Annotated in this window: 45 protein-coding genes, 3 tRNA genes, 7 rRNA genes and 1 pseudogene (1 of these 56 running past the window's edge); 22 read left to right on the top strand and 34 right to left on the bottom strand. The window is 62.6% G+C overall.

All coding sequences use genetic code 11. The annotated features are described in order from the left end of the window. Nucleotides 1–96: 96 nt before the first annotated feature. The 4 genes from rrf (JOF46_RS00005) to JOF46_RS00020 form a co-directional block, all read right to left on the bottom strand. Nucleotides 97–213 (bottom strand): 5S ribosomal RNA (gene rrf, locus JOF46_RS00005). A gap of 162 nt (nt 214–375) precedes the next feature. Then, nucleotides 376–3,509: ribosomal RNA gene (locus JOF46_RS00010) — 23S ribosomal RNA — on the bottom strand. 575 nt (nt 3,510–4,084) lie between these two features. Beyond that, nucleotides 4,085–5,610 (bottom strand): 16S ribosomal RNA (locus tag JOF46_RS00015). The 16S, 23S and 5S rRNA genes sit together here, the layout of an rRNA operon. 764 nt (nt 5,611–6,374) lie before the next feature. Then, entirely contained in the window at nt 6,375–6,929 is a 555-nt protein-coding gene (locus tag JOF46_RS00020) for an SRPBCC domain-containing protein (protein WP_209905449.1), read from the bottom strand. Nucleotides 6,930–7,306: 377 nt separating this feature from the next. On the opposite strand from JOF46_RS00020, the gene JOF46_RS00025 reads away from it, so the two are divergent. After that, nucleotides 7,307–7,819, top strand: a complete 513-nt coding sequence (locus JOF46_RS00025; RefSeq protein ID WP_209905450.1) for a hypothetical protein — start codon at nt 7,307–7,309, stop codon at nt 7,817–7,819. A 293-nt stretch (nt 7,820–8,112) separates the two neighbouring features. Here the strand turns inward: JOF46_RS00025 and rrf (JOF46_RS00030) are convergent. The 10 genes from rrf (JOF46_RS00030) to JOF46_RS00075 all read right to left on the bottom strand — a co-directional run bounded on the left by rrf (JOF46_RS00030) (nt 8,113) and on the right by JOF46_RS00075 (nt 20,849). Next, nucleotides 8,113–8,229: ribosomal RNA gene (gene rrf / locus JOF46_RS00030) — 5S ribosomal RNA — on the bottom strand. Between the two features lie 162 nt (nt 8,230–8,391). After that, a complete protein-coding gene (locus JOF46_RS00035) occupies nt 8,392–8,856 on the bottom strand; it encodes a GNAT family N-acetyltransferase (protein ID WP_209905451.1) in 465 nt (154 codons plus the stop codon). A 404-nt stretch (nt 8,857–9,260) separates the two neighbouring features. Continuing rightward, a 5S ribosomal RNA gene (gene rrf / locus JOF46_RS00040) occupies nt 9,261–9,377 on the bottom strand. 170 nt (nt 9,378–9,547) lie between these two features. Further along, nucleotides 9,548–12,680 (bottom strand): 23S ribosomal RNA (locus tag JOF46_RS00045). A gap of 556 nt (nt 12,681–13,236) precedes the next feature. Then, nucleotides 13,237–14,762: ribosomal RNA gene (locus tag JOF46_RS00050) — 16S ribosomal RNA — on the bottom strand. Nucleotides 14,763–15,329: 567 nt separating this feature from the next. Then, the gene (locus JOF46_RS00055; RefSeq protein WP_209905452.1) at nt 15,330–16,085 is read right to left on the bottom strand and encodes a GlgB N-terminal domain-containing protein; all 756 of its coding nucleotides are present in this window, start codon (nt 16,083–16,085) and stop codon (nt 15,330–15,332) included. Between the two features lie 242 nt (nt 16,086–16,327). After that, a complete protein-coding gene (rlmB, locus tag JOF46_RS00060; RefSeq protein WP_209905453.1) occupies nt 16,328–17,329 on the bottom strand; it encodes a 23S rRNA (guanosine(2251)-2'-O)-methyltransferase RlmB in 1,002 nt (333 codons plus the stop codon). A gap of 105 nt (nt 17,330–17,434) precedes the next feature. Further along, nucleotides 17,435–18,904: a cysteine--tRNA ligase gene (gene cysS / locus JOF46_RS00065; RefSeq protein ID WP_209905454.1), complete on the bottom strand. Its 1,470-nt coding sequence runs from the start codon at nt 18,902–18,904 to the stop codon at nt 17,435–17,437. 53 nt (nt 18,905–18,957) lie between these two features. Next, nucleotides 18,958–20,232, bottom strand: coding sequence for a 2-C-methyl-D-erythritol 4-phosphate cytidylyltransferase (gene ispD / locus JOF46_RS00070; RefSeq protein WP_342592318.1), 1,275 nt, complete (start codon nt 20,230–20,232; stop codon nt 18,958–18,960). Between the two features lie 134 nt (nt 20,233–20,366). Then, nucleotides 20,367–20,849, bottom strand: coding sequence for a CarD family transcriptional regulator (locus JOF46_RS00075; RefSeq protein WP_071214867.1), 483 nt, complete (start codon nt 20,847–20,849; stop codon nt 20,367–20,369). A gap of 312 nt (nt 20,850–21,161) precedes the next feature. Between JOF46_RS00075 and JOF46_RS00080 the strand changes: the two genes are divergently transcribed. After that, nucleotides 21,162–21,689, top strand: a complete 528-nt coding sequence (locus JOF46_RS00080) for a hypothetical protein (protein ID WP_209905455.1) — start codon at nt 21,162–21,164, stop codon at nt 21,687–21,689. Between the two features lie 178 nt (nt 21,690–21,867). Here the strand turns inward: JOF46_RS00080 and JOF46_RS00085 are convergent, their stop codons facing one another. Both JOF46_RS00085 and JOF46_RS00090 read right to left on the bottom strand, forming a co-directional pair. Beyond that, on the bottom strand, nt 21,868–22,548 hold the full coding sequence (locus JOF46_RS00085) for a response regulator transcription factor (protein WP_209905456.1): 681 nt from the start codon (nt 22,546–22,548) through the stop codon (nt 21,868–21,870). Further along, a complete protein-coding gene (locus tag JOF46_RS00090) occupies nt 22,545–23,762 on the bottom strand; it encodes a sensor histidine kinase (protein WP_342592319.1) in 1,218 nt (405 codons plus the stop codon). The genes JOF46_RS00085 and JOF46_RS00090 overlap by 4 nt, the downstream gene beginning before the upstream one ends. 181 nt (nt 23,763–23,943) lie before the next feature. Between JOF46_RS00090 and phoU the strand changes: the two genes are divergently transcribed. Further along, a complete protein-coding gene (gene phoU, locus JOF46_RS00095; RefSeq protein ID WP_209905457.1) occupies nt 23,944–24,603 on the top strand; it encodes a phosphate signaling complex protein PhoU in 660 nt (219 codons plus the stop codon). A 208-nt stretch (nt 24,604–24,811) separates the two neighbouring features. Here the strand turns inward: phoU and JOF46_RS00100 are convergent, their stop codons facing one another. Continuing rightward, complete coding sequence (locus tag JOF46_RS00100; protein ID WP_209905458.1) at nt 24,812–25,114, bottom strand: DUF4193 domain-containing protein; 303 nt, start codon at nt 25,112–25,114, stop codon at nt 24,812–24,814. 306 nt (nt 25,115–25,420) lie between these two features. Beyond that, nucleotides 25,421–26,164, bottom strand: a complete 744-nt coding sequence (locus tag JOF46_RS00105; protein WP_209905459.1) for a phosphoglyceromutase — start codon at nt 26,162–26,164, stop codon at nt 25,421–25,423. 86 nt (nt 26,165–26,250) lie between these two features. Here JOF46_RS00105 and JOF46_RS00110 point away from each other — a divergent pair, with 86 nt between their 5' ends. From JOF46_RS00110 to JOF46_RS00120, 3 genes are all read left to right on the top strand, one after another. Then, a complete protein-coding gene (locus tag JOF46_RS00110; RefSeq protein WP_209905460.1) occupies nt 26,251–27,108 on the top strand; it encodes a class I SAM-dependent methyltransferase in 858 nt (285 codons plus the stop codon). 66 nt (nt 27,109–27,174) lie between these two features. Beyond that, on the top strand, nt 27,175–27,642 hold the full coding sequence (locus JOF46_RS00115) for an LpqB family beta-propeller domain-containing protein (RefSeq protein WP_209905461.1): 468 nt from the start codon (nt 27,175–27,177) through the stop codon (nt 27,640–27,642). Beyond that, nucleotides 27,639–29,255, top strand: coding sequence for a DUF5671 domain-containing protein (locus JOF46_RS00120; protein ID WP_209905462.1), 1,617 nt, complete (start codon nt 27,639–27,641; stop codon nt 29,253–29,255). Before JOF46_RS00115 ends, JOF46_RS00120 begins: the two co-directional genes overlap by 4 nt. On the opposite strand, the gene JOF46_RS00125 is transcribed toward JOF46_RS00120, so the two are convergent. Both JOF46_RS00125 and JOF46_RS00130 read right to left on the bottom strand, forming a co-directional pair. After that, a complete protein-coding gene (locus JOF46_RS00125) occupies nt 29,256–29,561 on the bottom strand; it encodes a DUF2516 family protein (RefSeq protein ID WP_209905463.1) in 306 nt (101 codons plus the stop codon). 10 nt (nt 29,562–29,571) lie between these two features. Beyond that, the gene (locus JOF46_RS00130) at nt 29,572–30,717 is read right to left on the bottom strand and encodes a trans-sulfuration enzyme family protein (protein ID WP_209905464.1); all 1,146 of its coding nucleotides are present in this window, start codon (nt 30,715–30,717) and stop codon (nt 29,572–29,574) included. A 121-nt stretch (nt 30,718–30,838) separates the two neighbouring features. Here JOF46_RS00130 and tmk point away from each other — a divergent pair, with 121 nt between their 5' ends. The 6 genes from tmk (at nt 30,839) to JOF46_RS00160 (ending at nt 35,598) form a co-directional block, all read left to right on the top strand. Beyond that, nucleotides 30,839–31,498 (top strand): dTMP kinase, encoded by a 660-nt coding sequence (gene tmk, locus JOF46_RS00135; protein WP_209911381.1) that lies wholly within the window; start codon nt 30,839–30,841, stop codon nt 31,496–31,498. 2 nt (nt 31,499–31,500) lie between these two features. Next, complete coding sequence (locus JOF46_RS00140; protein ID WP_209905465.1) at nt 31,501–32,649, top strand: DNA polymerase III subunit delta'; 1,149 nt, start codon at nt 31,501–31,503, stop codon at nt 32,647–32,649. Nucleotides 32,650–32,713: 64 nt separating this feature from the next. Continuing rightward, nucleotides 32,714–34,264, top strand: a complete 1,551-nt coding sequence (locus JOF46_RS00145) for an alpha/beta hydrolase (protein ID WP_209905466.1) — start codon at nt 32,714–32,716, stop codon at nt 34,262–34,264. A gap of 82 nt (nt 34,265–34,346) precedes the next feature. Next, nucleotides 34,347–34,419 (top strand) — tRNA-Thr (locus JOF46_RS00150). A gap of 96 nt (nt 34,420–34,515) precedes the next feature. After that, nucleotides 34,516–35,019, top strand: a complete 504-nt coding sequence (locus JOF46_RS00155) for a MepB family protein (RefSeq protein ID WP_209905467.1) — start codon at nt 34,516–34,518, stop codon at nt 35,017–35,019. A 9-nt stretch (nt 35,020–35,028) separates the two neighbouring features. Beyond that, the gene (locus JOF46_RS00160) at nt 35,029–35,598 is read left to right on the top strand and encodes a GNAT family N-acetyltransferase (RefSeq protein WP_209905468.1); all 570 of its coding nucleotides are present in this window, start codon (nt 35,029–35,031) and stop codon (nt 35,596–35,598) included. 104 nt (nt 35,599–35,702) lie between these two features. Here the strand turns inward: JOF46_RS00160 and JOF46_RS00165 are convergent, their stop codons facing one another. Further along, nucleotides 35,703–36,548, bottom strand: coding sequence for an aldo/keto reductase (locus JOF46_RS00165; protein ID WP_209905469.1), 846 nt, complete (start codon nt 36,546–36,548; stop codon nt 35,703–35,705). Between the two features lie 136 nt (nt 36,549–36,684). On the opposite strand from JOF46_RS00165, the gene JOF46_RS00170 reads away from it, so the two are divergent. Together JOF46_RS00170 and JOF46_RS00175 are read left to right on the top strand one after the other, a co-directional pair. Beyond that, nucleotides 36,685–37,209, top strand: a complete 525-nt coding sequence (locus JOF46_RS00170) for an RNA polymerase sigma factor (RefSeq protein ID WP_209905470.1) — start codon at nt 36,685–36,687, stop codon at nt 37,207–37,209. Then, nucleotides 37,206–38,438: a hypothetical protein gene (locus tag JOF46_RS00175; RefSeq protein ID WP_209905471.1), complete on the top strand. Its 1,233-nt coding sequence runs from the start codon at nt 37,206–37,208 to the stop codon at nt 38,436–38,438. The genes JOF46_RS00170 and JOF46_RS00175 overlap by 4 nt, the downstream gene beginning before the upstream one ends. Before the next feature lie 17 nt (nt 38,439–38,455). On the opposite strand, the gene JOF46_RS00180 is transcribed toward JOF46_RS00175, so the two are convergent. The 5 genes from JOF46_RS00180 to JOF46_RS00200 form a co-directional block, all read right to left on the bottom strand. Continuing rightward, complete coding sequence (locus JOF46_RS00180) at nt 38,456–38,908, bottom strand: hypothetical protein (RefSeq protein WP_209905472.1); 453 nt, start codon at nt 38,906–38,908, stop codon at nt 38,456–38,458. A 55-nt stretch (nt 38,909–38,963) separates the two neighbouring features. Next, nucleotides 38,964–39,671: a proteasome activator gene (locus tag JOF46_RS00185; protein ID WP_209905473.1), complete on the bottom strand. Its 708-nt coding sequence runs from the start codon at nt 39,669–39,671 to the stop codon at nt 38,964–38,966. Nucleotides 39,672–39,808: 137 nt separating this feature from the next. Continuing rightward, entirely contained in the window at nt 39,809–40,057 is a 249-nt protein-coding gene (locus tag JOF46_RS00190; protein ID WP_209905474.1) for a YbdD/YjiX family protein, read from the bottom strand. A gap of 2 nt (nt 40,058–40,059) precedes the next feature. Further along, entirely contained in the window at nt 40,060–42,306 is a 2,247-nt protein-coding gene (locus JOF46_RS00195; protein WP_209905475.1) for a carbon starvation CstA family protein, read from the bottom strand. 119 nt (nt 42,307–42,425) lie between these two features. Next, complete coding sequence (locus tag JOF46_RS00200) at nt 42,426–43,403, bottom strand: NAD(P)H-quinone oxidoreductase (protein ID WP_209905476.1); 978 nt, start codon at nt 43,401–43,403, stop codon at nt 42,426–42,428. 155 nt (nt 43,404–43,558) lie between these two features. On the opposite strand from JOF46_RS00200, the gene JOF46_RS00205 reads away from it, so the two are divergent. Further along, nucleotides 43,559–43,646 (top strand) — tRNA-Ser (locus JOF46_RS00205). 96 nt (nt 43,647–43,742) lie between these two features. Here JOF46_RS00205 and JOF46_RS00210 read toward each other — a convergent pair. Beyond that, nucleotides 43,743–43,955: pseudogene (locus JOF46_RS00210) on the bottom strand (tyrosine-type recombinase/integrase); the annotation flags it as partial. Nucleotides 43,956–44,394: 439 nt separating this feature from the next. Here JOF46_RS00210 and JOF46_RS00215 point away from each other — a divergent pair. After that, nucleotides 44,395–44,658: a hypothetical protein gene (locus JOF46_RS00215; RefSeq protein WP_209905477.1), complete on the top strand. Its 264-nt coding sequence runs from the start codon at nt 44,395–44,397 to the stop codon at nt 44,656–44,658. A gap of 106 nt (nt 44,659–44,764) precedes the next feature. Continuing rightward, nucleotides 44,765–45,301, top strand: a complete 537-nt coding sequence (locus JOF46_RS00220) for a hypothetical protein (protein WP_209905478.1) — start codon at nt 44,765–44,767, stop codon at nt 45,299–45,301. A 109-nt stretch (nt 45,302–45,410) separates the two neighbouring features. Here the strand turns inward: JOF46_RS00220 and JOF46_RS00225 are convergent, their stop codons facing one another. Further along, entirely contained in the window at nt 45,411–46,184 is a 774-nt protein-coding gene (locus JOF46_RS00225) for a hypothetical protein (protein ID WP_209905479.1), read from the bottom strand. Nucleotides 46,185–46,433: 249 nt separating this feature from the next. Between JOF46_RS00225 and JOF46_RS00230 the strand changes: the two genes are divergently transcribed. Together JOF46_RS00230 and JOF46_RS00235 are read left to right on the top strand one after the other, a co-directional pair. Continuing rightward, the gene (locus tag JOF46_RS00230) at nt 46,434–47,276 is read left to right on the top strand and encodes a hypothetical protein (RefSeq protein WP_209905480.1); all 843 of its coding nucleotides are present in this window, start codon (nt 46,434–46,436) and stop codon (nt 47,274–47,276) included. Nucleotides 47,277–47,434: 158 nt separating this feature from the next. Beyond that, nucleotides 47,435–48,274 (top strand): hypothetical protein, encoded by an 840-nt coding sequence (locus JOF46_RS00235; protein WP_209905481.1) that lies wholly within the window; start codon nt 47,435–47,437, stop codon nt 48,272–48,274. 127 nt (nt 48,275–48,401) lie between these two features. Here the strand turns inward: JOF46_RS00235 and JOF46_RS00240 are convergent, their stop codons facing one another. Further along, a complete protein-coding gene (locus JOF46_RS00240; RefSeq protein ID WP_209905482.1) occupies nt 48,402–48,584 on the bottom strand; it encodes a MerR family transcriptional regulator in 183 nt (60 codons plus the stop codon). 368 nt (nt 48,585–48,952) lie between these two features. Between JOF46_RS00240 and JOF46_RS00245 the strand changes: the two genes are divergently transcribed. Then, nucleotides 48,953–49,726, top strand: coding sequence for a VOC family protein (locus JOF46_RS00245; protein WP_209905483.1), 774 nt, complete (start codon nt 48,953–48,955; stop codon nt 49,724–49,726). A 93-nt stretch (nt 49,727–49,819) separates the two neighbouring features. Here JOF46_RS00245 and JOF46_RS00250 read toward each other — a convergent pair whose 3' ends face one another. Then, the gene (locus tag JOF46_RS00250; RefSeq protein WP_209905484.1) at nt 49,820–51,853 is read right to left on the bottom strand and encodes an FAD/NAD(P)-binding protein; all 2,034 of its coding nucleotides are present in this window, start codon (nt 51,851–51,853) and stop codon (nt 49,820–49,822) included. Nucleotides 51,854–51,957: 104 nt separating this feature from the next. After that, nucleotides 51,958–53,055: a type I restriction endonuclease gene (locus JOF46_RS00255; protein ID WP_209905485.1), complete on the bottom strand. Its 1,098-nt coding sequence runs from the start codon at nt 53,053–53,055 to the stop codon at nt 51,958–51,960. A gap of 145 nt (nt 53,056–53,200) precedes the next feature. Between JOF46_RS00255 and JOF46_RS00260 the strand changes: the two genes are divergently transcribed. Further along, a complete protein-coding gene (locus JOF46_RS00260; protein ID WP_209905486.1) occupies nt 53,201–55,405 on the top strand; it encodes a prolyl oligopeptidase family serine peptidase in 2,205 nt (734 codons plus the stop codon). A gap of 1 nt (nt 55,406) precedes the next feature. On the opposite strand, the gene JOF46_RS00265 is transcribed toward JOF46_RS00260, so the two are convergent. Then, a complete protein-coding gene (locus JOF46_RS00265; protein WP_209905487.1) occupies nt 55,407–55,823 on the bottom strand; it encodes a hypothetical protein in 417 nt (138 codons plus the stop codon). A 138-nt stretch (nt 55,824–55,961) separates the two neighbouring features. Between JOF46_RS00265 and JOF46_RS00270 the strand changes: the two genes are divergently transcribed. Then, nucleotides 55,962–56,050 (top strand) — tRNA-Ser (locus JOF46_RS00270). Between the two features lie 165 nt (nt 56,051–56,215). On the opposite strand, the gene JOF46_RS00275 is transcribed toward JOF46_RS00270, so the two are convergent. Together JOF46_RS00275 and JOF46_RS00280 are read right to left on the bottom strand one after the other, a co-directional pair. Beyond that, a complete protein-coding gene (locus JOF46_RS00275) occupies nt 56,216–57,181 on the bottom strand; it encodes a hypothetical protein (protein WP_209905488.1) in 966 nt (321 codons plus the stop codon). Between the two features lie 258 nt (nt 57,182–57,439). Beyond that, on the bottom strand, nt 57,440–57,671 hold the 3' portion of the coding sequence (locus tag JOF46_RS00280) for an SCO4226 family nickel-binding protein (protein WP_209905489.1). It continues 17 nt past the right edge of the window; 232 of the gene's 249 nt are visible here — the last part of the coding sequence; its start codon lies beyond the right edge, outside the window; its stop codon occupies nt 57,440–57,442.

Here is a 57,671-nt window from a genome sequence, read left to right on the forward strand (position 1 = left end):
TTAACGGGGTGCGGCCCCCGGCGGGTGCCGGGGGCCGCAACGGGCGTTAAGCATCGGAACCCCCGGGCCTGTGGCCTGGGGGTTCCGGGACAAGTTGTCCGGCGGTGACCTACTCTCCCACACCCTCCCGAGTGCAGTACCATCGGCGCGGTGGGTCTTAGCTTCCGGGTTCGGTATGGGACCGGGCGTTTCCCCCACGCTATGACCGCCGTAACTCTAGCCACGCACGCCCCGGCGGTGCCGGGGGTGGTGAAAATCGGGTTACGACCACAATAGTGGTTGTTGTTGTTGTGGTTCCGCGAAAACAAGGGGTTGTTGTTTCGGGACCGCATAGTGGACGCAGCGTATCTTGCCACACGCAAGGTGTGGTGTTTGTGGTTGAAGTTGTCGGCCTATTAGTACGGGTCAGCTTCACGAGTCTTTGGTCCTCGCTTCCACATCCCGCCTATCAACCCAGTGGTCTGGCTGGGGGCCTCTCGCCACACGAGGTGGCGTGGAAATCTCATCTCGAAGTGGGCTTCCCGCTTAGATGCTTTCAGCGGTTATCCCTTCCGAACGTAGCTAATCAGCGGTGCACTTGGCAGTACAACTGACACACCAGAGGTTCGTCCGTCCCGGTCCTCTCGTACTAAGGACAGCTCTTCTCAAATTTCCTGCGCGCGCAGCGGATAGGGACCGAACTGTCTCACGACGTTCTAAACCCAGCTCGCGTACCGCTTTAATGGGCGAACAGCCCAACCCTTGGGACCTACTCCAGCCCCAGGATGCGACGAGCCGACATCGAGGTGCCAAACCATGCCGTCGATATGGACTCTTGGGCAAGATCAGCCTGTTATCCCCGAGGTACCTTTTATCCGTTGAGCGACGGCCGTTCCACAACGTGCCGCCGGATCACTAGTCCCGACTTTCGTCCCTGCTCGAGCTGTCGCTCTCACAGTCAAGCTCCCTTGTGCACTTACACTCGACACCTGATTGCCAACCAGGCTGAGGGAACCTTTGGGCGCCTCCGTTACTCTTTAGGAGGCAACCGCCCCAGTTAAACTACCCATCAGGCACTGTCCCTGACCCAGATCATGGGCCGAAGTTAGGTGACCGGTACAGCCAGAGTGGTATTTCAACGATGACTCCACCCGAACTGGCGTCCTGGCTTCAACGTCTCCCACCTATCCTACACAAGCTGCACCGAACACCAATACCAAACTATAGTAAAGGTCTCGGGGTCTTTCCGTCCTGCTGCGCGTAACGAGCATCTTTACTCGTAGTGCAATTTCGCCGAGTTCATGGTTGAGACAGCGGGGAAGTCGTTACTCCATTCGTGCAGGTCGGAACTTACCCGACAAGGAATTTCGCTACCTTAGGATGGTTATAGTTACCACCGCCGTTTACTGGGGCTTAAATTCTCAGCTTCGCCCACAAGGGGCTAACCGGTCCTCTTAACCTTCCAGCACCGGGCAGGAGTCAGTCCGTATACATCGTCTTGCGACTTCGCACGGACCTGTGTTTTTAGTAAACAGTCGCTTCCCCCTGGTCTCTGCGGCCCACACCCGCTCCGGAACGCAAGGTTCCATCACGGGGCAGGCCCCCCTTCTCCCGAAGTTACGGGGGCATTTTGCCGAGTTCCTTAACCATGATTCTCTCGATCGCCTTAGTATTCTCTACCTGATCACCTGTGTCGGTTTGGGGTACGGGCGGCTAAAACCTCGCGTCGATGCTTTTCTTGGCAGCATAGGATCACCGAATCACCCCCCCAGGGGGGGCGCCTATCGGGTCTCAGGCATCATGAGTCACGGATTTGCCTATGACTCGCCCTACATCCTTGGACCAGGTCAATTCCATTGCCTGGCTCGGCTACCTTCCTGCGTCACACCTGTTAATACGCTTACCTCCCTGGTTCGGGTCCCACGCCGCACACCCGGTACCCTTCCCGAAGGAAGGATGGTGGGCACTTGGGGTGGTTAGCATCACCAGGTCAATATGGGCGGTTTTTCGCCGGTACGGGAATATCAACCCGTTGTCCATCGACTACGCCTGTCGGCCTCGCCTTAGGTCCCGACTTACCCAGGGCAGATTAGCTTGACCCTGGAACCCTTGATCATTCGGCGGACGGGTTTCTCACCCGTCATTCGCTACTCATGCCTGCATTCTCACTCGTGTGGGCTCCACCGCTGGTTTACACCGCGACTTCACTGCCCACACGACGCTCCCCTACCCATCCACACGGCTGGACCACGAAGGCCTGCCAAATATGTGAATGACGCAACTTCGGCGGTGTGCTTGAGCCCCGCTACATTGTCGGCGCGGAATCACTTGACCAGTGAGCTATTACGCACTCTTTCAAGGGTGGCTGCTTCTAAGCCAACCTCCTGGTTGTCTTCGCAACTCCACATCCTTTTCCACTTAGCACACGCTTAGGGGCCTTAGTTGGCGTTCTGGGCTGTTTCCCTCTCGACTATGAAGCTTATCCCCCACAGTCTCACTGCTGCGCTCTCACTTGCCGGCATTCGGAGTTTGGCTGACGTCAGTAACCTTGTAGGGCCCATTAGCCATCCAGTAGCTCTACCTCCGGCAAGAAACACGCAACGCTGCACCTAAATGCATTTCGGGGAGAACCAGCTATCACGAAGTTTGATTGGCCTTTCACCCCTACCCACAGCTCATCCCCTCCATTTTCAACTGAAGTGGGTTCGGTCCTCCACGCGCTCTTACACGCGCTTCAACCTGGCCATGGGTAGATCACTTCGCTTCGGGTCTAGATCACGCCACTGACTCGCCCTATTCAGACTCGCTTTCGCTACGGCTTCCCCACACGGGTTAACCTCGCGACGTAACACTAACTCGCAGGCTCATTCTTCAAAAGGCACGCTGTCACCCCAACAAGGAGGCTCCAACGGATTGTAAGCGCACGGTTTCAGGTACTATTTCACTCCCCTCCCGGGGTACTTTTCACCATTCCCTCACGGTACTTGTCCGCTATCGGTCATTGGGTAGTATTTAGGCTTACCAGGTGGTCCTGGCGGATTCAAACGGGATTTCTCGGGCCCCGTCCTACTTGGGATGCTCTCACAAAGCGGCGGAACGCATTCGCACTACGGGACTCTCACCCTCTATGGTCCGGCATTCAAGCCGATTCGCCTATGCGCCCGCACCTCACTTCACCAGTCCGGCAGAACTGGTATGTAAAAGTCCCACAACCCCGACCATGCAACGCCCGCCGGCTATCACACATGGCTCGGTTTAGCCCCATCCGCGTTCGCTCGCCACTACTAACGGAATCACTTTTGTTTTCTCTTCCTGCGGGTACTGAGATGTTTCACTTCCCCGCGTTCCCTCCACGCAGCCTATGTGTTCAGCTGCGGGTCATGCGGCATGACACCGCATGGGGTTTCCCCATTCGGAAATCCTGGTCTCAACGTCCGGTTATCGACTCCACCAGGCTTATCGCAGATTCCCACGTCCTTCTTCGGCTCCCAATGCCAAGGCATCCACCGTGCGCCCTTAAAAACTTGACCACAAACAAGGGTCAAAAATTTTACATGAGCTAAAACATTACAATCGAAAGAACCAAGGAAACACACACCCGAGGGCATGTGCACCAAGATTCATTATCATAAGAAATTGCTTTGCAAAACAAACAAACCGGCCAACAACCCAAAAGGGCATCGGCCAATCCTGTTTCACAAGATGCTCGCGTCCACTATGCAGTTCCCAAACAACAACCCCGTCACACCCACCACCGGCACCCGCACCAAACGGTGCAGCAATGCGGCTTAGGCCATGCGCGGGAACACTGAAAAAACAAAACCCGGCCCTCCGCGCACCCCGCAAAGGGGGCAGCGAAAACGCCGGGGCCTGTTGTTTCAGGACCCAACAGTGTGCCAAAAGACCATCCACCCCGCAGCCACCATCCTCTTCCAACCCGCAAGCGAGCGTACTGGAGACGGCAACCACAACATGAACAGCCGTGATTTGTTGATATTCCACCCTTGAGCACTCGCCCACCAACACAAGTGGTGGATGCGAGCAGCACTGAACACCCGCACAACACGCGCTTTGGCGTGCCTGCCTGGTGCTAGTTGCTCCTTAGAAAGGAGGTGATCCAGCCGCACCTTCCGGTACGGCTACCTTGTTACGACTTAGTCCCAATCGCCGGTCCCACCTTCGACGGCTCCCTCCCACAAGGGGTTAGGCCACCGGCTTCGGGTGTTACCAACTTTCGTGACTTGACGGGCGGTGTGTACAAGGCCCGGGAACGTATTCACCGCAGCGTTGCTGATCTGCGATTACTAGCGACTCCGACTTCATGGGGTCGAGTTGCAGACCCCAATCCGAACTGAGACCGGCTTTTTGGGATTAGCTCCACCTCACAGTATCGCAACCCATTGTACCGGCCATTGTAGCATGCGTGAAGCCCAAGACATAAGGGGCATGATGATTTGACGTCGTCCCCACCTTCCTCCGAGTTGACCCCGGCAGTCTCCCATGAGTCCCCGGCATTATCCGCTGGCAACATGGAACGAGGGTTGCGCTCGTTGCGGGACTTAACCCAACATCTCACGACACGAGCTGACGACAACCATGCACCACCTGTGAACCAGCCCCAAAGGGGAAACCGTGTTTCCACGGCGGTCTGGCACATGTCAAGCCTTGGTAAGGTTCTTCGCGTTGCATCGAATTAATCCGCATGCTCCGCCGCTTGTGCGGGCCCCCGTCAATTCCTTTGAGTTTTAGCCTTGCGGCCGTACTCCCCAGGCGGGGCACTTAATGCGTTAGCTACGGCGCGGAAAACGTGGAATGTCCCCCACACCTAGTGCCCAACGTTTACGGCATGGACTACCAGGGTATCTAATCCTGTTCGCTCCCCATGCTTTCGCTCCTCAGCGTCAGTTAATGCCCAGAGACCTGCCTTCGCCATCGGTGTTCCTCCTGATATCTGCGCATTTCACCGCTACACCAGGAATTCCAGTCTCCCCTACATCACTCTAGTCTGCCCGTACCCACCGCAGATCCGAGGTTGAGCCTCGGACTTTCACGATAGACGCGACAAACCGCCTACGAGCTCTTTACGCCCAATAATTCCGGATAACGCTTGCGCCCTACGTATTACCGCGGCTGCTGGCACGTAGTTAGCCGGCGCTTCTTCTGCAGGTACCGTCACTTTCGCTTCTTCCCTACTGAAAGAGGTTTACAACCCGAAGGCCGTCATCCCTCACGCGGCGTCGCTGCATCAGGCTTTCGCCCATTGTGCAATATTCCCCACTGCTGCCTCCCGTAGGAGTCTGGGCCGTGTCTCAGTCCCAGTGTGGCCGGTCACCCTCTCAGGCCGGCTACCCGTCGTCGCCTTGGTGAGCCATTACCTCACCAACAAGCTGATAGGCCGCGAGTCCATCCCTGACCAACAAGTCTTTCCACCAAGGACCATGCGGTCCACGGTGCATATCCGGTATTAGACCCAGTTTCCCAGGCTTATCCCGAAGTCAGGGGCAGGTTACTCACGTGTTACTCACCCGTTCGCCACTAATCCCCCCAGCAAGCTGGGGGTCATCGTTCGACTTGCATGTGTTAAGCACGCCGCCAGCGTTCATCCTGAGCCAGGATCAAACTCTCCGTAAAAAAATACAGACACAACCAACACGACCCTGGAAAAAGGGTTGCGGGTTGCACCAAGTAAAAAAATCCCGGCAAATTGCCCCAGGCATCCACACGGGGGTGCGGACCCTGAAACCATTCACCAATAAAATAAATAAATTGGTATCAACAAATTTGGCACACTATTGAGTTCTCAAACAACAGACGCTTCCAACTTCCACGACCCGGACTGACGTTTCCTGCCGGCGCTTCGCTCTGGAGCAACTTGTCTACCTTACCCCACCGCGTGTCCCGACGCAAATCCACCGTTTCCGGCCCGATCTGGTCTAACATGCGGTTCCCGCCGTCGTTTCCGGCGCACAAGGCAACCGGGAAACATTGGGTGGGGGTTTTGGTAGAGATTTCGGTCGCCCGGCGATTCCTCCAGCGGCTTTCCCGCTGTGTCCCTCGCGGCGACTTAGAAAACTATACACACCATTTCCCACCACCGCAAATCGGGCCCTCTCTTCGCTAAAAACCGCAGGATAGAAGCCCAGAAACGGCCCTTGGGGGCAGTTTTGGCCACCGGAACCCCAAAAATGACATTGTGACCCCGGCGACAGCTTAGATGGCAAATGCGGCCTGATACTCAAATGGCACCTTGCTTCAGTCGCGGTGGCGAGCCGTTGAACAGAAGAGCGTCACCGGGGAACGACCGCATTCCCTCCACGAGAGATCTGGTCGAGCGTCAGTGCATGAAGGGATCTATGCCAACGGGCCGACGCAAGGCAAGGCCCGGATTTGCCGTCTCATGATTCGGCCGAACGCAATGCCTCGGCGAACTTGCGGCCTGGTTCCGGGTCAACTCCGAAACGTTCGGCATAGAGTTCATGGATCTCGGCCCACTGCCCATGTGCATTCGCCTCGGTTAGATGCTCACCGCGAAGATGTGGATCAAGTCGCATGAGATAGCTTTCCCACCCCGCTGCCGTCTGCGCTGCGAGTGGAAGGTCATCGAAGACATGGACGAAGGCAAACCTGCAACCGTCTCCCACATCCGCAAGCTCAAAGCTTTGCAATTGGCCGGCATATGTCCAGGCCAAGTGATGCGGCACATCAACTTCGGTCACCTCAAGCAGGGCTCCTCCTGCCTCGAAGGTCTCCCCCGCTTCCGGTGTCCAGTCAACTGCTCCGGGGAACCATCTCCGAAGTTCATCGGGTACGCTGACCGCCCGCCACACATTCTCGACTGAATGATCCAAGTTGAGCTCGAATCGAAGGCATACCCGACCGTCAAGCATTTCCAGGGTCCCATGGATGACGGGTCCTCCCTCGGTGGCATTCTCCGGCTTCTGGTTGGTCAAGGTTCTCCTTCAAGATGGTTCACGTATTTGCAATGCTGCATTCAAAGAGCTTGATGAAACGTCTGCCGCACGTGTTCCACGCCAGGGGTATCTTGGGCACGAACGAGAGGAGGTTTCTTATGCTGGCTGCAGGTGTTCAACGAGAGGGGCTCCCGTCACTACATCCTGCCGCACGAGAATGCGTGCAGACAAGGAATCGTCGATCATGCACAACGGCGATCTCAAGATCCAGTCCGAAAGCCTTGGAGCACCTCAACCCACTTAGTTGTTCTCTTGGCTCAGGGATGTGCCAAGGAGTACGGCAACCCCTGGAATCGCATATGCCAGAGTGGCTCATCCCGCTGGTTGTGCGAGCGTTTCCCACGGCAGATCGGTGCATGCGTGGCGAAGACCCGACATTCATGGAACTGGGTGCAAGGCCTTCGCAAGCTGTCGAGTTGTCGAATCGTTCGAGCTGGCGGCGTTGCTGGCATTCCACGCAGGATATTGACCGTCGTGAACATCAAATATCCGGGAGCCGCATTTTGCCTGGTACAGGTATTCGTCCGCAAGAACGAGTGGCCCATCGGGTCTGCCGATGTAACCATGAACGGGTCGTTCAAACAATTGCCTGCGGAATGGTTGCCCGCTACCAATGCCCGGGCAACAGAGGAGGCAGTGGCTCGGTCCGCCATATGGCAGGCACCGTATGCATCCAGCGTCAGGACTTTCGCCATAACAGTTTGAGCGGACTAATGGAACGCGGTGAGATCCAGCTTCCCGCTTCCATCCTGTGCGCCGTCCAGGATCAGCGCGGCTCGGGCATCGTCCAATCCGATGAGCGGTTCCATCCACGAGTCGCTAACCGCAATCGCTCTCTCGCGGATATTTCCGAAAATGGGCGAGAATGAGATTCAAGCGGCAGCTTCGAGCCAAAAGGCCAGTAGACGACGTGGTTGATCTCCACTGACGCCAGGCGGCAAGACAAGCGCACGATCCGCTGACGCTGAAGGGACGGGCCGGCTGGCCCTGCTTAGATTCTGTCCGGCAGGGCAAGGCTTCGGGTGACGCACCCGGGGCAGACACAGTTCTATAGGCCCTTATGGGCCCAAATGCCATCCGGAACCAAGGCCTGGATCCGGGCTCTCGCCTGTTAAACATCGGAACCCCTGAACAATTATGTTCAGGGGTTCCGGGACGTTATGTCCGGCGGTGACCTACTCTCCCACACCCTCCCGAGTGCAGTACCATCGGCGCAGTGGGTCTTAGCTTCCGGGTTCGGTATGGGACCGGGCGTTTCCCCCACGCTATGACCGCCGTAACTCTATTACCGCGCATTCCTTATCCAGGAACACTGGTGGCTTTATCGAGTCACAACAAGTGCTGTGGTTCTTCATAAATAACTATAGCGGAACGATGGGCTCCGCGCGAACGAATACCCGCTTATTGGCCGGTGAGGGTAGTCACAGTCATGTTTTCCTGGTCAGAGATGCTTCGCCATGCGAATGGATGTCGATTCATAGCCCAGGGACTCATAGAGCTTGCGGGCGCCGACGTTGTACCCGAAGACGTTTAGGCCAAGTTCAATGGCCCCGGCTAACCTCGCCTCGTGCTCGGCCAGAAGCATGGCATCTCTTCCGTATCCCCTGCGTTGGAACGGCTCATAGATTTCTACATCCCAAACCCACCACTTTGAGGCAGCGCCATTGGTTTGCGGGCCGATCCAGAGGTAACCAACGACATCGTCATCGGCAACGACGTTGAACACCAAATGATGTTCTCGCTGCCGGCCGTTAGGGAATTGCTGCTCGAAGCTAATGTCTGCAGCTGCTTTCGCCTCCGCCGGAGACTCGCCGGCGGTCATTCGACTCACGATGTACTCAGCTTTAATCGAGGCGATCCATTCAGGCATCTCCTCAACTGGCATTGGCAATAAGTTCGCGTGCATGGGTTCAATCCTTGCAGCTGCGCATGATCCAAGGCAACATGCGTCAGGGAGGAGCAATCCTCGCAAACGTCGAAGCCCAGCAAGTCGTTAACCAACCGATCATTACGATCGCTTCAGATTCGAAACAGCAATGGACAAGAGCCAAGCAATGGATCGCCAAGGTACCCCGGAAACGCAGTAATAATCGGCGTCTGCCGGTCCCACCAGGACACGGAGTACGGCATAATGCGGCGGCCGCGATCAACGGCTCTGGCCATGATGGTCGCTTGCGAGACCTCCGCCGTGGTGCCGGCCCTCGGGGCGGGTGGTTAACGGGGTGCGGCCCCCGGCGGGTGCCGGGGGCCGCAACGGGCGTTAAGCATCGGAACCCCCGGGCCAGGGGCCTGGGGGTTCCGGGACAAGTTGTCCGGCGGTGACCTACTCTCCCACACCCTCCCGAGTGCAGTACCATCGGCGCGGTGGGTCTTAGCTTCCGGGTTCGGTATGGGACCGGGCGTTTCCCCCACGCTATGACCGCCGTAACTCTAGCCACGCACGCCCCGGCGGTGCCGGGGGTGGTGAAAATCGGGTTACGACCACAATAGTGGTTGTTGTTGTTGTGGTTCCGCGAAAACAAGGGGTTGTTGTTTCGGGACCGCATAGTGGACGCAGCGTATCTTGCCAACCACCCCGCAGGGTGGTGTGGTGTTTGTGGTTGAAGTTGTCGGCCTATTAGTACGGGTCAGCTTCACGAGTCTTTGGTCCTCGCTTCCACATCCCGCCTATCAACCCAGTGGTCTGGCTGGGGGCCTCTCGCCACACGAGGTGGCGTGGAAATCTCATCTCGAAGTGGGCTTCCCGCTTAGATGCTTTCAGCGGTTATCCCTTCCGAACGTAGCTAATCAGCGGTGCACTTGGCAGTACAACTGACACACCAGAGGTTCGTCCGTCCCGGTCCTCTCGTACTAAGGACAGCTCTTCTCAAATTTCCTGCGCGCGCAGCGGATAGGGACCGAACTGTCTCACGACGTTCTAAACCCAGCTCGCGTACCGCTTTAATGGGCGAACAGCCCAACCCTTGGGACCTACTCCAGCCCCAGGATGCGACGAGCCGACATCGAGGTGCCAAACCATGCCGTCGATATGGACTCTTGGGCAAGATCAGCCTGTTATCCCCGAGGTACCTTTTATCCGTTGAGCGACGGCCGTTCCACAACGTGCCGCCGGATCACTAGTCCCGACTTTCGTCCCTGCTCGAGCTGTCGCTCTCACAGTCAAGCTCCCTTGTGCACTTACACTCGACACCTGATTGCCAACCAGGCTGAGGGAACCTTTGGGCGCCTCCGTTACTCTTTAGGAGGCAACCGCCCCAGTTAAACTACCCATCAGGCACTGTCCCTGACCCAGATCATGGGCCGAAGTTAGGTGACCGGTACAGCCAGAGTGGTATTTCAACGATGACTCCACCCGAACTGGCGTCCTGGCTTCAACGTCTCCCACCTATCCTACACAAGCTGCACCGAACACCAATACCAAACTATAGTAAAGGTCTCGGGGTCTTTCCGTCCTGCTGCGCGTAACGAGCATCTTTACTCGTAGTGCAATTTCGCCGAGTTCATGGTTGAGACAGCGGGGAAGTCGTTACTCCATTCGTGCAGGTCGGAACTTACCCGACAAGGAATTTCGCTACCTTAGGATGGTTATAGTTACCACCGCCGTTTACTGGGGCTTAAATTCTCAGCTTCGCCCACAAGGGGCTAACCGGTCCTCTTAACCTTCCAGCACCGGGCAGGAGTCAGTCCGTATACATCGTCTTGCGACTTCGCACGGACCTGTGTTTTTAGTAAACAGTCGCTTCCCCCTGGTCTCTGCGGCCCACACCCGCTCCGGAACGCAAGGTTCCATCACGGGGCAGGCCCCCCTTCTCCCGAAGTTACGGGGGCATTTTGCCGAGTTCCTTAACCATGATTCTCTCGATCGCCTTAGTATTCTCTACCTGATCACCTGTGTCGGTTTGGGGTACGGGCGGCTAAAACCTCGCGTCGATGCTTTTCTTGGCAGCATAGGATCACCGAATCACCCCCCAGGGGGGGCGCCTATCGGGTCTCAGGCATCATGAGTCACGGATTTGCCTATGACTCGCCCTACATCCTTGGACCAGGTCAATTCCATTGCCTGGCTCGGCTACCTTCCTGCGTCACACCTGTTAATACGCTTACCTCCCTGGTTCGGGTCCCACGCCGCACACCCGGTACCCTTCCCGAAGGAAGGATGGTGGGCACTTGGGGTGGTTAGCATCACCAGGTCAATATGGGCGGTTTTTCGCCGGTACGGGAATATCAACCCGTTGTCCATCGACTACGCCTGTCGGCCTCGCCTTAGGTCCCGACTTACCCAGGGCAGATTAGCTTGACCCTGGAACCCTTGATCATTCGGCGGACGGGTTTCTCACCCGTCATTCGCTACTCATGCCTGCATTCTCACTCGTGTGGGCTCCACCGCTGGTTTACACCGCGACTTCACTGCCCACACGACGCTCCCCTACCCATCCACACGGCTGGACCACGAAGGCCTGCCAAATATGTGAATGACGCAACTTCGGCGGTGTGCTTGAGCCCCGCTACATTGTCGGCGCGGAATCACTTGACCAGTGAGCTATTACGCACTCTTTCAAGGGTGGCTGCTTCTAAGCCAACCTCCTGGTTGTCTTCGCAACTCCACATCCTTTTCCACTTAGCACACGCTTAGGGGCCTTAGTTGGCGTTCTGGGCTGTTTCCCTCTCGACTATGAAGCTTATCCCCCACAGTCTCACTGCTGCGCTCTCACTTGCCGGCATTCGGAGTTTGGCTGACGTCAGTAACCTTGTAGGGCCCATTAGCCATCCAGTAGCTCTACCTCCGGCAAGAAACACGCAACGCTGCACCTAAATGCATTTCGGGGAGAACCAGCTATCACGAAGTTTGATTGGCCTTTCACCCCTACCCACAGCTCATCCCCTCCATTTTCAACTGAAGTGGGTTCGGTCCTCCACGCGCTCTTACACGCGCTTCAACCTGGCCATGGGTAGATCACTTCGCTTCGGGTCTAGATCACGCCACTGACTCGCCCTATTCAGACTCGCTTTCGCTACGGCTTCCCCACACGGGTTAACCTCGCGACGTAACACTAACTCGCAGGCTCATTCTTCAAAAGGCACGCTGTCACCCCAACAAGGAGGCTCCAACGGATTGTAAGCGCACGGTTTCAGGTACTATTTCACTCCCCTCCCGGGGTACTTTTCACCATTCCCTCACGGTACTTGTCCGCTATCGGTCATTGGGTAGTATTTAGGCTTACCAGGTGGTCCTGGCGGATTCAAACGGGATTTCTCGGGCCCCGTCCTACTTGGGATGCTCTCACAAAGCGGCGGAACGCATTCGCACTACGGGACTCTCACCCTCTATGGTCCGGCATTCAAGCCGATTCGCCTATGCGCCCGCACCTCACTTCACCAGTCCGGCAGAACTGGTATGTAAAAGTCCCACAACCCCGACCATGCAACGCCCGCCGGCTATCACACATGGCTCGGTTTAGCCCCATCCGCGTTCGCTCGCCACTACTAACGGAATCACTTTTGTTTTCTCTTCCTGCGGGTACTGAGATGTTTCACTTCCCCGCGTTCCCTCCACGCAGCCTATGTGTTCAGCTGCGGGTCATGCGGCATGACACCGCATGGGGTTTCCCCATTCGGAAATCCTGGTCTCAACGTCCGGTTATCGACTCCACCAGGCTTATCGCAGATTCCCACGTCCTTCTTCGGCTCCCAATGCCAAGGCATCCACCGTGCGCCCTTAAAAACTTGACCACAAACAAGGGTCAAAAATTTTACATGAGCTAAAACATTACAATCGAAAGAACCAAGGAAACACACACCCGAGGGCATGTGCACCAAGATTCATTATCATAAGAAATTGCTTTGCAAAACAAACAAACCGGCCAACAACCCAAAAGAGCCATCGGCCAATCCTGTTTCACAAGATGCTCGCGTCCACTATGCAGTTCCCAAACAACAACCCCGTCACACCCACCACCGGCACCCGCACCAAACGGTGCAGCAATGCGGCTTAGGCCATGCGCGGGAACACTGAAAAAACAAAACCCGATCCCGCAAGGGACCGGGGCCTGTTGTTTCAGGACCCAACAGTGTGCCAAAGACCACCAGAACACCCACCCGTCATTTGTTTTCCAACCCGCACAAGGCGGGCGTACTGGAAACAACGGATCGATCGCTGATGGCCGTGATTTGTTGATATTCCACCCTTGAGCACTCGCCCACCAACACAAGTGGTGGATGCGAGCAGCACTGAACACCCGCACAACACGCGCTTTGGCGTGCCTGCCTGGTGCTAGTTGCTCCTTAGAAAGGAGGTGATCCAGCCGCACCTTCCGGTACGGCTACCTTGTTACGACTTAGTCCCAATCGCCGGTCCCACCTTCGACGGCTCCCTCCCACAAGGGGTTAGGCCACCGGCTTCGGGTGTTACCAACTTTCGTGACTTGACGGGCGGTGTGTACAAGGCCCGGGAACGTATTCACCGCAGCGTTGCTGATCTGCGATTACTAGCGACTCCGACTTCATGGGGTCGAGTTGCAGACCCCAATCCGAACTGAGACCGGCTTTTTGGGATTAGCTCCACCTCACAGTATCGCAACCCATTGTACCGGCCATTGTAGCATGCGTGAAGCCCAAGACATAAGGGGCATGATGATTTGACGTCGTCCCCACCTTCCTCCGAGTTGACCCCGGCAGTCTCCCATGAGTCCCCGGCATTATCCGCTGGCAACATGGAACGAGGGTTGCGCTCGTTGCGGGACTTAACCCAACATCTCACGACACGAGCTGACGACAACCATGCACCACCTGTGAACCAGCCCCAAAGGGGAAACCGTGTTTCCACGGCGGTCTGGCACATGTCAAGCCTTGGTAAGGTTCTTCGCGTTGCATCGAATTAATCCGCATGCTCCGCCGCTTGTGCGGGCCCCCGTCAATTCCTTTGAGTTTTAGCCTTGCGGCCGTACTCCCCAGGCGGGGCACTTAATGCGTTAGCTACGGCGCGGAAAACGTGGAATGTCCCCCACACCTAGTGCCCAACGTTTACGGCATGGACTACCAGGGTATCTAATCCTGTTCGCTCCCCATGCTTTCGCTCCTCAGCGTCAGTTAATGCCCAGAGACCTGCCTTCGCCATCGGTGTTCCTCCTGATATCTGCGCATTTCACCGCTACACCAGGAATTCCAGTCTCCCCTACATCACTCTAGTCTGCCCGTACCCACCGCAGATCCGAGGTTGAGCCTCGGACTTTCACGATAGACGCGACAAACCGCCTACGAGCTCTTTACGCCCAATAATTCCGGATAACGCTTGCGCCCTACGTATTACCGCGGCTGCTGGCACGTAGTTAGCCGGCGCTTCTTCTGCAGGTACCGTCACTTTCGCTTCTTCCCTACTGAAAGAGGTTTACAACCCGAAGGCCGTCATCCCTCACGCGGCGTCGCTGCATCAGGCTTTCGCCCATTGTGCAATATTCCCCACTGCTGCCTCCCGTAGGAGTCTGGGCCGTGTCTCAGTCCCAGTGTGGCCGGTCACCCTCTCAGGCCGGCTACCCGTCGTCGCCTTGGTGAGCCATTACCTCACCAACAAGCTGATAGGCCGCGAGTCCATCCCTGACCAACAAGTCTTTCCACCAAGGACCATGCGGTCCACGGTGCATATCCGGTATTAGACCCAGTTTCCCAGGCTTATCCCGAAGTCAGGGGCAGGTTACTCACGTGTTACTCACCCGTTCGCCACTAATCCCCCCAGCAAGCTGGGGGTCATCGTTCGACTTGCATGTGTTAAGCACGCCGCCAGCGTTCATCCTGAGCCAGGATCAAACTCTCCGTAAAAAAATACAGACACAACCAACACGACCCTGGAAAAAGGGTTGCGGGTTGCACCAAGTAAAAAAATCCCGGCAAATTGCCCCAGGCATCCACACGGGGGTGCGGACCCTGAAACCATTCACCAATAAAATAAATAAATTGGTATCAACAAATTTGGCACACTATTGAGTTCTCAAACAACAGACGCTTCCAACTTCCACGACCCGGACTGACGTTTCCTGCCGGCGCTTCGCTCTGGAGCAACTTTTCAAGCTTAGTCCCATTCAAACCCGGAGTCAAATCGACTTCCGGAATTCATTTGGAATTCTTCGCATCCGCCTTCCGCGGCTCTCCCTTTCGGGCTACGCTGCGGGGCTCGGTGCGAGAAACAACTCTACGCGCAACCCGCCAGAATGTCCAAACGCAGGCTTCCTTCGCCCTTCAGGATGCATAAACCGCAGAATCACGGCGAATCTCGGTCATATAACGGTCCAAAACCAACGAAATTTGCCAAATTGGATTCCTGTGAACTGGCCCACAGTATTTACCGGTCAATGGAGGGGTTTCATTGCATTGAAAATTCCCGCATTTCTAGGCTTCGAATCCCTCGGGTTGGACCACACAGATGGTGTCCGGATCCTCGGTCGAATAATGGCCAACCGGGTCGGCGTACTCGACCCATGTACCGGTGGGCTCCAGGTACTCGAACCGGTATTTGGCCCCGATGGCCACACCGGGGATGAAGATCTCCCAGATCCCGCTGTTTCCAAGCTTGCGCATGGCGTGGGAGGAACCATTCCAGATATTGAAGTCGCCGCACACCCGTACGGCCACGGCTTCGTCCTGCTTGACCACGAAACCGGTGCCTTCCACCTCCCCCATGGGTGAAGAGTAATGCTGGGGGTGGGCACCAAGCAGGAGTTCTTGCACCTGTACTCCCCCGGTCCTGATTCGATGCAGCTCCATCTCGCCAAGGCGCGGTGTGTGCCGGTACGGATCGTCGACCACCCGCACCCCGTCGGGCTCAATGCGTTGGACCCGGTAATCGGGAACCCTCCCGATTTCCTTGGCTTCAAGCAGGCCCACCCAAATGTCTCCGTGTTCGCGTGCCATCGGAACGATCTCGGTTTTGGTGAGGATGTTGATGGCCAGGGCATCGCGTTGCAGGGTCCGGACGCTCACGTGACCCAAGCGGTTCAGGTGCGGGCCGAGGACCGCATGCGGGGATTTGTCTTCGCCGCGTTCAACGGCTTCCAAGACCTCGGGCCGCACATGCAATGGCGCCCCCAAGGATTCCTCGAGCCGTTGCGGTGCATAGTCGTCGGCGTCAAGCTGCGTTGGACCCATGGCGTTTCTCCATCCATTCGCTGCGGCGAGGTATTACCCCAGCTGCATTCCGGAGCCCGGGGTTCCCTTGCGTCTCACGCTATCGAGAATCGCCGGGCTTGGGAATAGTCCGCGGGGCCGCCCCCGGGCACCCGGATGTGCGTTAACGAAGAAAGTGGTCCGACGAATCCTTGCCAGAAACGTCGAACCACTTTCATGAAAGCCTAGCGCCTTCCGGGCAGTGCCCGGTGCACGGTGTTGCCCTACTTGCTGCGCTTGCGCGAAACCTCGTAGAGGGTGATGCCAACTGCCATCGATGCGTTCAGCGACTCCATGTTGGAGTTGATCGGGATCGAGACGATCAAGTCGCAGTTCTCGCGCACCAGGCGGGAGAGGCCCTTGCCCTCGGAACCCACAACGATGCACAGCGGATCGGTGGCCAGGCCAAGATCAGGAAGCGAAACGTCGCCTTCACCATCGAGTCCGATGACAAACACGCCGGCTTCCTTGATGCCCTTGAGAGTGGAAGTCAGGTTCGGAGCGCGGGTAACCGGGACACGCACCGCGGCACCGGCGCTGGTCTTCCACGCCGAGGCGGTCATGCCCACCGAGCGACGCTCGGGAACAATCACCGCGTGGGCGTTGAAGGCCGAGGCCGAACGAATGATGGCACCGAGGTTACGCGGGTCGGTGATTCCGTCCAAGGCAATGAACAGCGGGGCGTTCTTGATGTGGCCCTTCTTGAACTTGGAGATGGTGGCGTTGACCGTTTCCAGCGCATCGGCGTAGTTGTACGGCGGTACCTGAAGAACCAAGCCCTGGTGGATGGCCTCGTCGGTCATCCGGTCCAGTTCCGGCTTGCCGGTTTCCATCACCGGGATGCTGCGCTCGGCAGCGATCTTCAAGACTTCGCGGACACGCTCGTCCACGTCGATACGGATGGCAATGTACAGGGCCTTGGTCGGAATGCCGGCGCGAAGTGCCTCGACGACGGAGTTGCGCCCGGTGACCAGCTCTTCGCTGTTCTTCGAACGTCCCCCGGTGCTGCGGCCGCGCGGTGCGGAGCCGCCCTTGGACGGGCCGCGCTTGGCGGCGGAGCGCTCGGCGAGCTCCTTGTTCTTGTAGGCCTTGTGGTAGGGGCGGTCCTCGGCCTTGGGCGTGGGGCCCTTGCCTTCGAGTGCCTTGCGGCCATATCCGCCGGTTCCGACGGAGGGGCCCTTCTTGCTCTTGCGTATGGCGCCGGAACGCTTCTGTGCAGCAGACATGATGGTGTATTCCTAGGATCGGGGCGGACGGCACGGCGATTTCACACACCGCCCCGCCCATTTTAGCGACAAAGAACGTCGATTCCTTGCCCTTTGTGGGGCAACTTACGCTTTCAGGCTCCAGCGGGCACCGTCGGCGGAATCCTCGACCACGATTCCCGCCGCGGCCAGGGTGTCCCGAATGGCATCCGAACGTGCCCAGTCCTTGGCTTCGCGGGCGGCCGCCCGGTCGGCCAATTGCGCGGCAACCAACACATCCAGGGCCGAGCTGAGTGCCGAGTCGGCACCGCCGCCGGCCTCAATGGTGTCATCCAGTCCCAGCGCGTAGGTCATGGCCATGACCTGCTGCATCGCCTCGTCCGCGGTAACCATCTCGCCGGCGGCCAGCGCGGTGTTGCCGCGACGCACGGTCTCATGCAGGGCTGCCAGTGCCTGGGGCACGTTCAGGTCGTCGTTCATGGCGCTGGCAAACGCCTCGGTGACCTCGAAGTGGTGCATGTCGATGGAGAAGTCGTCGTTGGGCCCGACATTGTGGATGCGCAAAAGCGCGTTGGCGACGAAAGTGTCGATGCGCTCGACCGCGGCCGTGGCCTCGGCCAGCGAATCGGGGCGGTAGTCCAGCTGCGAGCGGTAGTGCGCCTGGCCCAGGAAGTAGCGGACCACCCGCGGGGTGGCCAGCTCCAGCATCTGCGACGGGGAGATGGTGTTGCCGATCGACTTGGACATCTTCTCGCCCTGGTAGGTGACCATGCCGTTGTGCATCCAGAAGTTGGCGAAATCGTGGCCCGCGGCCATCGACTGGGCCATCTCGTTCTCGTGGTGCGGGAAGCGCAGGTCCAGGCCGCCGCCGTGGATGTCGAAGGCGGTGCCCAGGTACTTGGTGACCATGGCGGAGCATTCCAGGTGCCAGCCCGGGCGGCCTGCGCCCCAGGGGCTTGGCCATGAGGCGGTTTCCGGGTCGGTGGCCTTGTGGCCCTTCCACAGCGCGAAGTCGCGCGGGTCTCGCTTGCCGCGCGGATCGGCGTCCGGGGCGCCCTGCATGTCGTCGACGTTCTGGTGCGTCAGCGAGCCGTAGGCGGGGAAGGATCGCACGTCGAAGTACACATCCGAGGAATCATCAAGTGCCGGGTAGGCGTGGCCGCGCTCGATGAGCGTGGCGATCAGCTGGTGCATCTCGGTGATGTGGCCGGTCGCGCGCGGCTCGTAGGTCGGCCGGCGCACGCCCAGGGTGTCGTAGGCCGAGGCGAATTCCTGCTCGAAGCGGTAGGCCAGGGCGAACCAGGCTTCGTTGGCGAAGTAGTCCTCGTCGCCCTCGAAGCCCTCGGCGAAGGAAGCCGCGGACTTCTCCAGGATCTTGTCGTCGATGTCGGTGACATTGCGGACCACGGTGACCTCGAAGCCGCGGTTTTCCAGCCAGCGCGTGAGGATGTCAAAGGCGATGGCGCTGCGCACGTGGCCCACATGCGGCATGCCCTGGACTGTCGCGCCGCAGTAGTACAGCCCGACCTTGCCCTCGTTCAGGGGCACGAAGTCCCGGGTCGCTGCCTGCTTGGTGTCGTAAAAACGGATGCTCACCAGTACAGGTTATCCGAGCCGGTCAAACACCCGGTGCGCTGCCATCGGGGAATTCAGGGGCGGACGCGGTACACCAGGGCGGTGGCGTAGGCGGTCAGGCCCTCGCCCGTCCCTTCGTACCCCAGCCCGTCCGAGGTGGTGGCGGTGACGGTGACCGGGGCGCCGGCGGCCTTGCTCAGCACGGCGTCTGCCTCCAGCCGGCGGGCGGCGAACTTGGGACGGCGGCCCACGAACTGGACGGCCACGTTGCCGATCTCGAATCCGGCCTCGCGCACCAGGCGGGCGGCCTCGGCCAGCAGCGTGGTGCCAGGGGCCCCGGCGTATTCGGGCCGGTCGGTGCCGAAGTGCGTGCCCAGGTCCCCGATCCCGGCCGCGGAGAAGAGTGCGTCGCAGGCGGCGTGGGCCACGGCGTCCCCGTCGGAGTGCCCGGACAGGCCCTGGTCCCCGGGGAAGTGCAGCCCGGCCAACCACATGGGCCGGGACTCGGACGGATCGGCGACCGCATGCACGTCGATCCCGATTCCGGTGCGCGGGATCAACAGCGGGGCCGGGTTGCCGGTGGGCTCGGTCATCGGGGATTCCTTCTCTGGATGGCGCGGCATCATGGATTCGGCCAGGACGAGGTCCGGTTTGGTGGTGATCTTCAGTGCCGCGGCCGCGCCCGGAACGGTGTCCACACGCTCGCCCAGCAGCTCCATTAGCATCGCGTCATCGGTGATCGCCTCGGCTTGGGCCCGGTCCCAGCCGGCGGCGCGCCGGTGGGCGGCCAGCAGCGTGGGGGTGTGGAAGCCCTGCGGGGTTTGGACCGCGCGCAGCGATTCGCGGGCCGGGGTGCCGGTGATGTGCGGCTGCCCGTGGCCCGGGTCGGTGGCGACCTGCTTGATGGTGTCCACCACCGGCAGCACCGGAATCACCGCGCGGGCCCCGGCAACCAGCGCCGCGGCCACCTGGCGGAAGACCTCCGGCGGGGTCAGGGCGCGGGCCGCATCGTGGATCAGGACCCGCTCGGTTCCCTCATCCATGGCCGCGAGCCCGGCCCGGACCGAGTCGTTGCGCGTTGCCCCACCATCGACGCAGCGTGGTTTCAGCGGATGGGCGGCGGCGCGGGCCGCCAGTTCAGTATCGCCGCGGGGCAGCACGACAATGACCTGGGCTGCGCAGCCTGCCAGCTGGATGCGGTCCAGCGCGTGCTCAAGCAGCGACCGGTCGGCCAATGGAACCAGGGCCTTGGGGATGCCGAAGCCCAGCCGGGTTCCGGAGCCGGCAGCAACCACGATGATCGCCGTTTGTTGGATCTCTGGCTGGCTCAGGGAAATGGGGGAATTCACGCACCCAAGCCTAGCTGTGTTCGTTTCCCGCTCGGCGATGGCCGGCCTGTGGGGTTAAATGCCGGTGGGGATCCGGACTCCTTGCGGAATCCGGATCCCCACCGGGGTTCAAATCAATTAGTGCTTGAAAGCTGCTACGAAGCCAAGACCTCGTCGAGGACGGTTTCTGCCTTTTCTTCGTCGAGCTTCTTGGCCAGCGCAAGTTCGCTGATCAGGATCTGGCGTGCCTTTGCAAGCATGCGCTTTTCGCCTGCGGAAAGACCGCGGTCGTTGTCACGGCGCCACAGGTCACGAACGACCTCTGCCACCTTGATCACGTCGCCGGAAGCAAGCTTCTCCAGGTTCGCCTTGTAACGGCGTGACCAGTTGGTAGGCTCTTCTGTGAACTCGGCACGCAATACCTCGAATACGTGATCCAAGCCCTCCTGCCCAACTACGTCGCGCACACCAACGAGATCGACATTTTCTGCCGGAACCTCGATGGTCAAATCACCCTGGGCAACCTTAAGCTTGAGATACATCTTCTCTTCGCCCTTGATGGTGCGCATCTTGATCTCTTCGATCATTGCTGCACCGTGGTGCGGGTAGACAACTGTCTCGCCAACCTCAAAAACCATGTGGATAAACCCCTTTCCCGTTAACCAGTTTATCACGATAATTGGTCAAAACGATTCGGGGGCCTCCCCTACTCCCTAGCAATGGCGCGGTTTTGACCCTTCCCAAGCAGCCGATCTAGTGCTATGTCAAGCGGTCATTTCGGGTCGTTTCAGTGCCTTGATCAGCACATTGATGACACTTACGCCGGGGGCCGAATCATACATTCGGGACAAAACCCATTAGGCTAGGGGACGAGAGTGGCTCCCTCGGGTGCAACCCGTGTGCCCACGAGCTCACCCGAACTCGAACCTGATTGAGGAGTTTGTGCCGTGATGACCGCACAGAAGAACCGTGGACGCCGCGTCGTTGCAGCAGCCGCACTTGCCATGTTGACCCTTGGTGTTACCAGCTGTGGCGCCATCAACGAACAAGCGACGACCTTCCAGTACGCCGCATCCGATGGAATCGTGCTCAATGTCGGCGATCTTGACGTCCGCAACCTGATGCTCATCACCAAGAGCGCCACCGACGAGGCCCGCGTACTCGGCTCCCTGGTCAACAACACCGACGCCGCCCAGACCCTGGAACTGAAGCTGCCGACCGGCTCCGTGACCATTGCGGTCCCTGCCAAGAGCGCCGTCCAGCTGGAAAAGAAGGAGAACGAAAAGCTCCTGCCTTCCACCGGGGTGGCCCCCGGGGCCCACGTGAAGGCAACGCTGATTGTTGGATCCAACTCCGATGAGGTCGGCATCCCGGTAATCGACGGCACCCTTGAGGAATACCGCCAGTACGTTCCGGGCGGATTCGACCCGAGCGTTCTCAACCACTTGACCCCGTCCCCGAAGCCTGCCGAACACTAGGCGGCGCGGGCGCCACGGCGTCGACGGCAAGATTCAAGCTTCAAAAGCGATGGGCCCGGAGGAATCCTCCGGGCCCATCGCTTTTGACGTTAAACGTCGTTGGCCCTGGCCGCCCGGGCAGGGCGTGCGACGGCCCCCGGCTTGGCAGCGCCGAGACGGGGGCCGTCGCACCGGCCGATTAGGCCTCGAACTTGTAGCCCAGCCCGCGCACCGTGACCAGGTGCACCGGGGCGGCCGGCTCCGGCTCGATCTTTGTCCGCAGCCGCTTCACGTGCACGTCCAGGGTCTTGGTGTCCCCCACGTAGTCCGAGCCCCAGACCCGGTCGATCAGCTGCCCGCGGGTCAGTACCCGGCCGGCGTTGCGCAGCAGCATTTCCAGCAGCTCGAATTCCTTCAGCGGCATCGGAACCTCCGAACTGCGCACCGAGACGACGTGGCGTTCCACGTCCATGCGCACCGGGCCCGCGGCCACGATGTTGGAAACCAGCTCGTCGCCCTCGCCCTGGCGACGCAGCACCGCACGGATGCGGGCCACCAGTTCCCGCGAGGAGTACGGCTTGGTGACGTAGTCGTCGGCACCCAGCTCCAGGCCGACCACCTTGTCGATTTCCGAGTCCTTGGCTGTCAGCATGATCACCGGCACCTGGGAGGTGGTGCGGATCTGGCGGAACACCTCGGTCCCGGGCTGGCCCGGAAGCATCAGGTCAAGCAGCACAAGGTCGGCGCCGTGGCGCTCGAACTCGGTGACGGCATCCATGCCGTTGTCGGCAACGCGGACCTCGAAGCCCTCCTTTTCCAGCAGGTACGTCAACGGGTCGGAGAGCGACTCCTCGTCCTCAACCAGCAAAATACGGGTCATCCCCGTCCTCCTTCCGGCAGCGCGCCCGAAGGGCGCGCACCGTGTTGTGTGTGATCGTTCCGCGAGGGAAGCGATTTGTCTTGTTCGCTGGATTCCTCGAGCATCGGCAGGCGCACCGTGAAGGTCGAGCCCTGTCCGGGCTGCGACCACAAGGTGATTTCGCCGCCGTGGTTGGCCACCACGTGCTTGACGATGCTCAGGCCCAGCCCGGTGCCCCCGGTGTGCCGGGAGCGTGCCGCGTCGATGCGGTAAAAACGTTCAAAGATCCGTTCCTGCTCGTCCGGGGCGATGCCCGGGCCCTGGTCGGTGACCGAGATCTGGATCAATCCGTCGCGCGCCCGCAGCCCCACTCCCACGGTGGTGTCTTCCGGGGAATAGCGGATGGCGTTGTCGATGAGGTTGCGCAGGGCGGTCATCAGCAGGTCGCGGTCCCCGAAGACCGCCTGGTCAACGGTGCCGCCCACGGAGATCTTGATGCGCTTTTCCTCGGCCGGCAGCTTGTTGCGGTCCACCGCCTCGGCTAGCACCTCGTTGAGGTCGATGGATTCGCCGGCCAGCACCACGTCGGTGCCCTGCAGGCGGGAGAGCTCGATGATGTCCTGGACCAGCGCGGCCAGCCGGGCCGATTCCTTGTAGAGCCGGGTGGTGAAGCGGCGCACGGCGACCTCGTCGTCGGCCGCCCCGTCAATGGCCTCTGCCAGCAGCGAGATCGCCCCGACGGGGGTCTTCAGCTCGTGGGACACGTTGGCGACGAAGTCGTTGCGCACCGCGGCGGTGCGGGTGATCTCGGTGCGGTCATCGGCCAGCAACAGGATGTATTCCTCGCCCAGCGGGGCGACCCGCACGTGCACGAACATGCTGGTTGCACCCATCGTGCCGCGCTGCAGCTCGAACTCGCGCTCGGCGATCACGCCGTCGGCGCGGACCTTGCGGGCCAGGGTGCGCAGTTCCTCATGGATCAGCGTGTGCCCGCGCACCAGACCGTAGGCATAGGAGGCAGGGTTGGCGCGCACCACGCCATCGACCTCATCGAGGATCACGAAGGCGCGACCAATGACCGAAAGCACTTCGGCGGAACCTTCGGGCAGCGTTGGTTCACCGACCACGGGCAGCCCGCCGCGGGAGAGCATCGAGCCGCGGTACGCCATGATGCCCACAATGCCCAGGGCCAACCCGACGAGGCCCGCAACCACCGATAGCAAGACATCATTCACGCTTCCTAGCCTAGCCGGGGTTCGAAGCCCGACCCGTGCCAAAGCGGGGGCATCGGCGACTCATTCACCAAACGTTCACCTTGTTCCCCCGGATGGTTCACCCGGTGCTGTAACAATGGACATGAACAGTTCCGTCGTCCGTGCCGGACGCGGTGCCCCACCGTAGTGAAAGGACGCCCGCGTGCGTAAGGTTTTCCAGGCCGATCTGCAGCAAATCGGAGAAGAACTCATTGAGATGTCGCGTTTGGTGGCCACGGCCATGGAACGGGCCTATGAGTCGTTTGCGAACGCGGATATCGAATTGGCCCAGGAAGTCATTGCCGAGGACGCGAAGATCGACTTCCTGCAGAACCAACTCGACGAACGGGCCATCGACGTATTGGCCCTCCAGGGCCCGGTGGCCTCGGACCTGCGCATGATCGTCGGGTCCCTGCGCATGAGCGCCTCGCTGGAGCGCATGGGCGATTTGGCCCGCCACGTGGCCCAGCTGGCACGCCTGCGTTTCCCGCAGCAGGTGGTCCCCGATTCCATCGCCCCGACGTTCAAGGCCATGGCCGAGCTGGACATCGCGATCGCGAAGAAGGTCGGCGAATTGCTGGACGGCCGCGATTTGGCCGTGGCCCGGGAAATCATCGAGCTGAACACCAAGATCGACGAATTGCATGTCTCGATCTTCAAGGCCGTCGCCGCCCCCGAGTGGAACCACTCCGGGCCGATGACCGCCGATGTCACCTTGACCAGCCGCTACCTGGAGCGCTTCGGCGACCACGGCGTCTCGGTGGCACGCAAGGTCTCCTACCTGGTCACCGGGGAATGGGATCCGGACATCACCGGCTTCTAGCCTTCAGGACGCGGAAAACGCGCCGGGATCGACCCCATGGGGCCGGGCCGGCGCGTTTTGCGTGGTGCGGGATGTGCGTTTAAACGCCAAACCGCCACATCCATCCCGCACGCGGGCACCCTTGGCACCGAAGACCCTTGGTCGTCGGTGGGCGGGAGCCGTTGCGCGAAAAAAGTGCAGCGGCAGAGCTTGGTGGGCGTTGGCTTGCTTAGCCTTCGCAGTCGCGGCAATATGCCACGCCATTTGCCTCGCGCGCCAGCAGCGTGCGGTGGCGGATCAGGAAGCACGAGCCACAAAGGAACTCGTCTTCCTTCTGCGGAATGACGGTGACCGTCAGTTCCTCGTTTGACAGGTCGGCACCCGCCAGCTCGACACCGTCAGAGGTGTCTTCCTCATCAAGGTCCCGGGACACGCTGCGTGCGTCGGGAGCGTTTGCGGACTTGACCGCTTCAAGGGAGGCCTTACGGGCCTCGGCTACGTCTGGCCGGACCTCGTCATAATCAGTTGCCACGAAATGCAATCCTTACGTGATTCAGGGGTACGTCGAGACGACACAGTACAGCATGAAGCCGTGTGCACAAGTGCCAATTCTTCTTTTTAAGCCCGTCGCGCACATTTTGTGATCAGACACACATTCAGGTCCCCTCGGTCCGCAGCATCAACATGGCGCCGGACACAGCGGGCGACGTTGCTTGCCGGCCCCGAAAACCGCCAAAAACGCACCTTCCACCCAACGGATCGGGCCGTGTCCCCCGCCCGGTCCGGGCAGGGGACACGGCCCCGAAAATCCCCCTTCCGGGGGAAATGCGTGCTTGGCCTAGCGGCCCTGGTTGGCCACGGCCTTGATGGCGTCGGCCGCTGCGTCCGCGTCCAGGTATTGTCCGCCGCGGGTGACCGGGGTGAAGTCCTCGTTCAACTCGTACACCAGCGGGATGCCGGTGGGGATGTTGAGCGATGCGATGTCCTCGTCACTGATGCCGTCAAGGTGCTTGACCAGGGCGCGCAGCGAATTGCCGTGCGCGGTCACCAAAACGGTCTTGTGCGCTGCCAGGTCCGGCTTGATCTCGTCCTCCCAGTACGGAAGCATCCGCACCAGCACGTCCTTGAGGCATTCGGTGCGCGGGGCATCGTCACCGAGGTTGGCATAGCGCGGATCGTTGATCTGGCTGAATTCCGAATCGTCGGACAACACCGGCGGCGGGGTGTCGTAGGACCGGCGCCATTCCATGAACTGCTCCTCGCCGTACTCGGCCAAGGTCTGCGCCTTGTCCTTGCCCTGCAGCGCGCCGTAGTGGCGCTCGTTCAGGCGCCAGCTGCGCTTGACCGGGATCCAGGACAGGTCCGCGGATTCCAGGGCCAGGTTGGCGGTGACGATGGCGCGCTTGAGCAGCGAGGTGTGCAGCACCGCGGGGGCCAGGCCGGCCTCGGTGAGCAGCTTTCCGCCGCGGGTTGCCTCGGCACGGCCCTGCTCGGTGAGCGTGACGTCGTACCAACCGGTGAACAGGTTCTTTTCGTTCCACTCGCTTTGCCCGTGGCGAAGCAGGATCAGGGTGTAAGTCATGAAACCCATTCTAGGACGCGTGAAGTGCCTTACTTTATTCCGTGACACGCGCGGGTCGCGGTGTTCGGCGCTTTACGCTTAAGCCAATGGTTCAGAAAGCGACTCGGCTCGGTGGACGGTCGCTGACCGGTCGCCCGCTGGGCAATACGACCCGTGGGACGACCAATCCCAACCGCATGCGCCGCGTGGACCGCTGGATGACCGGGCCCCAGGCCTGGCGCCTGCGCCCCGGAACCACCGGGGCCCCGCCCATTGCGGTTGACCTTGGCTACGGAGCGTCTCCCGCCACCGCCGTCGAGTTTTTCGACCGCGTGCGCTCCGTGTCCCCGTCGGCCCAAGTGGTGGGCATCGAGATCGAACCCGAACGCGTCGCCCGCGGCACCGCCCTGCACCTGGAGGGCCTGGACTTCCGCCTGGGCGGGTTCGAGATCCCCATTGATTCCAAGGCCACCGTGATCCGCGCCTTCAACGTGCTGCGGCAATACGACGAGGCGGATGTGGCCGGCATCTGGGAAACCATGGTGGGGCGCCTCACCGAGAACGGCGTGCTCATCGAGGGCACCTGCGATGAGATCGGCCGGCGCAGCTCCTGGGTCGCCGTGACGAAAAACGGTCCGCAAACCCTGAGCATCTCCCTGCGCTTCGGTGCCTTCACCCGCCCCTCCGATGTCGCCGAGCGCCTTCCCAAGGCGCTGATCCACCGCAACATCTCAGGCGAACGCATCCACGATTTCCTCGCCGCGGCCGATGCCGCATGGCTTTCCGCCGCCCCGCTGGCCGCCTTCGGCAACAAACAGCGCTTCGTGGCCATGTGCCGGGCCCTGCGTGGGAACGGCTGGCCGATCTGCGACTCGGCCTCGCGTTGGCGGCTGGGCGAGATGACCGTGAAGTGGGAGGCCGTGGCCCCGCGCACCGGCGCCCTGGCCTTGGCGGAACTCAACTAGCCAGCCCCGGATTTCACGCTCCCAAGGGGGGATGCAAAACACCCTCCGTGGCCCCATACTTGTGCCATGGTCAAAAGTGTTGGGCGGCCCGGGAAACCACTTCTGGTGCTCCTGTGCGTGATAGCCGCACTCGTGCTCGTCTCCGTTGTCGTCGTGCTCACCCGCGGAACACCGAAAGCGCTGGATGCCTCCACCCCCGCCGGGGTCGTGCAGGGTTACGTCACCGCCGTGATCGGCGGGGACGAGGCCGCCGCCGCACGCTTCCTCAAGCCCGGGGAGGACACCCGGTGCAAGGGGTTCGAGTCCGTCGCCCCGGAGCGGAACATCCGCGTTGCACTCATCTCCACGACCCAGCGCGAGACCACCGCCGACGTCTCGGTTTCCATTTCCTACACCAACGTCGGCGGCCCCTTCGGCAGTCCCGAATACGCCAGCGAGGAATCCTTCGGCCTGTCCCTCGTCGGTGGCAAATGGCTGATTTCCAACGCCCCGTGGCCCCTGCTCACCTGCCACGACACGGAAATCGGGCCATGAGCGCCCCCGCCGCGGCAGCCAGCCGCCCAAGCGCCCCCGCCCTGGGCACGCTGCGCCGCTTCATCCTCTACGTGCTCCTCTTCGCCCTCGTGTCCCTGGCCGCCTCCGGACTGGGCGGACTGCTGGGCAGGTTGTTCACCGCGTCCGAGACCATCGCGTTCAATGATTCCTCGTCGCTGGCGCTTTGGCTGGCCCTGACCCTGGTTGGCGGGCCGCTGGGTGCCGTGGTGTTCTGGGCTTCCTGGCGCTTGCTGGCGGATCCGGCCGAACGCCGTGCCAAGGCGTGGGGCATCTACGTCGCGGCCATGTACGTGACCTCCCTGGTGACCGCGACCAGCTTCGGCATCGGCGCACTGGCCTCACTGGCCGGCGGGGACACCGGTTCCTGGAAGACCTCCCTGGCCCAGGCCGTGGCCTGGGCGGGGGTCTGGGTGTGGCACCGGTGGCTCCTGGGCCACCGCAGCCGGGGCCCGGAGGCATTGGCGACTCTCCCGCTGGTGCTGGGCACCGTCCTGGGCCTGGTGATCGGCCTGGGCGCCGGCACCAACGCGCTGGCTGTGCTCTTCGAACGTGCGCTGGGGACCGACGGGGAACTGGCGGCCATCGGGGCTCCGTGGTGGAGACCCGGGCTCGGCCTGCTGGTGTGGACCGCCGGGGGCATCCTGATCTGGTGGTGGCACTGGGTCCGCGAGGGCGCCCGCGCGCTGCACACCAGGCTTGCCGGGGTGGGGCTTGTGGCGATCGGCGTCGCCGGTTCCGCGCTCCTGGCCCTGGGCGGGGCCGGGGTGCTGCTTTACGTGCTGCTGCGCCTGGGACTGGATCGCACCGACCCGGTGCCGGTGCTCCTGGAACCGGGGCCCGAGGCGCTGGCCGCCGCGCTGCTTGGCACGCTGTCCTGGCTGTACCACGGGCAGATCGCGCGGGCGCGGCCTGCGCCGGTCCCGGCCGCGGCGCAGCTGGCGATCTCCGGGATCGCCCTGGCCGCCGCCGCCTCGGGGATCGGGGTCGTCATCAATGCGGGCCTGTCCACCGCCACGACGCGACTGGGCGGCACCGACGCCACGGCGCTGCTGCTGGCGGGCCTGAGCTCGCTGGCCGTCGGCGGGCCGCTGTGGTGGTTCTTCTGGGGTCCGACCCGTCCGGCCGAACCGCACGGCCGGAGGATCTACCTGGTGTTGGTCTTCGGGATCAGCGCGGTGGTCGCCCTGGTCACGCTGCTGGTGATCGGTTTCCGGCTCTTCGAGTTCATGCTGGGGGACGCCGGCGGCACGGGCCTGCTCGAACGCGTCCGCGCACCGCTGGGCCTGCTGGTGGCCACCGGGCTGGTGGCCGGGTACCACTTCGCGCTTTGGCGGCACGACCGTGCCTCGGCCCCGGCCAGGCGTACGGCACCGGCCATCGGGGAGGTGCTGCTGGTCGCCGGCGTCAACGCGCAGGACCTGGCCGCTGCCATCGCGGAGCACACCGGTGCGGTGGTCACGGTGCTGCCGCGTGCCGACGGCGGCACCACGGCCCTCGAGGCGGTGCTGCCGGCGCTGGAAGGCCTGGTGGCGCGACGCGTGCTGCTGCTGGCCGGGCCCGGGGAACGGGTCGAGGCCATCGAGCTGGCCTAGCTAGTACGGGTAGTAGCCGCTCTTGCCGGACACCGCCGGCTTGACGTCGGCCAGGTACACGCAGGCGATGCAGGCGCCGATGAGCTGGAAAATCCCGCCCCCGCCGCCGGAGAGCACCGAGAGCACGCAGACCAGGGTCGCGGCGGCGGTCATGCCCATCCAGAACGCCTTGGTGCGCTTGTTCTCGCGCTGGTAGTTGGCCGCCGGATGCCGCACCGCGTCGACAAGCGCCAGCAGGGCCAGCACCGCGGCAACGATGCCAAGGGCGAAGAGCAGGTAGTACTCAAACAAGTGCGCGTAGACCATGGGATTCAGCTTAGCCGCCAACGCCCAGCGCGGCGACGAGGTCGGCGTGCAAGTCCTCGATGTTTTCAATTCCCACACTCAACCGCACCAGGTTCTCCGGCACCGTGCCCGGTTCCCCCTGGTGGCGTCGGCGCCGCTCGGCCAGCGATTCGACCCCGCCCAGCGAGGTTGCCGGGGTCCACAATTCCAGGCGTGCGAGCATCGCATCGGCCGCTGCCGCGCCGCCTTCGACCTCGATGCACAGGATCGCCCCGAACCCGTCAAGCTGCGCCGCGGCACGCTCGTGCCCGGGATCGGTCGGCAGCCCCGGGTAGCGCACCCTGGACACCGCCGGGTGGGAGGACAGGCGCACGGCCAATTCCATCGCGTTGGCCTCGGCCCGGTCCAGGCGCAGCGCCATGGTGCGGATGCCGCGCAGCGTCAGCCAGGCCTCGAAGGGCCCGGGGATCGCCCCGTGCAGGGTCCGCATGGTGTGCAGGCGGTTGCGCAGCCCCGGGTTGCCGGTCACCACGGCACCCAGGACCACGTCCGAGTGTCCGCCCATGTACTTGGTGGCCGAGTGCACCACCACGTCGGCTCCCTGCGCCAGCGGGCGCTGGCGCAGCGGGGTGGAGAAGGTGTTGTCAACCACGCTCAGCACGCCGGCGGCGCGGGCGGCGGCCAGCAGCACCGGCAGGTCCGCGACCTCGAGCATCGGGTTGGTGGGCGATTCCAGCCAGGCCATGTCGGCCCCGGCGAAGGCGGCAACCGCGGCCTCGGTGTCGGCCAGGTCCACGTGGCGCACCTCAAGCCCCAGGGTCCCCTGCAGCTCGGTGACCAGGGAGAGCGAGCCGTTGTAGGCGTGGGCCGGGATCACGATGGTGCCTCCGGCCGGCAGCAGCGAGAGCGCCGCCGCCACCGCGGCCATGCCCGAGGCGTAGGCCAGCGCCGGAAGCTCGCACCCCTCGAGGGTGGCGATGGTCTCCTCCAACGGGTCCCAGGTCGGGTTGGTGAAGCGCCCATAGACCTTCTCCCCGGCTCCCGGCGCCCCCAGCGAGTGGAAGGTCGAGGAAAGCACGATGGGCGGGTTCACGGGCTGGTCAACGGCGTGCGGCGGGCGTCCGGCGGCCACCACGACGGTGTCCGGGGCCCACGGAGCGGAAGCGGGGCGAGTCATGTTTTTCAGGTTACTCCCTGCCCGCGTCGATCCCCGGCTTGGTGACGCCCGCCGTGCGGGCTCGCCGATGGGGAACCCGGTGCCCGGGGCGGATAGGCTAGTGGCCGTGAGTGACACGCAGCTGAACCCCGAGATCGCCGGCCGCTTCATCGTCTTCGAGGGCGGTGACGGTGCCGGAAAGTCCACCCAGGCCTCCCTGCTGGCCGACGCCCTGCGCGCGGCCGGCCACACGGTGCTGCACACGCGCGAGCCCGGCGGCACGCAGATCGGCGAGAAGCTGCGCTCCCTGGTCCTCGACCACGGGCAGGGCACCGTCGATGCGCGCACCGAGGCGCTGATGTACGCCGCGGCCCGCGCCGCCCACGTCGAGCAGGTCATCCGCCCGGCCCTGGCCGCCGGCTCCATGGTCGTCTGCGACAGGTACGTCGATTCCTCCCTGGCCTACCAGGGCATCGGCCGCGCCCTGGGCGAGGACGCGGTGCGTTCCATCAACGACTTTGCCACCGGCGGGCTGGTCCCGGATCTGACGGTGCTGCTGGACGTGGCACCGGCCGACGGGCGCTCCCGGCGCACCACGGGTGCCGACGGAGCCCCTGTGGCCGAGGACCGCCTGGAATCCGAGCCCGACGAATTCCACTCCCGCATCCGCGACGCCTTCGTGCGCTTCGCCGCCCGCGAACCGGCCCGCTACCTGGTGCTGGATGCCGCCAGCGATGTCCCGTCCCTGACCGCCGCCATTTGGGCTGCGGTGCTGGGCCTGCCGGACGGGAAAGAAGCCTAGCCATGGAGGTCTGGGACGATTTGCCGGGGCAGGACAAGGCCATCACCGCACTGCGCCGCGCGGTCGCGGAGGGCAACCCGGCGCACGCGTGGCTGTTCACCGGTCCCCCGGGCTCCGGGCGCTCGAACGCCGCCCGCGCCTTCGCCGCGGCCCTGCAATGCCAGCTGCCCGATCCGGCACAGCGCGGCTGCGGGCAATGCAAGGCCTGCGTGACGGTGCTGGCCGGAACCCACCCCGATGTCGCGCTGATCGCCACCGAGAAGGTCAACTACCAGATCGAGGACGTCCGCGAGCTGATCACCAAGGCCCAGGACCGGCCCTCCACCGCCCCCTGGCGGGTGATCATCGTGGAGGACGCGGACCGGATGACCGAGCGCACCACCAACGTGCTGCTCAAGTCCATCGAGGAACCGCCCCCGCACACGATCTGGATCCTCTGTGCCCCGTCCCCGGCCGACGTCTTGGTGACCATCCGCTCGCGCTGCCGCTCGGTCTCCCTGGCGGTGCCCACCCGCCAGGCCGTCGCCGAGCTGCTGGTGCGCCGCGACGGGCTCACCGCCGAACAGGCCGACTTCGCCGCCCGGGTGTCCCAGTCGCACATCGGCATCGCCCGCCGGCTGGCCCGCGACGAGGAGGCCCGCCGCCGCCGGGACCGGACCGTGCGCATGCCGCTGCGCATCCGCTCGGTCTCCGACGCGGTGATGGCCGCGGCCGAGCTGGTGGAACTGTCCACCGCCGAGGCCACCGCTTCGTCCACCGAACGTGCCGAGACGGAAGCCGCCGCGCTGCGCACCGCTCTGGGCATGGATGCCGATTCGCCCATCCCGGCCCAGCAACGCAGCCAGTTCAAGGCCCTGGAGGAAAACGCCAAGCGCCGCGCCCGGCGCTCCACCCACGATGCGCTGGACCGCTCGCTGATCGACCTGACCACGTTCTTCCGCGACGTGCTGCTGCTGCAGCTGCGCAGCGGGACCGAGCTGGTCAACGAGTACCTGAGCGACAACCTGCACGCCTACGCCAACGCGTCGCGGCCCGAGGCCACGGTGGCGAAGATCGATGCCATTGCCGAGGCCAGGGTGCGCATCGGCGCCAACGTCGCCCCGTTGCTGGCCATCGAGGCCATGATGGTCACGTTGCGCCCAACCAAGTAGCGACATGACCCACCTTTCCCGCCCCCGCGATCCCAGATCCGCCACCAAGGAGCCCGAAGCCCGCATGAGAGCACCCCGCCGCCTGTCCGTGATCGCCGTCCTGGGGTCGATGGCCCTGCTGCTGGGCGCCTGCTCCACGGCCACCGCCGAGGCACCGGCCCCCGCGCCGGCTTCAGCGCCGGCAGCCCAGCCTTCAGCCGGGGCGCCGGTGGACGCGGTCCCGGCCGGCCTGGAGAAGTTCTACACGCAGGAACTGGACTGGAAGTCCTGCGGCGGGGTGCTGCAATGCACCGAGCTGAGCGTTCCGATGGACTATGCGAACCCGGGCGGGGACACCATGACCCTGGCGCTGAACAAGCGCCCCGGCGCGAAGAACGCCGCAGGTTCCCTGCTGGTGAACCCCGGCGGGCCCGGCGCCTCCGGGCTCGAGATCGTCCGCGACGCTGTCCCGACGATGTTCGGGCAGAAGCTGCAGCGCGGCTTCGACGTCATCGGCTTCGACCCGCGCGGGGTCGGCTCCTCCACGCCGGTGAAATGCGAGAACCCCGAGGAACAGGACGCCAGCCGCGCGGAGCAATTCGACGCCACCACCGATGAGGGCCTGGCAGCCATGCGCAAGGCCAGCGCCGGGTATGCCGCGCTCTGCGCCGAGCGCACCGGGAAGGCCCTGGGCTTCGTGGACACGATCTCCGCGGCCCGCGACATGGACGTGATGCGTGCGGCGCTCGGGGACAAGCAGTTGAACTACCTGGGCTATTCCTACGGCACCTCGCTGGGTGCGCACTACGCCCAGCTCTTCCCGCAGAACGTCGGGCGCCTGGTGCTGGACGGGGCCTTGGACCCCACGCTGGACAACGACGAAATCACCATGGGCCAGGCCGTCGGGTTCGAGCACGAGATCCGCGCCTACATGCAGGAATGCCTGGATTCCGGGGACTGCCCGTTCACCGGCGAGCTCGAGGATGCCCTGGGCCAGCTGCGGGACCTCTTCGATTCCGTCGAGGCCAACCCGATGGTCTCCAGCGACGGGCGCCGCGTCCCGATCATCGACTTCGTCAACGGATTCATCATCCCGCTCTACGACAATTCCACCTGGCCCATGCTCACCGAGGGGCTGCGCAACGCGATTGCCGGGAACGTCGATGACATCTTGTACTTCGCCGACCTGAGCGCCGGACGCGAATCGGATGGCAGCTACACCGGCAACGGCACCGCCGCCTTCACCGCCATCAACTGCCTCGACTACCCCATGGACGCCGACATCCCGGCCATGCGCGCCGAGGCCAAGGCCCTGCTGGAGGCCGCCCCCACCATCGGCAAGTACCTGGCCTACGGCCCGGTCGGCTGCCAGGACTGGAAGTACCCGGCCACCGGAAAACCCGGAGAGCTGACCGCCAAGGGCGCCGCCCCCATCGTGGTCATCGGCACCACCGGGGACCCGGCCACCCCGTACGCCTGGAGCCAGTCGCTGGCCGAACAGCTCGAGTCCGCCTCGCTGGTCACCTTCGAGGGCCACGGGCACACCGCCTACGGCCGGTCCAATGGCTGCATCTCTGACGCCGTGGAATCCTATTTCCTTGACGGCACGGTTCCGGCCGACGGATTGCGGTGCTGAGCCAGGATCGGCACCGGGCCGTTTTGACCGCTGCCGATAGACTCCTATAAAGTGTTCACTTGTGGTGCTTGCGCGCCACGGTGCCTCCTTAGCTCAGTTGGTAGAGCGTCTCACTCGTAATGAGAAGGTCGCCAGTTCGATTCTGGCAGGAGGCTCGTTTTTCGGTTTGAGGGTCCGTCACCACCAGGTGGCGGGCCTTCGAGCGTTAACGACCACCGAGTTGACGACGCCCGCACCCCGAAAGATCCCACATGCCACCCGCGACGTTCGATCCCGAAGAATACGTTCCCGAACTTGCTCGGTTCCTTGAAGCCGGCGATTCCCCGGCGGCCGGCCGGATCTCGGGCTACGTGCCCGATCCGAACCCCGAGGCACGCGCCTACGCCGGCTGCAGCTACGTGATGGCGGGAACCGATGGGATCGGCACCCGGACGATTTTCCGCTCGGCCAAGGTGACGCCCGCGAAGGCGGGTCTCTTCACGACCCTGTGGAAACGCGACGAGAACGGTGCAACGCGGCCGTATTCGCTCGCCGATGAGGTCGAGGACTTCGTCATTGCGGCCTCCGTGCCCGCCGGATACGGGTATTTCACCTTCACGGCCACCAACCTGGCCGACCACGGCATCCTGACCACCGGCGGCAAACCCGGAAAACGAGGGTTCCGGCTCTACACCCCGTGGGACACCGGGTTGAACAAGAACGCGAGCTCAACGTGGGCCTGGCAACGAGCCTTCTTCACCACCGTGGGCGGCTAGTCTTCTTCCATGGAAAAACTCTCGCTGGCCACCGCGAACCTGGAACTTGTTCCTCCCGCACCCGATGATGCCGAGGCGGTTTTTGCTGCCTGCCAGGATCCCGAGATCCAGAACTGGGTGCCGATTCCAGTGCCCTATTTGCGGGAACACGCCCTGGAGTACGTCACCTCGCACACCGATACGACGTGGGCCGAGGGCACCGAGAACACCTGGACGATTCGTTCAGCTGGAGCCCTGGCCGGGGTCGTGGGCCTCTACCGGATCGCCAACGGCTCCGCCGACTTGGGCTACTGGATGGCGTCGGATTTCCGCGGCCGTGGCTTGCTGACCGAGGCCTGCAATGCCGTGCTGGATTTCGCCTTCGCGCCCGTGCCCGAGGGGCTCGGCCTGGCACGGGTCGGCTGGAACGCGTACGCGGGGAACCTCGGTTCGGCCCGGGTCGCCCAGAAACTGGGTTTCCGGTTCGAGGGCACCGCGCGCCTGGGTGCTGCGCTGCGCGGCCAATTGCGCGACGACTGGGCAGCGGGCCTGCTCGCCAGCGACGACCGCGCTCCCGGCCCCTGGGCAATCCTGGACTGATCCCTGGGCTGCACCAACGACCGGTGGCCGTGGAATTCCGTGGGGAACTCCTCGGCCACCGGTCGTTGGACGTGCTTGGGCCCTCAAGGGACCCGCGGCAGGGATCAGGCGAAGTCGCTGACGGCAGGGTCGGCGGCAATGCGGCCGGCGGCACCCTTGTCCAGCTCGTTGATCGCGGCAAGGTCCGTCTCATCCAGCTGCACGCCCAGGCCGGCATGGTTCTCCACGATGCGCGAGGCGGTCACCGACTTCGGGATCACCACGTTGCCCAGGGCCAGATGCCAGGCAATGACGACCTGTGCGACGGTGGCGTTGTGCTTTTCGGCGATGGCCACCAGGGCCGGATCGGCAAGAAGTTCGTTGCCCTGGCCCAGCGGGGACCACGACTGGTGCAGGATGCCCTTGGAGGCCTCGAACTCGCGCAGCTCGGTCTGCGGGAAGTACGGGTGGGTTTCGACCTGGTTGATCACCGGCAGCACACCGGTGGCTTCCTCGAGCTCGGCGAGCGCCTCGACGGTGAAGTTGCAGACGCCGATGGACTTCACGCGGCCGGACTTCTGCAGCTCGATCAGCGCCTTCCAGGTGTCCACGTACTTGCCCTGCTTGGGCTGGAGCCAGTGGATCAGGTACAGGTCGAGGTATTCCAGGCCCAGGCGCTCCATGGACGCATCGAAGGCTGCCAGAGTCTGGTCGTAGCCCTGGTCCGCGTTCCAGACCTTGGTGGTGATGAACATGTCCTCGCGCGGCACGTCGGTGGCGGCGATAGCGCGTCCCACGCCCTCCTCGTTGCCGTAGATGCGTGCTGTGTCGATGTGGCGGTACCCGGCGGCGAAGGCCTGCTGGACCACGTCGGTTGCGACGTCGTCCTCGACCTTCCACACCCCGTAGCCGAGCTGCGGGATGGAGTTGCCGTCGTGGAATGTGAGATCTGGGGATACAAGGTTCGTCATGTTTCCCATCCTGCCACCGGACATGGTCTTGCCGGGCACCGGCCCCAATCGATCAGCGGTGGGCGAAACAGGAAACTTCCACCATGCGTGTAACACTGCGCCCACCTGCAGACATAAGTGCAGTATGGAGGGAATGATGACATTACCGCGGCCGGCGCCAAGCGCCGAGGAACGTTTCGCCGCCGTGCATGCGGCCTGTCACGACACCGTGTACAGGTACCTGGCCCGGCGGATCATTCCGGCGCACCTGGCCGAGGATCTGACCGGCGAGGTATTCGTGATCGTCTGGGAGAAGGTGCTCGACGGCGCGGCGTTGCCGGTGCCCTACGTGGTGGCCATTGCGCGGAACCTGCTGCGCAACGCCTACCGGTCCTCGGCGAGGTCCACGAAGCTGCGCACGGCCCTGTCGCTGGCACACCAACGCCCCGCTGTGCCGAACCCGCAGGTGGCCCTGGGCCTTGCCGCACTGAAGGAAACCGAGCGCGAGCTGCTGCTGCTCACCTACTGGGATTCATTCACCTCGGAGGAGATCGCCGTCATCCTCGGCGCGAGCCCCGGGGCCATCCGGGTGCGCCTGCACAGGGCACGCAAGTCCTTTGCGGCGGCCCTTGAATCGGAATCCACCCTGCTCCCTCCCCTGGGAAAGGCGGCACGGCCATGAACACCCTTCCAACCCCACCGGCCAACGACGAGCTCGATCCGTCCCTGGCGGCGCTGCTGCGTGGTTCCGACCCCTGCGGCGCGGAGCATGAGGGTGCCCTGGCCCGCAGCCGCGCCCACACGGCCGCCATCCCGGACGGCGACTATGTGCCGGTGTTTTCCCAACGTCCTTCCCCGGTGGCACCGGGGCCTGCGAGAGGTGGCGCATTGGCAGAGGAAACCGGCAGGCACCCCCGGTCGAGGACCCAGCGGCGGGCGGTGGCCATCCTCGCGGTTGCCGCGGCCGGTGCGATTGTAGCCGGGGTCGGGGTGTTCGGCCCGTGGGGTGGTGCCCCGCAGCCTGCTGCTCCCCCGGCCGTGGCACCCACTCCCACACCCACTCCGTCGGAAAGCTACTTCAACCCGGACGACAACGCGAGGCTGAACGCCTTCTCGGAAGCCGGCGGCGTGCGCATCACCGGATGGTTGCGACCGGCGTTGCCCTCGGACGCGCCCGTGGCACGCGGCACCGGCTGGCTGCTGATGCCCTTCGCCGTCTCGGGCCAAGGCGAGGCGTTGTTCCAGGCGACCGATCCCTGGCTGCCGATCGCGCTGGATGCCTCCGACGCCGCCGCGCTGGGCGATCAGGCAGGGGACGGGATGCTGGTGGTCGTGGCCAGCACCGATGCGAAGCCGGGCCTCATCACCCCGGTGCCGGGACCCTACGGCGTCATGGTCTCGGATCCTGCGCGGCTCGCTGCCGACTCCGTGGGCGAGGCCAGGAGCCTGAAGACGCTTGGCGGGACCTACCTGCAGCGTCCCGACGTCGAATACAACGGCACGGTGCTTGCCCAGTTCGCGACCTTCAAGATGGCCTACGCCTACACCGGCAAACCGTCGGGCACCACCGAGCGATTCAAGGCCAAGGCCTTCCATTCCCACACCGATGCCCAGGCCCGTTCCTGCATCGCGGCCTCCACGCGCCAGGGAGTCAAGATCCTGTCGTTCCCCGAGGGGTCCACCGCGTCGGCGTCGATTGCAGAGTTCGCCGGACAGGAGAGCCCCGTGGCCGGGTACCCGTTGCGGATCATGCCGCGCGACGGGTGGCTCGGCGAGGGAGACGATTCGACGTTCATCCTGGACACCGGGGACACGCCCACGTCCGATTTCACGGGTTTCCCCACCGCAAGGAACGCAACCTGCGGGGAATACTCCGGGGAGGTCGTCTTGTTCCGGGCGGTTGCCAAGTAGCCCCCGGGTTTGTCTTGCTAGTGCCGGGCCAGCTCGGCCTCGGCGGCGGCGATCCCGTCGGCGACCAGGTCGGCGCGCATCGCTACATTCTCCAACCCCGCGGATTCGTAGCCCCAGCGCTCGCCGTCCAGGCGTGACATGGCGGCGACCTGCGCGGTGGTGGCCAGGTCGTTGGCGGCCTTGGACAGCAGCCGGTGCACCTCGTGGAGCTCGTTGGGGATGTTCTGTCCGTCGCTGGGGCATTGGGCCTGGGCGGCCACGCACACCGTGCGCACCCGGGACTGGAGGTCGGCGAGGTGGTTGGCGATCATGATCAGCGCATTGTGCAGGTCGTTGTCCTCGATGCCCTCGAGGATCTGGTGCACCCGGTCAAGCGAGCGCCCGAACCTGTCGTAGGCCCGGCGCCAGACCCCGTCGCCGAGTTCCTTGTTGTCGCGGCGTGCGCTGCGCGCTGCGGAGAACAACCCCATCTAAATGTGTGCCTTCGTTAGTGCCGCGGGAGTTGTTCCCTCGTGCAAATCCAGTCTAGAGGTACTGCCCAAACCCGCTGTCGCCCTCGGTGCCCTGGCCCTGGGTGGGCGCCTGCGGGCCAGGTCCGGGGCCCGGGCCTGGTGCGCCCATGCGTTCGGGCTCGCCCTGCTCGTTGATGATGATGCCCGGGGCCACCTGGGTGCCCGGGGGAAGCTGGCGCATGGCCATGCGCTGGGCTAGTTGCTGGTTGGCCAGTTGCTGTGCGGCCATCGCGGCCTGCAGCCCGTGGAAGACGCCCTCGAGCCAGCCCACCAGCTGGGCCTGGGCCACGCGCAGCTCCGCGGCCGAGGGGGTCTCCCCGTCGGCGAAGGGCAGCCGGATGCGGTGCAGTTCCTGTGCGAGTTCCGGGGACAGCCCGCTCTCCAGCTCGTGGACGGAGCGTTCGTGGATGTCGGCCATGCGGGCGCGGGCCTCGGCGTCCAGCGGCGCCGAGCGCACCTCGTCGAGCAGCTGCTTGATCATGCCGCCGATGCGCATGAGCTTGGCCGGTTCCCCGATGCTCATCACCTGCACCGCGTCCTTGCCCGGCGCGTGCGGGGCCTCCGGGCCGGGTTCGCCGGGCTGGGCCGCGGGGCCCGCCGGCTGGGCGCCGGGGCGCGTTCCGGCCGCGGCCGCTGCCAGGTTCGCCCACGTCGCGTCGTCGGGCTCGGAAGCGTTGGATGCGGCGTGGGGATCGGGGATCTGTTCACTGTGCTCGCTCATGGCTCCATCTTGCCACGTGATCCCTGCGCCCGGCTGGAAGATTTCGCCGGCGGTTCCGGGCTCGTCACATGCCAAGGGCCAGCGGACATGTTGTCCGCCGGCCCCCGGCCTTCATCAGGCCATGATCCCAAAGCGGATCAGCAGCACCGTCCTTGCGGGTTTTTCTCCTGCCAGTCGGTGTAGTCGCGCCAGAATTCGCGCTCGCCCATGGGTTCTACGCCCGGATGCGTGCGGGCCTGGTGTTCCAGGTAGACGCGGTACTTGTCCGCGCCCAGCACCCCCTCCAGGTAGCGGCCGAGGCCGCGGGCGGCGTTGCCGACGGCGCACAGGCCGCGCGCCAGCGCGGAGGTGCCGGTGCCCTGCGGGGTTCCGCCTGCGGGGTCCATGCTCAGTGTCCCCCGCGTGCGATCCGGTGCTCTGGGGCAACCTGCTTCCAGGCCTTCTCGAGTTCCTTCTCCGCCGGGGAGGAAACCAGTCCGCTCGGCGCATAGATGCGCGAGGGGATTTCCGGGTCTTCGGTGTTCTTGCCGCCGCCGTTGGGGTAGGCCCGGATGGTGGCGATGATGGCCGCAATGATCACGATCACCGAGAGCACCAGGAAGATCACCGAGAGCCAGCCCTGCACGCCGGTGTTGCGCACCACGGCCTCCATGGCCTCGACGTTCTTGGCCGATCCGAAGCTGGTTTCCCCGCGTTCCAGGGCGCCCTTGAATGCGTTGTGCTGGGCGAAGTAGCCCACGGCCGGAACGGTGGAGAAGATCTTCAGGAACGAGGCGTATACGGTGACCACCGTGGCGAACGCCAGCGGCAGCACCACGATCCACAGGTACCTGAAGTTCCCGCGCTTGGCCACGATGGCCATGACCACGGCCAGCGCGATGGCGGCCAGCAGCTGGTTGGCGATGCCGAAGAGCGGGAAGAAGGTGTTGATTCCGCCCAGCGGGTCGGTGACGCCCAGGATCAGGATGTAGCCCCAGGCCGCAACCATGATGGCGGTGCACGCCCAGGCCCCGGGACGCCAGGAGGTGTCCTTGAACCTGGGGATGAAGTTGCCGATGGTGTCCTGCAGCATGAAGCGGGCCACGCGGGTTCCGGCGTCCACCGCGGTGAGGATGAACAGCGCCTCGAACATGATGGCGAAGTGGTACCAGAAGCCCATGAGGTTCACGCCGCCGAACCACTGGTGCATGATGTGGGCGATGCCCACGGCCAGGGTCGGGGCGCCGCCGGTGCGCGAGACCACCGATTCCTCGCCCACGCCCGCGGCCAGGTCGGTGAGCATGCTCGGGGTCAGGTTCACGCCGGTCAGGCCGAGCGAGTTCACGAATGCCACAGCACCTTCCACGGTGCCGCCGGTGGCGGCCGCGGATGAGTTCATGGCGAAGTAGATGCCGCGGTCGATGGAGATCGCCGCAACCAGCGCCATGATGGCCACGAAGGATTCCATGAGCATGCCGCCGTAGCCCAGGAAGCGGGTCTGGCGTTCTTTTTCCACCATCTTCGGGGTGGTGCCCGAGGCGATCAGTGCGTGGAACCCGGACAGGGCGCCACAGGCGATGGTGACAAACAGGAACGGGAAGAGATGTCCGGCGACCACGGGGCCCTTGTCGGTGCCCGCGAACTCGGAGATCGCCGGGACGCTGATTTCCGGGCGCACCACGAGGATCGCGATGGCCAGCAGGCCGATGACACCGATCTTCATGAAGGTGGAGAGGTAGTCGCGCGGGGCCAGCAGCAGCCACACCGGAAGCACCGCGGCGATGAAGCCGTAGATGATGATGAACCAGGCCAGGGTGGTGCGGTCCATGTGGAAGAGCTCGGCACCCCATGCGGATTCGGCGACCCAGCGGCCGGAGATGATGGCGAACATCAGCAGCGCAAAGCCGATCACGGAGATCTCCAGGACCTTGCCCGGGCGGATGAAGCGCAGGTAGACGCCCATGAACAGGGCGATCGGGATGGTCAGGCCGACCGAGTACACGCCCCAGGCGGATTCGCCCAGCGCGTTGACCACGACCAGGGCCAGGATGGCAACGATGATGACCATGATGGCCAGGGTCGCGATCAGTGCGGCGGTGCCGCCGATGACGCCGAGTTCCTCACGGGCCATCTGCCCCAGCGAGCGCCCTCCCCGGCGCATCGAGAAGAACATGACCAGGTAGTCCTGGACCGCACCGGCCAGCACCACACCGATGATGATCCAGATGGTGCCCGGAAGGTAGCCCATCTGCGCGGCAAGGATCGGGCCGACCAGCGGCCCGGCACCGGCGATCGCGGCAAAGTGGTGCCCAAAGAGCACGCGCCGGTCGGTCGGCATGAAGTCGCGGCCGTTGTTGTTGTACTCGGCCGGGGTCGCCCTGAAGTCGTTGGGCTTGGCGATCTTGCGTTCGATGAACTTCGAGTAGAAGCGGTAGGCCACCAGGTAGGTGCACACCGCGGCGAAGACGAACCAGATCGCGTTGATGGTTTCCCCACGGGAGAACGCCAGGATGGCCCAGGCGACGCCGCCGAGCAGCGAGATGGCCACCCACAGCGCGATCTTCGCCGGCGTCCATTTCCTTTCCTCTGCCTCCGCTACCTGCGGGTCGATTCCTGCCGGGGGAAGCCCCGGGGCCGTTGGTTGGGTCTTGCTCATGTTTTCCTCTCACGCAACTGACGGATAAGGGATGCGAGTGGTCGTTGGCCGGTGGCGCGGCCTTGTTGGACGCGCCACCCGCCTAGCTACCTACACCGTAGTCCGCGGGAAAAACAGTTTCAGAACTTTACGATGATTTTCCCGGTGTGTTGCCCCGAATCGAAGTATTCGTGTGCCAAAGCGGCTTCCGTGAAGGGGAAACGTCGATCGATGGACAACGTGAGCGTCCCGTTGGCCAGCATCGGCAGGGCGTGCTCTTTCACCGCTGCGACGATTTTCGCCTTTTGTTCCAGCGGCCGGGCGCGCAGCGTGGTGCCCGCGACCCGGGCGCGCTTGGCCATCAACACCCCGAGGTTGAGTTCTGCCTTGGCGCCTCCCTGCAGGCCGATGACCACCAGGGTCCCGTCCTTGGCCAGCGCACGAACATTTGGTTCCAGGTACTTCGCGCCCACGACGTCAAGGATCACGTCGGCCCCGGCGCCGTCGGTGAGCTCCTTGGTGCGCGCGGCAAAGTCCTCTTCGCGGTAGTTGATGCCGGCGGCCGCACCGAGGGCCAGGCAGTGGGCGATCTTTTCCTCGCTTGAGGCGGTCACCAGGACCCTGGCCCCGGCTGCCGCAGCCAATTGGATGGCCATCGACCCGATGCCTCCGGCCCCGCCGTGCAGCAGCACGGTGTCTCCGCGGGCGAGCCCGGCCTCCAAGAAGAGGTTGGACACCACGGTGCAGGCGACTTCCATGAAGCCCGCTGCATCGACAAGGTCCACGGTCTCGGGAACCGAAAGCACCTGCCCCGCGGCAACCGCCACGTATCGGGCGTAGCCGCCGCCGGCCAGCAGGGCGCAGACCCGCTGGCCCACCGCCAGTCCCACCGTGCCCTCCCCCAGTGCCTCGACGGTGCCCGAAACCTCGAGCCCGGGAATATCGCTGGCCCCGGGCGGAGGCGGGTAGACGCCCCGGCGCTGCTGCACGTCGGCACGGTTCAGTCCGAAGGCCGCCACCTTGATCAGCACTTCCCCGGGCCCGGGGACCGGCATGGGCCGATCGACTTCGGTGAGCACCTCCGGGCCGCCGGCACCGCGGTATTCAATGGCACGCATCATCGTCATCCTTGTCTTCCAGCTTTCTTCACTTGGCTTGGTTGGCAGGGCCAATTGGGGCCACTCTACCGCCCGGAAAAACCGACTCCCGATTGTGACCGCAGGGGCGTGGCGGTCCCAGGGCACGTTCGGGCTGGCGTATACTTTCTTGGTCTGGATGGTTGTCCGAGCGGCCTAAGGAGCTGGTCTTGAAAACCAGTGTGCGGTAACCCCGTACCAAGAGTTCAAATCTCTTACCATCCGCTCACATAGAAAGCCCCTACTTCCTTTTATTTACGAGGAAGTAGGGGCTTTTCTTGTTTAAGGCTAGAGGCCTTTTGGGCACGTTTTGGGCACAAGTCATTTTGAGACAGCGGCATCCAGAGCTATGTCCGCGGCGTCCAAATCGTCATCAAACAGCTCTGCATAGACGTCCAGCGTCATTGCCGCCGAGCTGTGACCGAGCATTCGTTGCACCGCTTTCACGTTGGCGCCGGCACTCACGGCAAAGCTTGCGGCCGAACGCCTAAGGTCATGAGGCGTCACTCTGTCGACCTTGGCAGCTTGAACGGCCGAGCGATCAATTATGACCCCCTAGACTGCGTCGGGGCGTATAGGGGCTCAGTCATCTTTGTTGCCACTCGAAATTACTCAAATTCCCCGTGATTTCGGGTCACTATCCGTTACAAGCGTCATGCCATGTCGGTACAATTGATGCTATGAACACTCGTATATGCCCCGTTTGTCAGGGGTCCATGGCTATGAGGCGTGCTGATGCCCGTTTTTGCTCGACTAAGTGCCGCGTTTCGGCACACCGTCATCCGTGTTCGATTCCAACTGAATTGGTGAATCTGGATAGGTGGGTGCGCCGGGATGAGAAGAAGCGCCCTTAACGCTTTCGGGAACTTTCGCATCATCGACAAATCCAGCCACCTGGGCAACCTACGCCGAGGCGAAATGCTCGACTGCCGCCGTTGGTCTCGGGTTCGTTTTGGCCGGCGACGGTATCGGCGTGATCGACCTGGATCACTGCATCTTGGATGGGAAGGTGTTGCCGTGGGCTGCTGAGATTCTCGCGGCGAACCCTAACACCTTTACTGAGGTTTCCCTGTCCGGCAGCGGGCTGCACGTCTGGGGCCTGCATGAGGCGGCGAAGGGCAAGCGCGTGCGCGATGGGCGAAACCTCGAAGTCTACTCGCGTGGCCGGTACGTGGCTTTGGGTGAGCGGTTGCCCGGGACCTCATTTGAGCTACGCCCGCTGGTCATCGACTTCTAGCCAGATCCGGTTCATTTGATCCGGCACCGTACCCATCGTCATGTCCGCGTTGTGTCGGTGCGCCGAGATAGCATCGGCATATTTCCCTCCAACCAAAGGATTACTTATGCGTTTCAATGACGTTATGCACATCTTGGCCAACAGCACAGCCGAAGATTGGCACTACATTCCGTGCCACGGTGGCAACGGCCCGGCCTATGCAGTTGATTGGAAGGAATCAGAAGGCAACTTCACACCGAACCCACACCCGCGCCGAGCCACATATTCAGCCGACGTGAACCTGACCATCGCTTGGGGTCTGGAATTGCAGGAGGACGGAGAGTTCGCCTGGCTTGAAGAGGGCATTCCTTCGTTCATAAAGGGGAAGAAAACGACCGCCGACCTTGAGTGCATCGATGTTTTTTGGGCCGGCGCGCTCATCGCCCGCCGCCACTACTATGCAGTTGCCAGTGAACATGTTTGGATCCCGGCATTCCAGCATTCCGAAGGGGAACGAGTCATCCTGGAATCTCACGTTCGATTCCTTGAGACAGTGAGTCACATCGAAGCCGGAGATCCGATGAACAAGCTCTACACAACGCGATCGGCCCTCGAAAGGATCGGGGTTCGCGTAGATAACGACATAGCACTCCCGCTTTACTAGGCCCTGCCGACGACAACTGCCCTCAGTAGCTCATCCGAGCCGCTGAGGGCTTTCGCAGTTGTTCCAGAAGGCCGCAACCACCGTCAGCGGAGTGGAGGGATGGGCTTATCTAAAAGCAGTATTCGTTGTTTGCTACAGCCTGTTCAACGCCTTCAACATTGCTAGTGAAAGTCTCAGAAATCGACTTCATACCTTGGATGCACTGACTCCGTTCTTTTGGTTTCATTTGCCAGTCTCGCAAGAGCTGCATGTAGCCGCTGGCGAACGTTGCACAGTGCTGACGAAGGTTCCAGCGAGCGAAGCCTGTTATATGTTGCCTCTCCAAGGCCCGTATTAGGTCGATTTCCCCTATGAGGAACGGATTCATCTCTAGTTCCCGTTCGTGATGATGCATTCTCCAGATGGCGCCCGATAGCTCAATAGCTTTGCACATGTTGTCTATCCCATTTACGTAGATATCTTCTCTTGCTAAGTCGTCTTGTTTTACTTTCTCGGCGTCCTTTGGTTTCAAGAGCGCTGAAGGATCTTCGCCATCGTAGCCAGGGTAAAACTCAGAGACTCTGGCCGCAGCACCAAGTGCGCGAAGGTAGTCGGCTAGGGCCGAGATCTCAAGTTCCTTTTGGCGGGCCGCTAAGTCACCTTCGGCCTGGCCTTCCATGGCCTCTAGCGTAGTTCTAGAAGTTGTCCATGCATGGTAGGCAAAATAGGCAAGAAGAAATGTTCCGATAGCAGTAGCCCATGTTCCCAAGGTGATCGCATCGACACCGACTGGCGGATATCCGTTGATCCAACCGATCCAGAAGATCGCGTTGACCACCAACAGGACACTGGTAGCCCAGGCCAGTGCTTTCTCGATAGGTGTCGCAGGTCCCCGTTTGCTCATCATTTCCCCCAATTAGTTCAAATCAACCAGTCCATCTTCACATGATCCACGTTCTAGGAGGACGATACGATTTGTTCATGCTAGAGCTCATCCCCGACGGTGTCCCTATCCGGCAGGCCAGCGTCCGCACCAGAACCGGCATAACAACACCCAAACCATCGACGGGTTCTACCGCGTCCAATGGGACGACGGCACCATCACCCACGCAGCACCCGACATGATCGAACGCGACCCCAATAGGATTGACGGATGATCACCGCCGAGTCTTTCGAATGTGTCCTGCCACCACTGTCAGCCAAAGCAGATTCTCTAATCAGTTGCACCTACCAATTGGCGAACGCCCCGTCAGGATGGGAAGTTGGCAGCGCTCTAGCCAACTGGGGAATCCTGGCCATTGCAGCGGGCGCACTTTGGGTATCCAATAGGCAGCGACAGCAGGCAAACAAGGATATGTCCGACACCCTGGAGCACAGCAAGAAGGCTCATGAGGAACTGCTAGAAGCGAATGCAAGGGCCTTAGATCTTCAGCTCAAGGTCGCCGAAAAGGTTGCTCAAGATCAGATGGAAGCTGCTTACAAAGCAAATCAGGCTCAGCTTGATGCCGCATACGCCGCGACTCAAGCGCAGCTGGACGCTTCGCAGAAGGCAACACAAGCAGATCTCAATGAGCGGAAGAATGCTCGTGAACTCGAAATGACGGCCGAATTCGTGGCAGCGCTAGATGAAATGCTCATGGCCGCACATATCGACGTGAACGAGGAGGGCCGCGGATTGACCCTCCGGCGAGCAATTACAAATACCTCGGTTGCCTCAGGAAAGTTCCAGCTGTTCGTAGGTCATTCACAAACCCTCGCTGATCTTGAAGAACAGTTGCAACGGTTACTCGATGGATTCGCACCCGTGAAGCTCGCAGACTTCAAGTCGCGTCAGTACGATCGGATCTTTAAAATTCATGCCATATTGCGAACCGGGATTGTCGAGTATCAGAAATCCCGAAACTTCCCGCCGATACTCCCATTGGTTCTTGGTGCCTTGAAAAGCGGCGACATGGCACTCGTGGATCAAATGCTTTGGATCGACCCAGCCGCGTAGGCTCGACCAATCAAAAGCCCCGGCTAACCCCGGGGCTTTGTCATTCCCAAAAACAGGAGGACCAAGTGACCATCACCCTGGACCGCCAGCAGTAGGCCCCCAGCAGCTCACACGAGCTGCTGGGGGTCTGTTCGTCATTTAGGACTAACATTCAATGAATGAGTAAAAAGCGCGAATCGATCGAGGCAGACAGCCCTAGCGAGCAGACGGCAGCAGAAGCGATTCTGGGCGCCTTCCAGTCTTTTCAGAATTGGGAAGAAACGATCGAGAAGTACCAAACGCCGGCGCGTACTTCCCGGTTCGCTGATGACAATGCGCTCAATAGACATTTTCCAGTCAATCAATTGGCTTATGAACAACTAATGGTTGCATTCGGATCGCTCCAAAGCCTTGAGCAGATGATCGTGAATGAGAAAGGTGCGACGATACAGATCGTGGCACATCCGTATGGTCCCTACGCATTGGTGCGGAATGCTATCGACGCAGCAGCACAGGCTCTGTGGTTGATAGAACCTGAGAATTCCAAACTTCGGATCAGGCGAAGAATCGAAGCGCAACTGAAAGACATTCACCTATCTAAACAATTCAAGACTGAGATCGATGAGCCATCAAAGAAAACAGAGAGATGGATCAAGGGCTATACCGAGCGCATGAAGGAAGTCGCCGAAGAGTCCGGCCTAGACACAAGTTCTTTCAAGGACTGGAAACAGCCAACGATGACAATGATGCTGGGCAAGCTGCAACATTGGGATCAGATTGCGAGTCTGACTTGGTTGGCGGCGTGGCAACTTTGCAGTGGGCATGCGCATGGGAAGCAGTGGGCAACGTTTACGTCGCATGAATTGACGGAAGTTCCTGGTACCGCCGATGAAGTCGGGGCAACATTCCATGTAACCCTTAGCTACAAATCACTAGCTGGTGTCATCCTTTCAACGCAAAAGCTCATCCAGGCCACATGCGAGCGGTATAGCGAGCTCTCTATGCCATCTGACGGATAGCGAAACGTTCCACAGGATTCTTCGCGATCGTTCTGGGAAAGTTTTGGGTACACCGTGGGGATGCCTTGTCGCCGGGCTGAAAACGATACGCGCCGATCGCGTCAACGCCAGCAGTAAGCCTTCTCTTTCATTGCGGTTCGGTGGGGAGCGTTTCGAACCAGTCTTGAAGTTCATCAGCACCGATTACTGGCCGGCTGGTTGGGTAGCGGGCTACGAGGTTGCCCGCCTTGATATTGACGCGGATCGTATCCATGCTTACCCCATAGGTGGCAGCAGCTTCTTGGACGGTGTATGCCTTCTTGGGATCCATGCTCGTAACCTACCGAGTGATGCCTAGGACGTCTAGCAGTCCGATTAGAAGTATCCTGCGTTCACTCAAGCAATTGACGGGCACTATTTGGGCACATCTACAGTGAAACGACGTTATCTACAGGCATGTAAAACCCCCGAGAATTCACGGAACAAGCCACTCCACTGGGCATTAAAAAGAGTTCAAATCTCTTACCATCCGCGCAGTTCAAGGAGTCGGTTCCCGTGCCCACGGGAACCGACTCCTTTCGTTAACCCGCAGGCCATGGTCAGGACAGGGTGCGGCACGTAGGATTCCTCGCAACCGGGCAGGCAGGATTCCCGGTTCCCGAACCAACGGAAACCCCCAGGAATTGGAAGCGTTCGAAAATGCCCCTGCGCGATAGCACCCCCGCCGGAAACCCGGTATGGACCGACATCATGACCACCGACATCGAAGCCAGCAAGAAGTTCTATGCCGCACTCTTCGGCTGGGAGTTCGAGGAATCGATCTCCGAGGAATACGGCGGGTACCTCAGCGCCACGCGGCAGGGACGCCTCGTCGCGGGGCTCTCCCCCTACCAGCCCGAGTTCGGCGGCATTCCCAACATCTGGTCGCTGTACCTGAAGTGCGACGACATCACCGCCACGGAGGCCAGCGTCCAGGGCGCCGGCGGCCAGGTCCTGATGCCGCCGACGCATGTGGCGCCGTACGGGCACATGGGCATCTTCCTTGATGCCGGCGGCGCCGCATTCGGTGTCTGGCAGCCGCAGGATCACCAGGGGTTCGGCGTTGATTCGGCGCACGGCGCCCCGGCGTGGCACGAACTGTATTCCAAGGACTACCCTGCAGCGGTGGAGTTCTACTCCAAAGCCTTTGGCTGGGACACCCACGTAATGTCCGGTTCCCCGGAATTCAGGTACACCACCTACGGGCAGGGCGACGATGCCAAGGCCGGGCTGATGGACGCCTCCGGCTTCCTGCCGGCCGAGGTCCCCGGATTCTGGGTGACCTATTGGGGCGTGGATGACGTGGATGCGGCCTGCGCGACGGTGGTGGCCAACGGCGGCACCGTGACCGAGGGCCCGCATGATTCCGAGTTCGGCAGGGTTGCCGCGATCACCGATTGCTGCGGCGCCAGCTTGAAGCTGGTGGGCGTGTAGCAGGGCCGGGATATTCCCGTCGCGGGGAGGGTACGGGCTTTGGTGCCCGGCCCTCCCCGCGGTCATTTCGTTCCATGGCCGAGTGCCTGTTTCTCAGCGCGGCTGGTTCAGGTCCTGGATCTGGCTCAGGCGCAGCAGTTCCCGGGCGATATCTTGGGCATCGCCCAGGGTGCGGGCCGCACCGTCGAGCGGGGCACCGGCCTGTGCCGCGATGGCGGTACCCCATTGCGCGGAGGACAGCTGGAGTCCGAGCACGAAAAGCGCCCGGTGCGCCACCCCGCGGGCATCAACCACCCGGTACGGCTCGCCCATGACCTCAAGTCCCGAGCCCGGGAATGGTTCGCCTTGGTCGTTGCGCATGTGAAACGCGGCGGCCAAGCCATCGTCGAGCAGCTGCCGCAGCAAGGGCGAGCCCGTCTGCAGCACGCGGTTGGCCGGCATCATGGCCTCGATGAGCGTGCGTGCCGTACATGCCGGGGCGTCGACCCACGGCGAGGATGCGGTGAACACGCCGGAAGGCCCGTCAATCTCGAACTCCGGGTCCGGGCCGATGAACTCCACGACGTTGGCCCGGGCCAATGCTGCGAGCTCCTCGATGCGTTGCAGCGGAGGACCGGAGGCCAGACCCTCGACCAGCGGTTCGAACCAGCCCTGCACCTCGCTCTGGCGCGACTCGTCCGAGATCAGGCGCTCGGTGATCATCTCCTTGACGACCATGCGCCCGGCGTTCAAGGTGGCAATGGCCATCTTCAACGGGTCTTTCTCGCCTTCCACCGAGGAAATCGCATCGAACTCCAGGTATTCCATGACGGCCTTCTGGTATTCCTTCAAGGAAGAAAAACCCCGTTCGGCGAAGGGGTGGCCCAGCCGGGGGACATCAAGGAATCCCAAGGCGGGCGCCTGCTCTTCCACGAGCCGGCGAGCGCCCTGCAGCCACACCTGGGAACCTGCCTGGTGCTCGGCGTCGAGCACCGCAACCAGGTTGTCCACGAATTCGTCGGGGTCCACCTCGAAGCGGGACGGGTGCCGCCTGGCCGCGGTGCGGTAGTAGGCCAGCAGGACGTCGCGGTGCAGCAATGGCCACACATGCGCGTCAAAGCGGACAACGGCGTCCGGGTTCAGCACCCGGGCCTCGGCAACCTTCTGGACGATCACGTCGAAGTCCAGGTAGCGCAGTTTCACGGAGTCCGGGATGAACTCCTCGATGCAGGATTTTGCACGGTACGGCGTTCCGCGGCGGGAGGCTGCCACGATCCGTGGTTCCCGGCCCGAGGGCCAGTATTCCAGGGCCCGACCCGGCCCGCCGTTGATTTCATTGAACTGTCCGCCGCGCCCCACTGTCAGGGCGATCATCACGTCAAAGAAGTTCAGGCCCAGTCCGCGAACCAAGACGGTTTCCCCGGCGGGAACCTTGTCCCAGGCAACGTCACCGGGAACGTTGGGCCCCTGGTAGGCCAGGCCGGCGTCGTCGGCGGCCTGGGCCATTGCCTCCTGTGCCGGGTTCAAGTGTGCCGGAACGTGGCCCAGGGCCAACACCACGGCGTCTGCACGCAGTTCAAGTGCATCGCCGGATTGTGGCGTTTGGCTGTTGGCGTCGGCAACCCGGCGGCCAGTGAGCAGGTAGTCGGCCTCGCCGCGGTGCAGACCGGTGATCTCGGCGCGCTCCACACGCACCTCAACGACCGCAGTGTTGGCGCGCAGGGCCGCCACCGACCGCTCAAAAACGTGGCGCAGGTACCGTCCATACAGGGCCCGCGGCGGGTAGGACCCCCGGCCCATCTTTTCCAGCTCCTCGGCCTCCACGCTGCTGAGCACGGCGCCGTCGCCGCCGGCCAGGCGCCATTGGTCAAAGCTCAATCCCGGTTCGCCCGGGGTTTCCCGTTCAGGGGCAACGGTGGGGAATCCCGCGGGGGTGTTCATCAGGAAGAGCCGGGACTGGGCCGTGCTCCAGACATGCCCGGCACCCGGGTCATGGACGTCAAAGACCACCACGGTGATCGCGCGCGAATGGTTCCGGGTGCGGTCCAGTTCGGATGCCAGGCGCTCAAGGACCGAGGTACCCCGCGGTCCGGCTCCCACAACGGCAATGACGTACGGTTCTCGACCGGGATTCTGCTGCTCACTCACGCTTTTAGCCTAGTCTGCCGTCATGCCTTATCGGTCCGCTTGGACACGGGAATTGAAGTTCGTGCCCAAGCGAACCGCTGGTTCAAGACATCCAGCCCTTGCTGCTACGCAGCTTCATAACTTTCCACCGTGGCGCGCAGGGCATCGGAATGCAGGTAGATCTCGTCAAGGCTTTCAATGGGGATACGCGTTTCTGTCTTGTCTTCCCCAAACAGCCCGAGGTATTTCTGTGCTCTGTTGAAATGCAGCCTGGCTATCGGTTTGCGGTTGTTGTCATCGAGCAGCACCGCAAAGTAGGACTTCGCATCTCGATGCGCAATGCGGTTGACCTTGACGTTCTTGCAAACAATGGCACGAACAATGTGGAAGCCTTCGAGTTCTTCCAGCGTCGTATCAACGCCGTCGTCCGGCTCAAGGTCGGCTTCGACCACAGGTTCGCTGGTGACGCTGGAGGCAGCCTCCGCACTCGACATCATGGGAATGTTCGGTTCCCCGAGCGCCGCCTTGAGGCGATCGTTCACCTGATCTGCAAGGTACTGCTTCGTGGCCTTGGCTACGAGGACTGTGAACTGCTCGCGCACGCGCTGCGTAAATTGCCCCTCGTAGACGCCAGCCGACAGGAACTTGACCCACTCCGCCGTTGGTTCCTGGAAGTTGGCGGCGATGGCGCGCTTGATCTCCCCGACGTAGCGGAGTTCCTCCGCGGCGCTGACAATGGATTCAAGGTCGAACGCATCACGGGACAGCTTGCGCAACTCCGGGATCAGTGTTTCGTCGATGTCGTTCATGTCGAGGATCAGGAACGGCTTCGCATCCATCTTGTTCGGGGCATCGAGGTCGGTATAGAACTGGTAGACCTCCCCATTGGTCAGGATCGCGATTCTTGCGGTGGTGGCGGCAAAGTAGCGGTAGAGCTGCGATGCATGCTCGTACTTGAGGCCACCGGCCGAACGCTTGCACTCAATGAGGATCTGCACCTCGCCACCAAGCATGATGGCGTAATCAATCTTTTCGCCCTTTTTGATCCCGATGTCGGCGGTGTACTCGGGGACAACTTCCAGCGGGTTGAACACGTCATACCCGAGGATCGTCGAAATGAACGGCATGATGAATGCGTTCTTCGTCGCCTCCTCGGTTTCGATGATGTTGCGTTGCTGCTGAATCTTTGCCGCCAGCGCTGCTAGCCGTTCTCCGAACTGCATCGTTTTCCCCTATTCGACGAAACTGAGACCTTCTGCTCAACCTACCCACGGACCCCGATAAAAAGGGGCATCCCACCACGAGTCATATAACGAATCGATTACGAATCCCCAGTGTGCAAACAGTCGGCTTCCCTAGACTGTCCATATGAGCACCCCTCACCTTGAAACCCCCGCATCCACAAGCCTCGCCGAAACGACAGGTAGTTCCGAAGCCCCGGCCTCGGATGCCCTCGTGCAGAACGACAATGTCCAAGCCGCCGAGAACACCGCCGAGGATCAATTCCTGTGGCTCGAGGAATTGGATTCGGACCGAGCCATGGACTGGGTGGTTGGCCAGAACGACCGCACCGAGGCGGAACTCTTCGACGCGGATTTCGCCGCCACCAAGGATGCCATCCTCACGGTGCTGGACGCCGCCGACAGGATCCCGATGGTCACCAAGCGCGGAGAGCACTACTACAACTTCTGGCGCGATTCGCAGCACCCCAAGGGCTTGTGGCGGCGCACCAGCTGGGAGTCGTACCTGCAACAGGAGCCGGAGTGGGAGGTCCTGCTGGATGTGGATGCCCTGGCAGCAGCCGAGGGAATCGACTGGGTCTACTCCGGGGCACAGATGCTTCGCCCGGCAAGCGGCAGGGAATACACCCGGGCGCTGGTCAAGCTCTCCCCCGATGGCGGTGACCAGGTTCGCGTGCGGGAATTCGACCTGCCAACCCTGGCCTTTGTCCCCGGAGGTTTTGACCTGCCGGTCGCCAAGACCAACGTCTCCTGGGCGGATGCGGACACCTTGTTTGTCGCCACCGATGTCGGGGAAGGGTCGCTCACGCTGTCCTCGTATGCCCGCACCGTGCGCCGCCTGTCGCGCGGCCACGAGCTGGCCGAGGCCGAGGAAATCTTCGCCGTCGACCAGTCGCACGTCCTGGCCTACGTTTCCCATGATTCGACCCCGGGGTTCGAACGCGACGTGGCCCACGACGTCATCGATTTCTACAATTCCAAGACCTACGTTCGCAGCGGCGATGAGTGGGTGCACCTTGACGTCCCCACCGACGTCGGGGTTTCGCTGCACCGTGGCTGGGTGATCTTCTCCCCGCAAACCCCGTGGACCCGCGAAGGTGTCACCCACATTCCCGGCTCACTGGTGCTGGCAGAACTCGACGGGTTCATGGCCGGCACCGGGGCCCTGCGCGAGATCTTTGTCCCCACGGACTCCACCTCCCTGCAATCCATTGACTTCACCGCCAGCCACATCCTGCTCAATGTCCTGCAAGACGTCTCATCCCAGATCCTCATCTGCGATCCCGCCCGCGGCTTCGAGCTTCGGCCTCTGGACATCGGTTCCCCGTTGCACAGCTTCAGCATCTCGGCCGTCGACGACGAGGATCCCGAATGCGGCGAGGACTTTTGGCTGTCCCTCACCGGTTTCCTCACACCCACCACCCTGGCACGCGGGACCGTCGGCTCGGACGCGGCCAACGCCGCAACCCCGCTGCCGGTAAAGAGCGCACCGGCTCGTTTCGATGCCGAAGACTTCGAGGTCTCCCAGCACTTTGCCGTTTCCGATGACGGAACCCGCGTCCCCTATTTCCAGGTGTCCCCGCGCGAGCTTCCGCTGGACGGGAAGAACCCGGTGCTGATGAACGGCTATGGCGGGTTCCAGGCCAGCCTGACCCCGAGCTACCTCGGTGCGTTGGGTCCCGGCTGGCTGGTTCGCCGCACTGAACAGGGCCGGCGCGGCAGCTACGTGGTGGCCAACATCCGCGGCGGCGGCGAGTACGGGCCGCGCTGGCACCGGGCTGCGCTGCGGGAAAACCGGCACCGCGCCTACGAGGACTTCGCGGCCATTGCCCGCGACCTCATCAACCGCGGGGTCACCTCGCGCGAACACCTGGCCGCGACGGGACGTTCCAACGGCGGGCTGCTGATGGGCAACATGATCACCGGCTACCCCGAGCTTTTCGGGGCGATCTCCTGCGGTGTCCCCTTGTTGGACATGCGCAGGTACACGCGGCTGGCCGCCGGGCATTCATGGATTGCCGAGTACGGCGACCCGGATGTGCCCGCTGACTGGGAATTTGTTCGCACGTTCTCCCCGTACCACCGGCTCGACGATGCGCTCCCGAAGGGGGCCACCTACCCGGCCTCGCTGATTTGGAGCGCCACCAGTGACGACCGGGTCGGCCCGGTGCAGGCCCGGAAGATGGCGGCGAAGATGCTGGACATGGGTGTGGGCAATGTCCGCTACCACGAGTCCCTTGACGGCGGACATGCCGGGGCCAGCGACAACGGCGCGACGGCGACCATGCTGGCAACCAGCTACGAATTCCTCTGGCGGCACGTCGCGGACTAATTCATCTTGCGGTGCGCTTGCCGCCCGGGTCGTCGAGTGCGGCATCGAGGCGCTTGAGCAGACGATGGCTCAGCCGGACTTCGTGGGGCAACTCGCGAAGCTCGGCGGGGCCGATGTCGAGATCTTGTTGTTCCAGGATTTCACTCAGGAATTCCCAATACTCCGTGGCCATGTCTTCTTCGTCTTGGTCCTCCGTCGGGGCATCGGGTCCCATGACATCGAATGCTCTCTTTTCGATGTCGTCAACCGATGCATCCGCCCAGTGCTGGCTGATCGACCACCCGCGATTGTCGAGCAGCAGGACGCTGCCGCCGTCCTCCAACAGCAGCCCCAGCCGGGCAGCCACCGAAACACGGCTTTTGTCGGGCGAGCTGTAGTCGAGGTCCGCCACGGTCACCAGTTTGAAAGCACTTGCCATGTGGCCAACGTTAGCGCGTCAGGCCTCCGGTTGGCGGCGGCAGTTGGTCGTTCCCGCGCGGTTGTTGCGGCCCTTTCGGTCTCGTTTTGTGCGGCGCGCCAGCTTTGGGTAGTCTAGGGGAGCTGGAAACAGCAATATGGACACGTGCCAGAGCGGCCGAATGGGCTTCACTGCTAATGAAGTGTCGGGGTTATACTCGACCGGGGGTTCAAATCCCCCCGTGTCCGCTGAAACAGTCTCGATTCGTCGGGGCTGTTTTCGTTTAACCTGCCGGACCCGCCGTCGCCGGAAAATTGCCGCGACAAAGACAAAAAACCGCGTATACCCGGCCCCTTCGGGGAGCCAAGTGCACGCGGCCTCAAGCGGTCCCCTTGGGGATCCCGCCCAGGGAACTACTTGTCGCCGTCCCCGAATGCGTTGAGCAGGGTTCGCACCATCTCATCGGGCAGGCCCGTGTGGCGGACGACGATGGTGGTTGCCTCGTCCAGCTCACCCAGGCGCAAGTGGTCCAGCAGTTCCGAGCGCTCGGGTTCCACCAGGTCGTTGATGCTGAATTTCACCTCGCCGTCCGGTCCCTGCCCCTCGAAGCTGAAGTCGGCAATATTTGCGGTTGAGGCCTGGCCTCCACCCAAAGGGGAAGCCGCAAGCATCTTCAGGATCTCGGCCTGCTCCAGGCCCGAATGCTTGGCAATGAGTCCCGCGGCCCCGGGCAGGTCGTTGTCCCGCACCAGCGACAGGAACTGGTCGTATTCCGCCGGCGGCAGGTCCTCGCTGGCGAATTCCCGGGATTCCCCGTCCACCAGGTACGAGACCTTGAACTGTGTCGAGGTCCGTTCCGCTTCGCTTCCGAATTCCTCCGCCCATTCGCTGGGCACCACCCATGCGTCCTCGAGGTTCTGCTCATTCGCGGAAGCCGGAGCGGAGTCATTGGGCGGGACGGGCTCGCTCGGGATGCTGGCCGCCGCGCTGGGCTCCTGCACCTGCGGGACCTGGGGCTCCGCAGCCTTGGCCGCATCGCGTTCCGCTTCGAGCTGCTGGGCAACGGTGGGTCCGAGGTCTGGTTCCTTGCGGACCTGTGGGAAACGTTCCAGGCTTCGCACCGCGATGATGCTGGCCTTGTAGCCTTCCCCGGTCATGGCCTTGTAGTTTTGCACCGCTGCCATGAAATCGCCCTGGGCCAAGGACTTGTAGACGGCTCGGTGTCCTTCTCCGGTCAGGTGCGCGGCGGCGGCCTGCGCCGATTCCGGGGTGATTGCAGCAGAAACCTCGGCCGAGTTCTTGATACGCAGCTTCTTCAGTCCCATCCACGCAAGTCCGAGAATGAGCAGCGGGACGACGACCCAAAGCAGAATTTCCATATCTCTAGCGTACGGCCCGGCGAGACCCAGCGCTAAGTTGCAAGGGCCAAAGGTTGTCCCTGCCCGGACCCGCAGGCCATGTTCTATCGGCCGCTTCTACCCAAATACCAGAGCGCTCCGAGGCGGGTGTCCTCCTCCAGGTCTGTTCAATTGGCAATCGGGTCGTGTTGCCGCTGCCAAGCCCGCGGCAACACGACCCGAGTCCCCCCGTATTCACTTTTGCCGGTGGACCGGTACTCCTTGTGGCCGGGTCCGAACTCAGACCACCAGCGGCACTTCGTAAATCTCGTCGGCCAGGTGGCCGGCCCGCTCGTGGACCCGCTGGACCGCCTCAGCGGAGGGGCCTTCGGAGAGGCAGAAAATCTTCCCGCTGACCGGGTCGGCCCACGCCCTCTTGAACTCCACGCCTTCCTCGCCCTGAAGGGCAAGATCAGCCTCGTGCGCAGCCTTGAGGTCCGCTGCGGACAAGCCCTGCATGTGGTTGTGGACA

It is taken from the genome of Paeniglutamicibacter psychrophenolicus (assembly GCF_017876575.1).
Lineage (GTDB): Bacteria > Actinomycetota > Actinomycetes > Actinomycetales > Micrococcaceae > Paeniglutamicibacter > Paeniglutamicibacter psychrophenolicus.

Bases quoted from the DNA above. Each gene is read 5' to 3' on its own strand.
- JOF46_RS00025 (WP_209905450.1), top strand. From the start codon at position 7,307: ATGCGTGGCGAAGACCCGACATTCATGGAACTGGGTGCAAGGCCTTCG.
- JOF46_RS00035 (WP_209905451.1), bottom strand. From the start codon at position 8,856: ATGCACGCGAACTTATTGCCAATGCCAGTTGAGGAGATGCCTGAATGG.
- JOF46_RS00055 (WP_209905452.1), bottom strand. From the start codon at position 16,085: ATGGGTCCAACGCAGCTTGACGCCGACGACTATGCACCGCAACGGCTC.
- rlmB (WP_209905453.1), bottom strand. From the start codon at position 17,329: ATGTCTGCTGCACAGAAGCGTTCCGGCGCCATACGCAAGAGCAAGAAG.
- JOF46_RS00075 (WP_071214867.1), bottom strand. From the start codon at position 20,849: ATGGTTTTTGAGGTTGGCGAGACAGTTGTCTACCCGCACCACGGTGCA.
- JOF46_RS00080 (WP_209905455.1), top strand. From the start codon at position 21,162: ATGACCGCACAGAAGAACCGTGGACGCCGCGTCGTTGCAGCAGCCGCA.
- JOF46_RS00085 (WP_209905456.1), bottom strand. From the start codon at position 22,548: ATGACCCGTATTTTGCTGGTTGAGGACGAGGAGTCGCTCTCCGACCCG.
- JOF46_RS00105 (WP_209905459.1), bottom strand. From the start codon at position 26,164: ATGACTTACACCCTGATCCTGCTTCGCCACGGGCAAAGCGAGTGGAAC.
- JOF46_RS00110 (WP_209905460.1), top strand. From the start codon at position 26,251: ATGGTTCAGAAAGCGACTCGGCTCGGTGGACGGTCGCTGACCGGTCGC.
- JOF46_RS00115 (WP_209905461.1), top strand. From the start codon at position 27,175: ATGGTCAAAAGTGTTGGGCGGCCCGGGAAACCACTTCTGGTGCTCCTG.
- JOF46_RS00120 (WP_209905462.1), top strand. From the start codon at position 27,639: ATGAGCGCCCCCGCCGCGGCAGCCAGCCGCCCAAGCGCCCCCGCCCTG.
- JOF46_RS00125 (WP_209905463.1), bottom strand. From the start codon at position 29,561: ATGGTCTACGCGCACTTGTTTGAGTACTACCTGCTCTTCGCCCTTGGC.
- JOF46_RS00130 (WP_209905464.1), bottom strand. From the start codon at position 30,717: ATGACTCGCCCCGCTTCCGCTCCGTGGGCCCCGGACACCGTCGTGGTG.
- JOF46_RS00140 (WP_209905465.1), top strand. From the start codon at position 31,501: ATGGAGGTCTGGGACGATTTGCCGGGGCAGGACAAGGCCATCACCGCA.
- JOF46_RS00145 (WP_209905466.1), top strand. From the start codon at position 32,714: ATGAGAGCACCCCGCCGCCTGTCCGTGATCGCCGTCCTGGGGTCGATG.
- JOF46_RS00155 (WP_209905467.1), top strand. From the start codon at position 34,516: ATGCCACCCGCGACGTTCGATCCCGAAGAATACGTTCCCGAACTTGCT.
- JOF46_RS00160 (WP_209905468.1), top strand. From the start codon at position 35,029: ATGGAAAAACTCTCGCTGGCCACCGCGAACCTGGAACTTGTTCCTCCC.
- JOF46_RS00165 (WP_209905469.1), bottom strand. From the start codon at position 36,548: ATGACGAACCTTGTATCCCCAGATCTCACATTCCACGACGGCAACTCC.
- JOF46_RS00170 (WP_209905470.1), top strand. From the start codon at position 36,685: ATGACATTACCGCGGCCGGCGCCAAGCGCCGAGGAACGTTTCGCCGCC.
- JOF46_RS00175 (WP_209905471.1), top strand. From the start codon at position 37,206: ATGAACACCCTTCCAACCCCACCGGCCAACGACGAGCTCGATCCGTCC.
- JOF46_RS00180 (WP_209905472.1), bottom strand. From the start codon at position 38,908: ATGGGGTTGTTCTCCGCAGCGCGCAGCGCACGCCGCGACAACAAGGAA.
- JOF46_RS00185 (WP_209905473.1), bottom strand. From the start codon at position 39,671: ATGAGCGAGCACAGTGAACAGATCCCCGATCCCCACGCCGCATCCAAC.
- JOF46_RS00190 (WP_209905474.1), bottom strand. From the start codon at position 40,057: ATGGACCCCGCAGGCGGAACCCCGCAGGGCACCGGCACCTCCGCGCTG.
- JOF46_RS00195 (WP_209905475.1), bottom strand. From the start codon at position 42,306: ATGAGCAAGACCCAACCAACGGCCCCGGGGCTTCCCCCGGCAGGAATC.
- JOF46_RS00200 (WP_209905476.1), bottom strand. From the start codon at position 43,403: ATGCGTGCCATTGAATACCGCGGTGCCGGCGGCCCGGAGGTGCTCACC.
- JOF46_RS00220 (WP_209905478.1), top strand. From the start codon at position 44,765: ATGCGTTTCAATGACGTTATGCACATCTTGGCCAACAGCACAGCCGAA.
- JOF46_RS00225 (WP_209905479.1), bottom strand. From the start codon at position 46,184: ATGAGCAAACGGGGACCTGCGACACCTATCGAGAAAGCACTGGCCTGG.
- JOF46_RS00230 (WP_209905480.1), top strand. From the start codon at position 46,434: ATGATCACCGCCGAGTCTTTCGAATGTGTCCTGCCACCACTGTCAGCC.
- JOF46_RS00235 (WP_209905481.1), top strand. From the start codon at position 47,435: ATGAGTAAAAAGCGCGAATCGATCGAGGCAGACAGCCCTAGCGAGCAG.
- JOF46_RS00240 (WP_209905482.1), bottom strand. From the start codon at position 48,584: ATGGATCCCAAGAAGGCATACACCGTCCAAGAAGCTGCTGCCACCTAT.
- JOF46_RS00245 (WP_209905483.1), top strand. From the start codon at position 48,953: ATGCCCCTGCGCGATAGCACCCCCGCCGGAAACCCGGTATGGACCGAC.
- JOF46_RS00255 (WP_209905485.1), bottom strand. From the start codon at position 53,055: ATGCAGTTCGGAGAACGGCTAGCAGCGCTGGCGGCAAAGATTCAGCAG.
- JOF46_RS00260 (WP_209905486.1), top strand. From the start codon at position 53,201: ATGAGCACCCCTCACCTTGAAACCCCCGCATCCACAAGCCTCGCCGAA.
- JOF46_RS00265 (WP_209905487.1), bottom strand. From the start codon at position 55,823: ATGGCAAGTGCTTTCAAACTGGTGACCGTGGCGGACCTCGACTACAGC.
- JOF46_RS00275 (WP_209905488.1), bottom strand. From the start codon at position 57,181: ATGGAAATTCTGCTTTGGGTCGTCGTCCCGCTGCTCATTCTCGGACTT.